Origin of the sequence: Winogradskyella pacifica (assembly GCF_013403915.1) — a bacterium.
GTDB classification, from domain to species: domain Bacteria; phylum Bacteroidota; class Bacteroidia; order Flavobacteriales; family Flavobacteriaceae; genus Winogradskyella; species Winogradskyella pacifica.
The window spans coordinates 1-57671 of the sequence record NZ_JABFDI010000014.1 but is presented as its reverse complement, the minus strand read 5'-3'; the positions used below and the strand labels follow the sequence as shown (position 1 = coordinate 57671).

General features: G+C 32.7%; 48 protein-coding genes and 2 tRNA genes (1 of these 50 running past the window's edge). 20 read left to right on the top strand and 30 right to left on the bottom strand.

Annotated features, from left to right (window positions below; translation table 11 throughout):
• Both HM984_RS12750 and HM984_RS12745 read right to left on the bottom strand, forming a co-directional pair.
• Positions 1–602 carry the 5' end (the start) of a GH3 auxin-responsive promoter family protein gene (locus tag HM984_RS12750; protein WP_179349429.1) on the bottom strand. The gene continues 901 nt to the left of window position 1, outside the view, so the window shows 602 of its 1503 coding nt (coding positions 1–602); the start codon lies at positions 600–602; the stop codon falls past the left edge of the window.
• Positions 602–1471 carry a M23 family metallopeptidase gene (locus tag HM984_RS12745; RefSeq protein ID WP_115811598.1) on the bottom strand — a complete coding sequence of 290 codons (870 nt, stop codon included), beginning with the start codon at positions 1469–1471 and terminating at the stop codon, positions 602–604. Before HM984_RS12745 ends, HM984_RS12750 begins: the two co-directional genes overlap by 1 nt.
• A 115-nt stretch (positions 1472–1586) precedes the next feature.
• Between HM984_RS12745 and HM984_RS12740 the strand changes: the two genes are divergently transcribed.
• Positions 1587–1769, top strand: coding sequence for a twin-arginine translocase TatA/TatE family subunit (locus HM984_RS12740; RefSeq protein ID WP_179333984.1), 183 nt, complete (start codon positions 1587–1589; stop codon positions 1767–1769).
• 114 nt (positions 1770–1883) lie between these two features.
• Here HM984_RS12740 and HM984_RS12735 read toward each other — a convergent pair whose 3' ends face one another.
• From HM984_RS12735 to HM984_RS12725, 3 genes are all read right to left on the bottom strand, one after another.
• A complete protein-coding gene (locus HM984_RS12735; protein WP_179349428.1) occupies positions 1884–2864 on the bottom strand; it encodes a DUF4837 family protein in 981 nt (326 codons plus the stop codon).
• A gap of 23 nt (positions 2865–2887) precedes the next feature.
• Complete coding sequence (locus tag HM984_RS12730) at positions 2888–4453, bottom strand: LysM peptidoglycan-binding domain-containing protein (RefSeq protein ID WP_179349427.1); 1566 nt, start codon at positions 4451–4453, stop codon at positions 2888–2890.
• Positions 4454–4601: 148 nt separating this feature from the next.
• Positions 4602–5792 carry a phosphoglycerate kinase gene (locus HM984_RS12725; protein WP_115811606.1) on the bottom strand — a complete coding sequence of 397 codons (1191 nt, stop codon included), beginning with the start codon at positions 5790–5792 and terminating at the stop codon, positions 4602–4604.
• 64 nt (positions 5793–5856) lie between these two features.
• Between HM984_RS12725 and HM984_RS12720 the strand changes: the two genes are divergently transcribed.
• Positions 5857–7017 carry a DNA polymerase III subunit gene (locus HM984_RS12720; protein WP_179349426.1) on the top strand — a complete coding sequence of 387 codons (1161 nt, stop codon included), beginning with the start codon at positions 5857–5859 and terminating at the stop codon, positions 7015–7017.
• 33 nt (positions 7018–7050) lie between these two features.
• Here the strand turns inward: HM984_RS12720 and HM984_RS12715 are convergent, their stop codons facing one another.
• The 5 genes from HM984_RS12715 to HM984_RS12695 form a co-directional block, all read right to left on the bottom strand.
• The gene (locus HM984_RS12715; RefSeq protein WP_179349425.1) at positions 7051–7611 is read right to left on the bottom strand and encodes an OmpH/Skp family outer membrane protein; all 561 of its coding nucleotides are present in this window, start codon (positions 7609–7611) and stop codon (positions 7051–7053) included.
• Positions 7612–7870: 259 nt separating this feature from the next.
• Positions 7871–8731 (bottom strand): class I SAM-dependent methyltransferase, encoded by an 861-nt coding sequence (locus HM984_RS12710; RefSeq protein ID WP_115811610.1) that lies wholly within the window; start codon positions 8729–8731, stop codon positions 7871–7873.
• Positions 8732–9429: 698 nt separating this feature from the next.
• Positions 9430–11301 (bottom strand): tRNA uridine-5-carboxymethylaminomethyl(34) synthesis enzyme MnmG, encoded by a 1872-nt coding sequence (gene mnmG / locus HM984_RS12705; protein ID WP_179349424.1) that lies wholly within the window; start codon positions 11299–11301, stop codon positions 9430–9432.
• 80 nt (positions 11302–11381) lie between these two features.
• Positions 11382–11792, bottom strand: a complete 411-nt coding sequence (ybeY, locus tag HM984_RS12700; RefSeq protein WP_179349423.1) for an rRNA maturation RNase YbeY — start codon at positions 11790–11792, stop codon at positions 11382–11384.
• Positions 11785–15390 (bottom strand): coiled-coil domain-containing protein, encoded by a 3606-nt coding sequence (locus HM984_RS12695; RefSeq protein ID WP_179349422.1) that lies wholly within the window; start codon positions 15388–15390, stop codon positions 11785–11787. The genes ybeY and HM984_RS12695 overlap by 8 nt, the downstream gene beginning before the upstream one ends.
• Positions 15391–15853: 463 nt before the next feature.
• Here HM984_RS12695 and HM984_RS12690 point away from each other — a divergent pair, with 463 nt between their 5' ends.
• From HM984_RS12690 to HM984_RS12670, 5 genes are all read left to right on the top strand, one after another.
• Positions 15854–16897, top strand: a complete 1044-nt coding sequence (locus HM984_RS12690; protein WP_179349421.1) for an alkane 1-monooxygenase — start codon at positions 15854–15856, stop codon at positions 16895–16897.
• A gap of 581 nt (positions 16898–17478) precedes the next feature.
• Positions 17479–18993, top strand: coding sequence for a glutamate--tRNA ligase (gene gltX / locus HM984_RS12685; protein ID WP_179349420.1), 1515 nt, complete (start codon positions 17479–17481; stop codon positions 18991–18993).
• A gap of 55 nt (positions 18994–19048) precedes the next feature.
• A complete protein-coding gene (locus HM984_RS12680) occupies positions 19049–20032 on the top strand; it encodes an SGNH/GDSL hydrolase family protein (protein ID WP_179349419.1) in 984 nt (327 codons plus the stop codon).
• 107 nt (positions 20033–20139) lie between these two features.
• Positions 20140–21066 (top strand): SPFH domain-containing protein, encoded by a 927-nt coding sequence (locus HM984_RS12675; protein ID WP_020896410.1) that lies wholly within the window; start codon positions 20140–20142, stop codon positions 21064–21066.
• The gene (locus HM984_RS12670) at positions 21059–21580 is read left to right on the top strand and encodes a hypothetical protein (protein WP_179349418.1); all 522 of its coding nucleotides are present in this window, start codon (positions 21059–21061) and stop codon (positions 21578–21580) included. Before HM984_RS12675 ends, HM984_RS12670 begins: the two co-directional genes overlap by 8 nt.
• A 52-nt stretch (positions 21581–21632) precedes the next feature.
• On the opposite strand, the gene HM984_RS12665 is transcribed toward HM984_RS12670, so the two are convergent.
• The 4 genes from HM984_RS12665 to HM984_RS12650 form a co-directional block, all read right to left on the bottom strand.
• On the bottom strand, positions 21633–22121 hold the full coding sequence (locus HM984_RS12665; protein ID WP_020896412.1) for a DUF1761 domain-containing protein: 489 nt from the start codon (positions 22119–22121) through the stop codon (positions 21633–21635).
• A gap of 92 nt (positions 22122–22213) precedes the next feature.
• Complete coding sequence (locus HM984_RS12660; RefSeq protein ID WP_179349417.1) at positions 22214–22426, bottom strand: hypothetical protein; 213 nt, start codon at positions 22424–22426, stop codon at positions 22214–22216.
• A gap of 77 nt (positions 22427–22503) precedes the next feature.
• Entirely contained in the window at positions 22504–23970 is a 1467-nt protein-coding gene (locus tag HM984_RS12655) for a carboxypeptidase-like regulatory domain-containing protein (RefSeq protein WP_179349416.1), read from the bottom strand.
• Positions 23971–24091: 121 nt separating this feature from the next.
• A complete protein-coding gene (locus tag HM984_RS12650) occupies positions 24092–26101 on the bottom strand; it encodes a glutamine--tRNA ligase/YqeY domain fusion protein (RefSeq protein ID WP_179349415.1) in 2010 nt (669 codons plus the stop codon).
• A 155-nt stretch (positions 26102–26256) separates the two neighbouring features.
• On the opposite strand from HM984_RS12650, the gene HM984_RS12645 reads away from it, so the two are divergent.
• From HM984_RS12645 to HM984_RS12635, 3 genes are all read left to right on the top strand, one after another.
• A complete protein-coding gene (locus tag HM984_RS12645) occupies positions 26257–26457 on the top strand; it encodes a zinc ribbon domain-containing protein (protein WP_115811628.1) in 201 nt (66 codons plus the stop codon).
• A 330-nt stretch (positions 26458–26787) separates the two neighbouring features.
• A complete protein-coding gene (gene folB, locus HM984_RS12640) occupies positions 26788–27150 on the top strand; it encodes a dihydroneopterin aldolase (protein ID WP_179349414.1) in 363 nt (120 codons plus the stop codon).
• A 94-nt stretch (positions 27151–27244) separates the two neighbouring features.
• Positions 27245–27315 (top strand) — tRNA-Cys (locus HM984_RS12635).
• A 140-nt stretch (positions 27316–27455) separates the two neighbouring features.
• Here HM984_RS12635 and HM984_RS12630 read toward each other — a convergent pair.
• The 6 genes from HM984_RS12630 to rnr all read right to left on the bottom strand — a co-directional run bounded on the left by HM984_RS12630 (position 27456) and on the right by rnr (position 33574).
• Entirely contained in the window at positions 27456–29237 is a 1782-nt protein-coding gene (locus tag HM984_RS12630; RefSeq protein WP_179349413.1) for a potassium channel family protein, read from the bottom strand.
• A gap of 106 nt (positions 29238–29343) precedes the next feature.
• Entirely contained in the window at positions 29344–30027 is a 684-nt protein-coding gene (locus HM984_RS12625) for a LysE family translocator (protein ID WP_179349412.1), read from the bottom strand.
• 43 nt (positions 30028–30070) lie between these two features.
• Positions 30071–30742, bottom strand: coding sequence for a head GIN domain-containing protein (locus HM984_RS12620; protein WP_179349411.1), 672 nt, complete (start codon positions 30740–30742; stop codon positions 30071–30073).
• A 9-nt stretch (positions 30743–30751) separates the two neighbouring features.
• A complete protein-coding gene (locus tag HM984_RS12615; RefSeq protein WP_179349410.1) occupies positions 30752–30988 on the bottom strand; it encodes a hypothetical protein in 237 nt (78 codons plus the stop codon).
• A complete protein-coding gene (locus tag HM984_RS12610) occupies positions 30988–31287 on the bottom strand; it encodes a YbjQ family protein (protein WP_092466027.1) in 300 nt (99 codons plus the stop codon). The genes HM984_RS12615 and HM984_RS12610 overlap by 1 nt, the downstream gene beginning before the upstream one ends.
• A gap of 43 nt (positions 31288–31330) precedes the next feature.
• On the bottom strand, positions 31331–33574 hold the full coding sequence (rnr, locus tag HM984_RS12605) for a ribonuclease R (RefSeq protein ID WP_179349409.1): 2244 nt from the start codon (positions 33572–33574) through the stop codon (positions 31331–31333).
• 931 nt (positions 33575–34505) lie between these two features.
• Here rnr and rpiB point away from each other — a divergent pair.
• The 3 genes from rpiB to HM984_RS12590 are packed head-to-tail and all read left to right on the top strand — an operon-like array spanning position 34506 to position 36318.
• Positions 34506–34940 carry a ribose 5-phosphate isomerase B gene (gene rpiB, locus HM984_RS12600; protein WP_115811641.1) on the top strand — a complete coding sequence of 145 codons (435 nt, stop codon included), beginning with the start codon at positions 34506–34508 and terminating at the stop codon, positions 34938–34940.
• A 23-nt stretch (positions 34941–34963) separates the two neighbouring features.
• The gene (locus HM984_RS12595) at positions 34964–35875 is read left to right on the top strand and encodes a cation diffusion facilitator family transporter (protein WP_115811643.1); all 912 of its coding nucleotides are present in this window, start codon (positions 34964–34966) and stop codon (positions 35873–35875) included.
• Positions 35875–36318 carry a GNAT family N-acetyltransferase gene (locus tag HM984_RS12590; RefSeq protein ID WP_179349408.1) on the top strand — a complete coding sequence of 148 codons (444 nt, stop codon included), beginning with the start codon at positions 35875–35877 and terminating at the stop codon, positions 36316–36318. The genes HM984_RS12595 and HM984_RS12590 overlap by 1 nt, the downstream gene beginning before the upstream one ends.
• Here HM984_RS12590 and HM984_RS12585 read toward each other — a convergent pair whose 3' ends face one another.
• The 6 genes from HM984_RS12585 to HM984_RS12560 form a co-directional block, all read right to left on the bottom strand.
• Complete coding sequence (locus HM984_RS12585; RefSeq protein ID WP_115811647.1) at positions 36319–37155, bottom strand: OmpA family protein; 837 nt, start codon at positions 37153–37155, stop codon at positions 36319–36321. It lies immediately after the preceding gene.
• 65 nt (positions 37156–37220) lie between these two features.
• The gene (locus HM984_RS12580) at positions 37221–38855 is read right to left on the bottom strand and encodes a S41 family peptidase (protein ID WP_179349407.1); all 1635 of its coding nucleotides are present in this window, start codon (positions 38853–38855) and stop codon (positions 37221–37223) included.
• A 36-nt stretch (positions 38856–38891) separates the two neighbouring features.
• Positions 38892–39302, bottom strand: a complete 411-nt coding sequence (rnpA, locus tag HM984_RS12575; protein ID WP_179349406.1) for a ribonuclease P protein component — start codon at positions 39300–39302, stop codon at positions 38892–38894.
• 79 nt (positions 39303–39381) lie between these two features.
• Positions 39382–41184, bottom strand: coding sequence for a M1 family metallopeptidase (locus tag HM984_RS12570; RefSeq protein WP_179349405.1), 1803 nt, complete (start codon positions 41182–41184; stop codon positions 39382–39384).
• A 102-nt stretch (positions 41185–41286) separates the two neighbouring features.
• Positions 41287–42888 carry a S8 family peptidase gene (locus HM984_RS12565; RefSeq protein ID WP_179349404.1) on the bottom strand — a complete coding sequence of 534 codons (1602 nt, stop codon included), beginning with the start codon at positions 42886–42888 and terminating at the stop codon, positions 41287–41289.
• A 109-nt stretch (positions 42889–42997) separates the two neighbouring features.
• Complete coding sequence (locus HM984_RS12560) at positions 42998–43858, bottom strand: MBL fold metallo-hydrolase (protein WP_115811657.1); 861 nt, start codon at positions 43856–43858, stop codon at positions 42998–43000.
• A gap of 158 nt (positions 43859–44016) precedes the next feature.
• Here HM984_RS12560 and HM984_RS12555 point away from each other — a divergent pair, with 158 nt between their 5' ends.
• On the top strand, positions 44017–44376 hold the full coding sequence (locus tag HM984_RS12555) for a DUF202 domain-containing protein (protein ID WP_218845050.1): 360 nt from the start codon (positions 44017–44019) through the stop codon (positions 44374–44376).
• Positions 44377–44460: 84 nt separating this feature from the next.
• Complete coding sequence (locus tag HM984_RS12550) at positions 44461–46308, top strand: cation:proton antiporter (RefSeq protein WP_115811659.1); 1848 nt, start codon at positions 44461–44463, stop codon at positions 46306–46308.
• Positions 46309–46696: 388 nt separating this feature from the next.
• Here the strand turns inward: HM984_RS12550 and lepA are convergent, their stop codons facing one another.
• Entirely contained in the window at positions 46697–48493 is a 1797-nt protein-coding gene (lepA, locus tag HM984_RS12545; protein WP_115811661.1) for a translation elongation factor 4, read from the bottom strand.
• 150 nt (positions 48494–48643) lie between these two features.
• On the opposite strand from lepA, the gene HM984_RS12540 reads away from it, so the two are divergent.
• Complete coding sequence (locus tag HM984_RS12540; RefSeq protein WP_179349403.1) at positions 48644–51061, top strand: TonB-dependent receptor domain-containing protein; 2418 nt, start codon at positions 48644–48646, stop codon at positions 51059–51061.
• A gap of 57 nt (positions 51062–51118) precedes the next feature.
• Here HM984_RS12540 and HM984_RS12535 read toward each other — a convergent pair whose 3' ends face one another.
• Positions 51119–52222: a TolB family protein gene (locus HM984_RS12535; RefSeq protein ID WP_179349402.1), complete on the bottom strand. Its 1104-nt coding sequence runs from the start codon at positions 52220–52222 to the stop codon at positions 51119–51121.
• A gap of 152 nt (positions 52223–52374) precedes the next feature.
• Between HM984_RS12535 and HM984_RS12530 the strand changes: the two genes are divergently transcribed.
• Complete coding sequence (locus HM984_RS12530) at positions 52375–53619, top strand: M28 family peptidase (protein ID WP_179349401.1); 1245 nt, start codon at positions 52375–52377, stop codon at positions 53617–53619.
• A 109-nt stretch (positions 53620–53728) separates the two neighbouring features.
• Positions 53729–54721, top strand: a complete 993-nt coding sequence (gene dusB / locus HM984_RS12525) for a tRNA dihydrouridine synthase DusB (RefSeq protein WP_179349400.1) — start codon at positions 53729–53731, stop codon at positions 54719–54721.
• A gap of 558 nt (positions 54722–55279) precedes the next feature.
• Here dusB and HM984_RS12520 read toward each other — a convergent pair.
• Together HM984_RS12520 and rbfA are read right to left on the bottom strand one after the other, a co-directional pair.
• Positions 55280–56482 carry an ABC transporter permease gene (locus HM984_RS12520; RefSeq protein ID WP_179349399.1) on the bottom strand — a complete coding sequence of 401 codons (1203 nt, stop codon included), beginning with the start codon at positions 56480–56482 and terminating at the stop codon, positions 55280–55282.
• Entirely contained in the window at positions 56483–56881 is a 399-nt protein-coding gene (gene rbfA, locus HM984_RS12515; protein ID WP_092466046.1) for a 30S ribosome-binding factor RbfA, read from the bottom strand.
• Between the two features lie 138 nt (positions 56882–57019).
• On the opposite strand from rbfA, the gene mce reads away from it, so the two are divergent.
• Together mce and HM984_RS12505 are read left to right on the top strand one after the other, a co-directional pair.
• Positions 57020–57424 (top strand): methylmalonyl-CoA epimerase, encoded by a 405-nt coding sequence (mce, locus tag HM984_RS12510; RefSeq protein ID WP_092466047.1) that lies wholly within the window; start codon positions 57020–57022, stop codon positions 57422–57424.
• A 90-nt stretch (positions 57425–57514) separates the two neighbouring features.
• Positions 57515–57588: transfer RNA gene (locus tag HM984_RS12505), tRNA-Ile, on the top strand.
• The last annotated feature ends 83 nt before the right edge of the window (positions 57589–57671 follow it).

The following is a 57671-nucleotide window of genomic DNA, read 5'->3' as shown; positions in this document are numbered from 1 at the left end:
ACAATGGCTTCAACCTTAGTTTCCCAATCGTCAATACAATTAGTTTCTAAACTTGGTAATCTATTTTTTTGAAGATATTTAGGCACATAATGCGCTACAATCCCTGATAATCTTCCTAGTTTTATTCCATGCTTTTCTTCCAAAATAGGACTCCCTTGAAGAAAGATCATTTTACCATCTACAAACTTAGAATTCCCTGTTTCATTAATATACATTAAAATCGCATTTCTAGCCGCTTCTACATGCGTTGGCATACTTTCCTTTGTAATTGGAATGTATTTTGCACCTGAGGTTGTCCCAGAAGTCTTCGCAAAATAGATAGGTTTACCTTTCCAAAGGATATCTTCTTCACCTGCGACAACACGTTCTACGTAAGGTTTTAAATCTTCATAATCTCTTATGGGAACATTAGACTGGAAATCCGCATAAGAGGATATGGTACTAAAATTATGGTCCTTACCAAAAGCGGTTTGTTTTGCATTAGAAATTAAATGCTCAAAAACCTTTTGTTGAGTTTCAACAGGTTTAGATGACCATTTCTGAATACGTTTTGCAACATATTTAGCAAACGGTTTAGAAAGTGCAGCTTTAAATGAAGGCATTATTCAAAATTGATAAAATTAGTTGGATCTACAGAGTAACCTTTACTCCACAATTCAAAATGAAGATGTGGCCCTGTGGTTAACTCACCAGCATTACCAGACATAGCAATAACTTCGCCAGATTTTACGACATCACCTTGCTCTTTTGTGAGTGCAGAATTATGTTTATAAACCGAAATCAATTCTCTATTGTGTTCTATAATAACCACATAACCTGTTTCTACTGTCCATTCTGCAAAAATCACAGTCCCATCTGAAGTTGCTTTTACAGGTGTATTTAATGGCACAACGACGTCTACAGCAAAGTGTTTTTCCTTTAAATTATAACCTTCGGAAATGGTGCCATTTACCGGTGGAAATAAAATGTAACTAGATTGATCACCAGATACTTCAAACAAATTATACTTATCTTCTTTGGCCACTTTTTCTCTTAAAAGTGAATCTTCTCTATTCGTTGGTACTTGTAAAATATCTAAATCATTTTTAGCTGCTTCAATAATAGAATCTCTATTAAAATCTAACGATGCTACATCTCCTGTTAATACTTTTCTAATCGATGCATAGTAACGCTTGTTCAATTCTAATTCTTGCACCAATGAATCCGTTTTATAGTTCAGCATGGTCGCTTTCTTTTTCAATTTTGCTGAAGAATACCCAGGAATATATTCTCTTAGAGGTGTAAAAGCAATTAATAAAACCGTTAAAAACACAAGTGTAATGGCAGAAAGTGATGATAGTATAAAAACATTAAGTCGAGTTAACTTAATTGCAAAACGCTCTTCAAAAGTATCTTCGTTAAGAATTACTAAACGGTACTTATGCAGTAACTTTTTTGTGAATTTCTTTTCTTTTTTTTTCTTAGTTGCCATCGAAACAAAATTAGTTAAAATACTCAAATACTCTTATGATAAAGTCTTAAAGTTGCCATAAGAACGTTATTATTAAACTATAATTACTTAACTTTGCTGCCTAAATTAAAAAATTATGAGTTTAAGCATTATACCTTTATTTGTTGGTCCATGGCAGTGGGTTATCATAGGTCTTGCAATTCTTTTATTGTTTGGTGGCAAAAAGATTCCGGAATTAATGAAGGGATTAGGTAGCGGAATTAAAGAATTTAAAGACGCTAGCAAAGACGAATCTACCGAGAATAAAGAGAAGAAATAAAACAGAGTCAGTAGATTTTAATCTGTTGAAAATAAAAAGAGGTCATCTAAAATTATGTTTTAGATGACCTCTTTTAGTTTATTATAAACGTAGTTTATTCTACATTTCTATAAATTAATTTATAGTTATCGATTTAATAATCGACTCTAATTCAAAAATATAGTCTCGTTTCTCTAAAGATGGGGCGTAAACATAACCATCTGCAATCAAATAACGATTGTTAATCTTATCTTCAATCGCATACGTTATAAATGGGCCTGCCATAGTAAAACCTTTCATTATCCACATCCCTCTAACTTCGTAAGCTGGTTTATTATCTATTATGGTTTTAAACATTGATGGAGCATAAGCGTCTTCAACAGCCATATAAATACCATCTTCACCTGGAATTTTAGATTTCGTAATCTCATCTCGCATCTTCACAATATCTACAATCGTACTGTCTCCGATAGAAATAGTTTCAAATGGTACTTCGTAAAACATAAGCTCCATTGTTTTTGTATTTGACAGATTTTTACGAACCCAGAAAAAATTATCATCCGCTTTACTTATTCTGTAGGCCGAAGGCATATTAATTGTAATACCCAATTTGTTCTCCATAACCGTATCATCTAACAACGATAACTTAATACGTCGTTGCTTCTCCTTTACTTCTTCTTTAGTAAATGCATCAATGATTTTGGCTTTATTCTCTTCTAATTGTGCAATGATATCTTTATCCGATTTACCACCTACTACAGCAACCGTTTGCGGTTTAGCAAAAGCTTCATGTACAATTTTAGTGGTGGCCTCAATATTCCCTTTTTCAATTTTAAGTACAATTCTACTTCGCGCAGCAAAACCATCAAAAACCTGAGTTGGAATTTGTCTCATGTTAAAAATTGGTTCTTCTGTTGGCAAACCATTTAAAGGAGCAGCAAATATATTTCGGATCTTTTCTCCCACTTCTCCTTCCCAAACCATGTTATCTGCTACAATAGAGATTGTATTTAAATTTCCATTAGAAGCTGGCAAATAAGTAGTATTATCTTCTACCTTTTTATCTCCGCATGCCAATAACAACATACAAAATAATACAGTGTAAAGCGCTTTCATAAGTTTTGTTTTTTGTTGGTTTACTATTTAGACACAATTAGTGTCATTCCTATTTTGAGTTTATTACTACTAATATCGTTCCAATCTTTAATATTCTGAACAGAAACTCCAGAAAACTTTTGAGCAATAGTCCAAAGTGAATCTCCTGACTTTACTTTATAGGTTTGCTTTCCTGCAGAATTTATTACTTTTTTAGTGGATGTAGAACTACTAGAAACCCCATGGTTCTTAGAGAAAATGGTTAAGCGTTGTCCTATTTTTAGATCGTTACCCCTTAAATTATTCCATTGCTTTAATTGGCTTACTCGTACTCCATACTTTCTAGCAATTTTACCAAGGTAATCTCCGTTTTGAACACGATAGCGTATTTCAGAGTTTGCGCTAGCGTTAGCTAATTCTGGTAATTGTTTTTCTCGTTTTTCAAATTCAGCATTTGCAAAAGCATAGATTTTATCTTCATTAGTTACAAATGTACCAATTGCTTTGCGAGGCAATCGTAAACTATATATTTTACCTTCAACCTTTGGAATGATATCTAATTTATAAGATGGATTTAAAAACTGTAATTCTTCAATTTTTATACCAGTTGCTTCAGATACATGATGTAACGAAATCATTTGTTTTACATGAACGGTATCGGTTTGTATAAGTTGAAAATCTGGACGCTCAGGTTGAAAGCCATGTTCCTTTGCGTATTCAAAAATATACATGGTAGCTAAAAACGCCGGTACATAACCAGCGGTTTCTCTAGGTAAATTTGTTCTAATATTCCAATAATTTTTAGAACCTCCAGAACGTCTAATTGCTTTATTTACATTACCAGGGCCAGAATTATATGCTGCTAATGACAAATCCCAATCTCCAAAAATACGATACATTCTATTCAAATATTCTCCTGCCGCTTTTGTAGCTTTTATAGGATCACTTCTGTCATCTACATAACTGCTGACATCTAAATCGTGCTCTTTTCCGGTGCCGTACATAAATTGCCAAAGACCAGTGGCACCAACTCGCGAACGCGCTCTCGGTTTTAAAGCCGATTCTACAATCGCCAAATATTTCATTTCTAACGGAATATTCTGATTGTCAAACTCTTGCTCAAACATCGGAAAATAAAAATGACTTAATCCCATTAAACGCTCTATCGAATTACGTCTATGTTTAAGGTAACTTTTAATTACACTTTCTAAAGATGTGTTGTATTCTACATTAAAGGGTGTTCTGGCATTAAGCCTTTCCAACCTTGCTTTTAATGTATCTGTAGACAACTCAGGATAATCTACAGGCTCATAATCTAGTTCTCTAACCGATTTGTATATCGTATCAAAAAGTGAGTTACTGTACAGTTCTTCTAGCCACTTCTTATCGAGCTCTGCAACCTCATGTAAATCTTTAAGGTTTTTAACACCTAAAGTATCTACAACGGGCTTTATTTTTTCACCAGGCTTAAAGAGTTTACCATCAATAACTGAACCTTTGGTCGGAATTACTTTTGACGATTTATTTACAATACTATCCGTTTTGGCTTGGGCATACCCACTACATACAGACAGACATAAACAAGCTAATAAAAACGTTTTTAATGTCATGGTTTACAAGAATTGATTAAATACCAATTACCAGTTGAAATTAATTATAGTTAAAGCATCACCTTTTACTACCTTAATTTCAATTGGTAACCGATAGAGCGTTCAACATCATACAACGCTGAAATCGCTAAAAATAGTATATTTTAAATTATGAGTTTAAAATAGCCGCAATACCAGGTAAGGTCTTACCTTCTAAGCTTTCTAACATTGCTCCACCACCTGTACTTACGTAGCTTACTTTGTTTTCAAAACCAAATTGTTTTACTGCAGCAACCGAGTCACCCCCACCGACTAAAGAAAACGCACCATTTTTAGTCGCATTTGCAATAGAGTCACCAAGTGCGATAGTACCTTTAGAAAAAGTTTCTAATTCGAAAACACCTAATGGGCCATTCCAAAGTATTGTTTTACATTGGTTAACAACAGCATCAAAATTTTCTCTTGATTTAGGACCAGCATCTAAACCTTGCCATCCATCAGGAATTGCAGTAACATCACAAATTTGAGTATTTGCCGTGTTACTAAAATCATCTGCTGCAACAACATCTACTGGTAAGTGAATTTTAACACCTTTAGCCTCGGCTTGCTTTAAAATTTCTAAAGCCAATTCCATTTTATCATCTTCACAAATAGAATCACCAATTTTTCCACCTTGCGCTTTTACAAACGTAAAGGTCATTCCACCACCAATAATTAAGTGATCAACTTTATCTAATATATTTTCTATTACTGTAATTTTTGATGATACTTTTGCACCACCAAGTACCGCTAAAACAGGTTTCTCACCGTTTTCCATTACTTTTTTGATACTCTCAATTTCTTGAGCTAATAAACTTCCGAAACATTTATTTTCAGGAAAAAAATCGGCTACAATCGTTGTAGATGCATGTGCTCTATGCGCTGTACCAAAGGCATCATTTACATAAATATCACCTAATTTTGATAATTGCTCTGCAAAATTTCTATCTCCTTTTGTTTCTTCTTCATGAAAACGTAAATTTTCAAGTAATAAAATTTCACCTGGTTGCAATGCATTAGCCTTTTCTTCAGCTTCTGCTCCTACACAGTTACTAGCAAATTTTACTTCAACGCCTAAAATGTCTTCAATTTTTGGAATAATATGCTTTAACGAATATTCATCTTGTACACCTTTTGGACGTCCTAAGTGCGACATTAAGACACAACTCCCTCCGTCTTCTAAAATTTTAATGATAGTTGGTTTTGCAGATACAATTCTTGTAGCATCGGTAACCTGAAAATCATCATTTAATGGCACATTAAAATCTACTCTGATTAAGGCTTTTTTATTTTGAAAATTAAAATCGTTTAGTGTCTTCATTTTTTTGGTTTTGAAACACAAATATAAAGATTAGAAACAGAAATTTTTTATATAGTTTTGCTTTATGCAATTTTCGAAGGTTTTAGGTCAAAAACATATTAAAAATCATCTTACCACAAGTGCAGACGCAGGTAGAATTGCGCATGCGCAACTATTTGTTGGTCCGGAGGGTTCTGGCACGCTTCCAATGGCTTTAGCCTATGCACAATACATACTCTGTGGCAATACAAATGGTGAAAACTCAGGAGGAAAAGACTCTTGTAATATAAAGTTTAAGAATTTCTCTCATCCAGATTTACACTTTGCATTTCCGGTTACAACAAGTGATAAAGTAAAAAGTAAGCCTGTTTCTAAATATTATCTCGAAGAATGGAGACAACTCATAGATCAGCAACCTTATGGCAACTTATTTGATTGGTACAAACTTCTGGGTGTAGATAACAAACAAGGTCAAATTGGTGTAGATGAAGCGCTAGAAATTGTAAAAGCCTTAACATTAAAATCTTATGAAGGCGGACATAAAGTGATGCTGATTTGGATGGCTGAAAAATTGAATACAGCTAGTGCGAATAAACTTTTAAAGTTAATTGAAGAGCCACCAAAGGATACCATATTTATTCTTATCGCAGAAGATGAGGAACAAATTATTAGCACTATTAGATCGCGTTGCCAGATATTACATTTTCCGCCCTTAGCAGAAGAAGCTATTTCTGAAGCTTTAGTTAGAAATTATCATATTGAGCAATCCATTGCCATAAAAATAGCACACCAATCTAATGGTAATTACAACAAAGCTTGTGATCTTATCTATCACGATAGTGAAGATATTCAGTTTGAGAAATGGTTTGTCTTCTGGATCCGCTCTGCGTTTAAAGCGAGAGGAAATAAAGCAGCCATTCACGATTTAATATCTTGGTCGGAAGATATTGCTAAAACCGGACGTGAAACTCAAAAAAAGTTTCTAAATTTCTGTTTAAACTATTTCAGACAAGCCTTATTACTTAATTATAAAGCCGATGAGTTAGTTTATCTTGAACCTAAATCTGATGATTTTAAACTTGCAAAATTTGCTCCCTTTGTTCATGATTCTAATATTATAGAAATTTCAGATGAATTACAGGATGCAATTTATCATATAGAGCGCAATGGAAATTCTAAAATTGTGCTTACCGATCTATCCATTAAACTAACGCGTTTATTACATAAAAAAAGCCAAGCGTCTTAGGCTTGGCTTTTTAAAACAAATTACTATTTGTTATTATTTCTCTGTAGTTGCTTCCGTTGAATCATCTTCTGTTTTAGAATCCTTACCACTATACTCAGCATTAATTTCTTTTATTACTACGTCTGTAATATCATTAGCTTCATCTCCATAAACTACGCTTCCTGCTTGGTTTTTTCCTAAAATAAACGTGTAACCGTTCTTTTTACCATAACCTTCTACAAATTTGTTCATTTTTGAAATCACAGAATCCATTTCAGTATTGAACATTTGCTCCATCTGTTGTTGTTGCATTTGCATTTGTTGTTGGATTGGTTGCCATTTTTGAGAAAAAACTTGAGATTCTTCTTGTTGTTTTTGTGGAGACAACCTACTTAAACGTTGTTGTACAGATTGCATTTCCATTTGATAAACTCTTGCGATACTATCGCGTTGCTTTGTAAAATCGTCATTCTGAAGTTTAAATTTTTCTTCAATATCAATTTTCATTTGGTAATCATTGATAATTTCTCCGTTATCAATGAAAGCAATTTTTTGTTGTTCTTGGCAAGATGCTGCACCAATTAAAACCATTAAGCTTAAAACTATTTTTTTCATATTATTTCTGTTATTTAAATTTTGAGAAAATTCTATAAAATTTTCCTGTTTATGTTTCAAATTAATTTTTGCAAATGTATAAAAGTTACGCTGTGATTTCTTCAATTTTTTCACTATTGATATTTTCTATTAAAGATTACTCCTGTAATTTTAAAAACCTATTAAAAACAAAGCTAAATAAGACGTTTTAAGCGCAGTTTAAATTTACTACTTATAATCTATTGTTTTAACCGGAAATCTTAAAGCAGCAGCTTTTATATTAAGAATCAGCATTCTTTAAGACGTAAATATGCGAAGAATACTCCATAGAGCGTTTTGCTTTGCGATTAGACTGCCATCCTACCCAAAATGCCTTAAGCGGATTCATAAATCCAGATTTATATTTTTCTGAAAGTAAACAGACATAATACGCGTCAAATTTCATTGGTAAGGTTTTGACTAATGTCATATTTTCTTTTTTAAATAATCGTTCAATCGACGTTTTTGAAAAATGCCATAAATGTCTCGGCACATCAAAAGCTGCCCAAAAGTTTTTATAATGATTCGCATCATAACTTTTAAAATTAGGAACAGCAATAACTAAAGTTCCATTTGGTTTTAAAAGTGATTTTAGCAACGCCGTTTGCTTTTCTAATTCCGGCAAATGTTCTAAGACATGCCAAAGTGTAATGACATCAAAACTGTGTGGTTTTAATTTTGTTAATTCACTGCTTTCAAAAATCGAATTATTGGTTTTAGAATTCGCAATTTGCCTTGCACTATCGTTTGGTTCTATGCCCGTAATTTGCCAATTCGCTTTTAAAGCCGTTTCTAAAAAATCACCTGTGCCGCATCCAATATCTAAAAGTGTTTTAGATTCTGATTGAAACGAATTAATAAGTTTGAGTTTTCGCTTTAAAGAAATCTCTCGCACTTTATGATAAGCTAACTCTAATAAATTTCGCTTTGTATCGGTGTGCGAAATGTAATCTTCACTTTGGTAATATTCAGATAATTTTTCTCCTTCTGGTTGTGGATATGTTTCTAGCATATCGAGTTCCTTATTATGCACTAATTGGAATTCTTCTTTAGAAACAGAATGATCTTTTAAGCTTAAATATGTTGGGTTATTTTTTGGCACAATTACACTTCTACTTTTAAAATGAATTACAATATTAATTATATAAGTTCACTTCTATTTGTTTAATAAATGAAATTTTAATCTTTTTTAAACTTAAAAAAACCGAGAGTCTTTAGCTGATTATTGATTCCAAATTATACTATCAGAATTAAGAAACTAAACCCTAATCTACCTGATTTCGATTCAGACATTTTATATGGATTAAACGACATAATTATAAATTCTGAAATCTGATTTTGAATTATCCGTTTTATAATTCGATTTTATATCAAAATTAAAACGTCATCTTTATGACTACTTAATTATAGACTTTAAAGAAGTATATTTCGTCTATTTGTTTTTACTGAATAATAAAATCCTTTACCGATTGCACAAAATAGTATCCCTCTTAAAATTCAAAAACTATGTTTTTCATCCTTACAAAACCATGATTTAGATTTACAAGAAGCAAACACTTTATTATCCTTTTCACTTCTACCCTACGATACAAAAAATCAAAAATTATAATTTATAAAGAACGTTTGTAACATAAACAGAAATCAAATTAGACTTCGTTTTATGAAATTTACTGCAATAATTCTAACTAGATTTTAGAGCTTTTAAGATCTAATATTCACATCAAAATAGATTTACTTTCTTGGATTGTTTCACGTGGAACATTGTAATAATCAATAATGAGATTCCTGCTTCTACAGGAATTAGCGTCCTAAATAAACCAACAATACAGAAATATCATTCGGGTTGACTCCACTAATTCGGGATGCCTGAGAGATGGTTACAGGCTGAATCTTGGTTAGTTTTTGTCTTGCTTCAATACTCATAGATTTCAATTTTGAATAATCAAAACCTGCAGGAATTTTTAAATTCTCTAGTCTATTTAGTTTATCAGCATTGTTCTTTTCCTTCTCAATATAACCCGCATATTTTACTTGAATTTCAGTTTGCTCTATAACTTCAGTATCTAAATTATTTGCTTGTATATACTGTTCAACTGATTCAAACTGCCTAACATCATCGATAGTAATATTCGGTCTTGCATATAACTTAAACATCTTGTCTTGCTGCTTAACAGGTGCCGAATTTTTTGATTCTAAAATCGGATTTGCTTCATCAGGAGTTATACTTGTCTCTCTAAAAAATTGTACAAAAGCATCCGATTTAGACTGCTTTTCCTCCATACGTTTTAAACGTTTTTCAGAAGCTAAACCTAAATCATACCCTTTTGGTGTTAATCTAAAATCAGCATTATCTTGTCGTAATAAGGTTCTATATTCGGCTCGTGACGTAAACATTCTATACGGCTCTTCAGTTCCTTTTGTAATTAAATCATCAATTAAAACTCCGATATAAGCCTCATCACGCTGCAGTGTAAAAGCATCTTTTTCTTGCACTTTTAAACTCGCATTTATACCAGCCATTAAACCTTGAGAAGCCGCTTCTTCATATCCTGTTGTTCCATTTATTTGTCCAGCAAAATATAACCCTTCAACTAACTTTGTTTCTAAAGTATGCTTTAATTGTGTTGGTGGAAAATAATCATATTCGATTGCATATCCAGGTCTAAAGAACTTTACGTTTTCAAACCCTACGACAGAACGCAAGGCTTTAAATTGAACATCTTCTGGTAAGGATGTAGAGAACCCGTTAATATAATATTCGCAAGTTTTCCAACCTTCTGGCTCAACGAATAATTGATGACTATTCTTATCAGCGAAACGATTAATCTTATCTTCTATCGACGGACAATAACGTGGTCCCACACTTTGAATTCTACCATTAAACATCGGAGAACGATCAAAGCCTTCGCGAAGCAAATCGTGAACCAATTCACTCGTATGTGTCATATGACAAGAACGCTGTTCCTTTAACGGTTGCGTAGTATCTAAATAAGAAAACTTTTCAGGATGTTCATCACCCGGTTGCTCTACCATTTTAGAGAAATCCAAAGAACGACCATCAACTCTTGGAGGTGTCCCGGTTTTCATTCTACCCGATTCAAATCCTAAATTAACGAGCTGTTCTGTAATTCCTGTTGCAGCTCTTTCACCAGCTCTACCTCCACCAAAATTCTTATCACCAATATGAATTAATCCATTCAAAAAAGTACCATTAGTTAAGACAACTGACTTTGCTCTTACTTCAATTCCCAAGGATGTTTTTACTCCAACCACTTTATGATTCTCGACGATTAAGCCAGAAACCATTTCTTGATAAAAGTCTAAATTAGGAGTGCCTTCTAACATCAATCTCCAATCTTCAGCAAAGCGCATTCTATCGGATTGCACTCTTGGACTCCACATGGCAGGTCCTTTAGATTTGTTCAACATCTTAAATTGAATAGCTGATGTATCTGAGACAATTCCGCTATAGCCTCCTAAAGCATCAATCTCTCTTACAATTTGTCCTTTTGCTATTCCTCCCATTGCAGGATTACAAGACATCTGTGCAATGTTTTGAAGGTTCATGGTAATCAGTAAGGTCTTACTTCCCATATTTGCCGCAGCAGCTGCCGCTTCACTTCCAGCATGGCCACCACCAACAACTATAACATCATAAACTTCGTTAAACATATCGTGTTCCTTTTTGTTCCACGTGGAACAATTAAATTTTAAAATTTTGAGTCTGCAAATATACACTGAATTGATGTGTATTACTTTCGCTTCGCTAAGTAGTAATCTTCTTTAGAACGCATCTCCTTTTCATCTGCTTCGGTCTTATCTTTATAACCACAATAATGCAATACACCATGAATGATGACACGAGCAATCTCATCTTGAAATGCGACATTGAAATCGGACGCATTTTCTTCTACACGTTCTACAGAGATATAAATATCACCATGTAGTTCCTTTCCTACTGAGTAATCAAAACTAATCACATCAGTTAATGTATCATGATCTAGAAAATCTACATTCAATTTATGTAAATAATCATCGTTACAAAAGATATAATTAATCTCTCCTTCTTTACAGTCTTCTTCTGATATGGTGTTTGAAATCCATTCAGAAAGTTGTTCTGTATTTTGTAATTTAAATTGGGTTTCGTAATTAAAACTAATCATTGGTGCTTTTAAAATACTCTTGAATTTTCTTCTTAAAATGATTCTGCAAAGGTAGTGCTTGGCGATTTAAAATTTCGGTAGTATTAAAATATTGTTTCGCTGTTGGAATTTGACTCGGGTTTGTTGAATTAAAATCTTCGGTATTTGTTTCAGATTTACGTTTAGAATCTTGGCCTTGCATAAAGGTTGCATTTTCTAATTTTAACAAATTATGCTGAAGATCGATCATCTTTTGGAGCGTCTGATTAGTAAAACCAGAGTTTAATAAATCGAGTTCAATATCCTCCATTTGCTTTATTAATTGTCCGGCGGATTCAATTTTTCCTTCCTTAGCAAAACGGTCTTCTAAGGCTTGTCTTAATTGTTGTTGTTGCTGGTAAATTTTAAATAGCTCACCGTTTTGTTCTTCACTTCCACCTTCTCCATAGCCATCATTCTTTTCACCTTCACCGTCACCATTTCCATCACCTCCATTTTTTCCTTCTTTGCTTCCTTTCCCATCTTTGCCATTCTTTCCTTGCTTTCCTCCTTGTTGTCCTTCACCACTTTGTGATCCGTTCTCACCAGATTGACCACCTTCACCTTGTTTACCTTCTTTTTTACCGCCTTTTCCGCTCTCACCACTTTCACCGCTCTCTCCTTCTTTACCAGATTTTCCTTTCTCTCCTGGCTTATCGCCTCCACCTTCTTTGCCATCCTTACCTTCTTCACCCGGTTTTTCCCCTTCTCCTTTCTTTCCGTCTTCACCTTCTTTGCCCTGTTCACTTTTCTTAACTCCTTCCTCCATCTTCTTATTAAGCTCTTCTTGGCTCATAATAATGTCTGGTAACTGTTCTCCACCTCCTTCTCCCGGTGATGGATTCATTTGCATTTCCATATTATCTAAAACATCACTTAAAAAGTTAGCCAACTCATTGGTCGCCGTAACCGCATATTGTTGCGCACCCACACCATGATACAGTCTATTTTCTGTCAATTGATCTAAAGCTTTGTCTATATTAAAATACACATCCGTAATTTGTGAATTTACTTGCTCAGAAATCTTAGGTTGACGCAAAGACAATGCAAATAAACTATCATCAATATGCTCAAAATGTGTTCTGAGGTTACTTTGCTCTATAATGTACTTACCGTATTTATTATTATCAATGCTAATACTTTCAAAAGTAGTCATAAGTGCTTCTTGATCAAATGAATACAATAATAAATTCTCTAATATTTGACGTAAAGCTTCACTATCTTCAGACATTTGCTCACCTCCTCCGCCACCAGCTGCTGCTTTTTTCATCATTTCGCTCAACTGCTTCATCTTCTTAGCCGCTTTCTTTTGCTTTTCTTTTGCCTTTTTCTGCTGCTCTTGGGCATCTTGTGGTTTGGCTTCAGAATCGTTTTCTTCCTTTTTTTCTAAGGCTTCTTTGGCTTCTTTTTGATCGAATTTTATTTCATCTTCTAGAAATTCATCTCTTGGAATATCCATTGGTTTTTGAAGCTTCCTATCATCACTATTTAATTCTTCTAAATCCTTCTGCAGTTTATCAAATTCTTCATTTAATTTTTCTTGAGCTTCCTTTGTGTTCTGTTCATTTTTTTCAGATAACTTCTCCTGCTCTTCAGATAATTTTTCTAACTCATTAGCCACCTTTTCAGCTTTCTTCATCAGATAAAAACGCTTGGTCAATTCCAACAGCTGTTTCATGCTACGTTTTTTATTCTTGTTTTGCTTGGCTAATTCTTCAAGTTTTTGAGTGAATTCTTCCTTGTTGATTTTCTCATTTAATTGTTCAAGCTCCTCTAAAAGTTTTTCATCTTTTTTAAGTTGCTCTTCATTTTCCTTTAAACGTTCTTTTAAATCTTCTTTAAATTGATCGTCTTTCTTTTCGTCCTTTTGAAATTCTTCTAAATTCTCTTGTAGCTTTTTGTTGAAATTTTTCATCAACTGTTCTTGATTTTTCTGACGCTTTAAAAAATCTTCAAACTTCTTTTTGTCATTAAAATTTAGACTCTCTTTTTCCTTTTGAGTTTTTGATAACTCTTCTAGCTTTTTATCTTGTTCTTGAAGTTTATCAAACGTCTTACTAATATCTTTTATCGTTTCGTTTTGCTCATTCAGTTGCTTTTGCTCTTCTTCGTCTTTAGTTAATTTACGGTAACTGAATACAGAACTTTTTGTCCGTTTATAATTATGAAGCGCATCGTTATCAAAAACTTCAAAATACAATTGGTAACTGACACCATCTTCAAGATTAAACTGATTTGGAAACGCACTTACAAACTCACTAAAATTAGATTTTGAAATATGAATCGGTTCAACTTCTTTTTTAGATTCATCGTCTGCCGGATAATACACCAATTGCAACTTTGATAAACCATAATCATCGCTGGCTTGTCCATAGAAATACAAACTTTGTTGGTCTACAGAATCTTTCTGAACCTTAATATTAAGTTCTGGATAAATATCTCTAACCACATTAATATTATAGGCTAAATTCTCATAATCTTTTAAGTCTTCATTACTTGTTGTAATACTGTAATTATAATTTTTATACAATCGTTTTGAAGCTTCAAAATTATCGTTCGTATTTAAAGTGAAGCTTAACGTGTCTTCTGCATAAATTTGAACTCCCGTCGTCGCTTTGGTCATAGCTCTCCAGGTGACATTAGTCCCTTCTGGAACCACAGCCGAACCAGTACTTTTTAAGACCTCATCTTGCTTTTTAGTATGTGCAGGGTAATCTAAAACCATTTCAAAATTTACTAAACTAGGCGTATTAACCACGTTTAATTTATAAGGTTTTGAAGTGACATCATTCGCTGTTAAGGTAAATTCTATGGCTTCTTTTGGCAAGTTAAATGTGTATTGAAATTCCCCAGGCGCTATTTGCTGTAAGAAGTATGATTGCCCATTAAACTTAATTTGTGCATTCTCAGGAATGACATGTCCTGCTGTAGATACATTCAATTTAAAATCCTTATTTTCAATAGCTTGTAAGGATTCATTCAATACAAAAAATTGAAAAGGTGCTGGTGGTTCGTAAGCCGTTTTATAGTTTACAACACGCTCATAACTATCGCTAAACCAATTAATCTTTCCTGTTACAAATGATAACAGTATAATCGCCAGTGGAATGGCAGCATATTTTAAATATTTGGTGTTCGACTTAAAATTAACAGCTGCTTTAAAAGGAACGGGTTGTAATTCTTGAGATTTTTGCTCTATACTCGCTAATAATAAATCTGACTGATGTGGGTTTTGATTTAATTGAAGTACGTTTAGTAGTTTGTCGTTAACTTCTGGAAAATGATTTCCAATTAATTTAGAAGCTGTTTCAAAATTAATGCCTTTTCTAAGTTTGAATAAATGGGCTAATGGAATGGCAATAAATTTAATAAAGAGGGCTAATTCTACAATAATGAAGGTCCAAAATAATAAGGTTCTTGCCGTAGGATTTAACCATAATACATATTCTACAAACAAGGTTACAATAAGGTATAACAAGCCAATGGCAAAAAATAATATCACACCTTTTAGCAATTCATTGGTGTAATACCTTTTAATGAATTGTTCTAGTTTTTGTTTTATGGTTTCGAAATTGCTCATTTAATTTTAAATCTATTTTCAATGTTCATTTTGTCTTGATACAAAACGAACCAAAAAATCAAAACGATTTATTAGGAAATTGCAAGCACCAATCGCTGATACATTGATAATTATATTCCACTTTAAACCTTATATTTTCAATCCTTGATTTTCTAATCTAACAATAATTATAGCTCATTATTTCTGAAAATCGTTGCGTCCGACGCTGTCGGAACTACAGGCACTAACAATCTTTTAGTTACCAATAATCGTTAATAGTATTTCAGGAATAATGCTCTAAAAAAGCTAAACTACACTCTATATTACCTTTAACTGACTAAACTACGATTTTATTTTAATTGCAATTTCGGGAAAATTGGTAAGATTCTGTTAATTTAGAGGTTTTTGGTGTTAAATTAGGTTCAAATTGAGGCATTCTTAACTTAAACGTGCATTTCTATTCTAAAAGAATGATAAACGATATATGAAAGATCTTAAATATCTAGCCGCATTTTCAATTCCTTTAGTCTGTTTCTTTAGTTTATATATTAAAGGCTATTGGGTTTGGGCGACTCCTATTTTTGGATTTGTTTGTATTCCGATTTTAGAGCTTATTTTTCCTGTTGATAGTCAAAATTTAAAGCCTACCGAAGTTGATACTAAATTAAAACAAAAGCTATTTGATTGGTTATTGTATTTAAATCTCCCTATTGTATATGGTTTAGTTATTTATGGATTATTTACCATATCAAACACCGCATTAGAAACTTACGAATTTGTCGGTATTATAATTTCTGTTGGAATTGTTTTGGGTGTGAACGGCATAAATGTGGCACATGAGCTTGGTCATAGACAAACCACAAACGAACGTTTTTTGGGTAAAGCACTGCTGCTTCCTTCATTTTATATGCACTTTTATATTGAACACAATTTTGGTCATCATTTACATGCGGCTACTCCCGAAGATCCCGCAACAGCACGTTATAACCAAAGTGTATATGCGTTTTGGTTCACCTCAACATTACGGCAGTATTTTAATGCATGGAAGATTCAACTGAAATTGCTCAAAAACAACAAAAAGCACTTCTTTTCGACTAAAAATGACATGTTTTGGTACGTTTTCTTTCAAATTAGTTATTTATTTGCTGTTTTCTATTTATTTGAAACTACAGCATTACTCTTTGCTCTTTTTGCAGGAATTATTGGTTTTGTGCTTCTCGAAACCGTGAATTATATTGAGCATTATGGTTTAATGCGATTAAAAACGAAATCTGGTCGTTACGAACGTGTTAAAGAAATTCATTCCTGGAATTCTAATCACGTTATTGGAAGAATTGTACTGTATGAATTAACCAGACATAGCGATCATCATTATAAAACAACCAAAAAATATCAAATCTTAGATTGCCACGACGACAGTCCACAAATGCCATATGGCTATCCAACCTCAATGGTATTAGCTATGATTCCGCCACTTTGGTTTGCCATTATGAATAAACGTGTTCCTAAGACTATGATAACCGATTAGTTTTTAGCTATTATCGTAGTTTTTAGTGAATTTAACCATAAATGTGAAACACAAATTAACAAACAAATTACTTACTATTCTTCCGATCATTTTGCCTTGATGCAAAACGAACCAAAAATTACTCAATTTTCCATTTAATTAGAAAAGGATTTCGTGAATCTTCGATTTCAAAACGATTTATTAGGAAATTGCAAGCACCACTCACTGATACATTAATAATTTTATTTCTTTATGAAACTATGAATTCCATTCCTTGATTTATTAATTCAACAAAAATTATGGCTCATTATTTCTGAAAATCGTTGAGTCCGATATTGTCGAAACTTAGGCACTAATAATCATTTGATTTACATTTCAGAAGATTATGTTTGAATTTGTGATCTAACTCAAAATTTTAGCTTTTGAATGAGTGTTTATCCTGAAGCTTTGTCTTTTAATCAAAGTATGATGAACGCATTAGTTTTCAATTAATGGGATTAGAAACTTTGAAGTTTAAATTTTGAACATTGAACTTCAAAAATCTATCTTTGCGCTAGATTCTGAAACAAGTTCAGAATGACAAACTATTTCGATTTTCCGTTATGTCTAAAAACGTACGTGTGCGCTTTGCACCGAGTCCAACAGGACCTTTACATATTGGTGGTGTAAGAACCGCTTTATTCAATTATTTATTCGCTAAAAAACATGGAGGTGATTTTGTTCTTAGGATAGAAGATACAGATCAAAACCGTTATGTTGAAGGTGCTGAAGAGTATATTGTAAAATCATTAGATTGGTGCGGTATGTCTTTTGATGAAGGCCCAGGAAAGAATGAAAAATTTGGTCCGTACAGACAAAGCGAACGCAAGCATTTGTACAAACAATATGCAGATGATTTAATTGCCAATGGGAAAGCGTATTATGCTTTTGATACCTCTGAGCAATTAGATGCAGAACGTAAAGGCCATGAAGCCGAAGGAAAAACGTTTATCTACAATTGGCACAACCGTTCAAAAGGACGTTTAGTAAACTCTTTGGTATTAACTGAAGCGGAAACTAAAGCTAAAATTGAAGCTGGTGATGATTATGTCATTCGTTTTAAATCTCCGCAAGATGAAACCTTACATCTTACTGATATTATTCGTGGTAACATGAAGATTGATACCAATGTTTTAGATGATAAAATTTTGTTTAAAAGCGATGGTATGCCAACCTATCACTTAGCAAATATTGTAGATGATCATTTAATGGAAATTACACATGTGATTCGTGGTGAAGAATGGTTACCATCTTTAGCATTACACCAATTATTGTATGATGCTTTTGGTTGGGATGCACCAGAATTTGCACATTTACCATTGATTTTAAAACCAACAGGAAAAGGTAAATTAAGTAAACGTGATGGTGATAAAATGGGCTTCCCAGTATTTCCATTAGAATACACAGCACCAGACGGAACAGTGTCTAGAGGTTATAAAGAAGATGGGTATTTCCCTGAAGCTGTTGTTAATTTCTTAGCCTTTTTAGGTTGGAATCCAGGAACAGAACAAGAAATATTTAGTCTAGAGCAATTGGTTGCCGATTTTGATTTAGCTCGTGTAAATAAAGCAGGTGCACGTTTTGATCCGGATAAAACAAAATGGTTTAATCACCAGTACATGCAACAGCAATTAGATTTGGATTTAGCTGAACAGTTTAAGGCTTCACAACCTGAGTTAGCTGAAATGGATGTAAATTACATAGCATTGGCTGTGGGATTAATAAAAGAACGCGCCACTTTTGTTAGCGATTTTTGGGACTTAAGTCACTTCTTTTTTACGGCTCCGACATCTTATGATGAAAAAGCTTCTAAAAAAGCCTTAAAAGAAGATACGGCTGATATTATGAACTCTGTTATTGAACGTGTTAATGCTACTGATGATTTTGCGGTTGAAAACCTTCAAACGAACATTAAAGGTTGGATTACGGATAATGAAATTAGTTTTGGAAAAGTAATGATGCCATTACGACTTGCTTTAGTTGGGGCATTACAAGGACCAGATGTTTTTGATATTATGTATATGATTGGTAAAACAGAAACGGTAAAACGTATTGAGAATTTGATTAAACATAGTTAATATAAACAAGGCCTGTAAGGTTTTGAAAACCTGACAGGTCTGAAACATCAAAATTATGAAGTCTTATTTTTTCCTTTTAGTATTTAGTCTCGGTTTAGCCACGTCTTGTAAAAGTGAAAAAAAAGCAGAATTACCAATAGCTACTGTAGCATTACCATTACATAATAAACGGGTGTTAATTTTAGGTAATAGCATTACACAACATGGTTATTATATAGACTTTATAGACTATTATTTACGTAAGCACTATACTGATAATTCATTAGATATTATCAGTATTGGCTTATCTAGTGAAACTATTTCGGGTAGTTCTGAACCTGGTCGCGACTTTCCAAGACCTAATGTTAGAGAACGTTTAGACAGGGCTTTAAAAGACATAAAACCAGATGTTGTTTTGGCTTGTTATGGGATGAACGATGGAAATTATCATCCATTAGATAGTCTTCGATTTGAAGACTACAAAAATGGGATTTCCGAATTAAAAACTAAGGTTGAAGGTATTGGCGCTCAATTAATCTTATTGACTCCTACCCTTTTTGATCCTAATCCGATTGCAGATCGTGTTTCAAAAGAAGGAGAACCTCATGCATATTGGCATCCTTATTATAAATACAATGACGTCTTAACTGTTTATTCCGATTGGCTATTAAGTCTCGAAACTGAAGAACTTCAAGTTATAGATTTACACCATCACCTTAATCCTATTTTGGAGAATATGAAACGTATAACATCGGATTCTACCTTTGTTCCAGATGGAGTACATCCTAATAAAATTGGTCATTTTTATATGGCTCAGAAAATTTTAAAAGATTTATATCCTGAGGTTTCTATCGAAAATCCTGTTTCAGAAATTGAACGTTTAGAGACCGATTCGCTATATAGTTTAGTCTCTAAAAGACGTGTATTACGCGCTGAAGGTTGGCGTAATTATATTGGCTATACTAAAGATGGCAATACCGTTAAATCCGATTCTATTTCTGCAACTATAACTAATGTAGAACTATTGGATGACGCTATTTTAAAATTATTGAAACCTTAAAATAAGTTTTCCTAATTTTAAAATGTTGCACATCGTAATATCTGCTGCATTTCAATTTAAATAACTTACTTTTAATGACACTTATTTTTTAACTAAATAAACTTATTATGGGTCAATTTATCCTAGTTCCAATTTTATTAATTGCATTATTTATATTGTTTTCATCCTTCTTTATGGTGAAGCAACAAACCGCTGCCATTATTGAACGTTTTGGAAAATTTCACAGTATTCGTCAATCGGGTTTACATATGAAAATTCCATTAGTCGACAAGGTTTCTGGACGTTTGAGTTTAAAGATTCAACAATTAGATGTTATCATTGAAACCAAAACATTAGATGATGTATTTGTAAAACTAAAAGTTTCTGTACAGTACAAAGTGGTCACAGAACGTGTTTACGATGCGTTTTATAAGTTAGATTATCCACATGATCAGATTACGAGTTATGTCTTTGATGTGGTACGTGCTGAAGTCCCAAAAATGAAATTAGATGATGTTTTTGTGAAGAAAGATGATATTGCATTGGCTGTAAAAGCGGAATTAAATGATGCTATGATGGATTACGGATTTGATATTATCAGAACTTTAGTGACTGATATTGATCCAGATCCACAAGTAAAAATAGCTATGAACCGTATTAACGCTGCAGATAGAGAAAAAACAGCGGCTCAGTATGAAGGTGATGCACAACGAATTTTAATTGTTGAAAAAGCCAAAGCAGAAGCTGAAAGTAAGCGTCTACAAGGACAAGGTATTGCTGATCAACGTCGTGAAATTGCACGTGGTTTAGAAGAATCAGTTGATGTTTTAAATCGTGTTGGTATTAACAGTCAAGAAGCTTCAGCATTAATAGTTGTAACACAGCATTACGATACTTTACAAGCTATTGGAAGTGAAACGAACAGTAACTTAATTCTTTTACCTAATTCTCCACAAGCAGGAAGCCAAATGTTAAATGATATGGTCGCTAGTTTTACAGCGAGCAATCAAATTGGTGAGGCCATGAAAAATCAGAAAAAGAAAGATGATGAATAATATCAAAAGGATACTACTATTTGTTTTAATAGCGACAAGCGTAAATGTATTTTCTCAAACTAAAACAGACGCTTTAAAGGATGCTAAAACAACCTCTAAAGCAACTTTAGAAATGGACTTTGAAACGGTTCTTAAACATACACTTCCATCGGTATTAGACATGATGGGTGGTAAAGACGCTGCTTTAAAGGTTATAGAATCTACTTTTGAAAATATGAAAGCACAAGGCTTTGTGTTTGAAAAAGCTGATATTAACGGTGTTTCCGAAATTGTTAAAGAACAAGGTCAGTTTCGATGTGTTATTGAAGGTTACAATCAAATGGTGCTGTCCGGACAACGTATTTCTTCTAAAAGTTACCTCTTAGGAATTTATAATGAAGCAGATAAGTATTGGTGGTTTATTGAAGCTAAGCAATTAAAAAATGAAGCTTTAACAAAACAAGTTTTACCAAATTTTGAAACGGCTCTAGAGATTCCTGACGATGAAGTAAAGGTCGAACTCATAGAAGATTAAATTATAAAAGAACCTCGAAAGTTAATTTTCGAGGTTTTTTTATTTCAATTCGTTATAAACCGCAAAGAATACTTCCCATTACGGTCAATGTAACAATCCAATACCCAGCATTTATAGCGATATATTTAGTGCTTTTTCTCTCGAATAATGCAATGGTTCCAATAATTGGAAGTGCTCCAAGTATCCCAAACATAGCTCCGTGTAAGGCACCATGCTTAAACGTTCTAAATGTATTTCCATAATCGGCCATAAACGCTTCAAAAGATGGTTTTGCTAATTCTGGCTCTGCTCCTACCATGCTTAAAGCTCCCCATTGATGGTTTGTAAATTGCATTAACAAAAAACTCAACATAGCAGCAAACACTAATGCTAAGCCAAAAATAATTGCAATATTTCCACTTTTCATGCGCTCTTCTGTCATTCCAGATTCTCGCATCCAAGCCATTCCGAAACCAAATTTAGGATTGTACCACAACGCTCCAATAAATAAAGCAGCCACAGCTGCAATGGGAATGGCAATAAAGTTAATTGGTAATTCCATAGTATAGTGTGATTAGTTAGTTGTTTTAAATGTACAAAAAAACCTCATAATTAATTTTATGAGGTTTTTTTATAGTTAAAAATGTATTATGATCAGTGGCCTTCTTCTTTATATCTATCTCTAATTTCCTTTAACTCATTGAGATAATTTTCTAAATCTGAAGTATCTACACTCGCGCTTTTGTTAGAGCCATGAGGTAATGTACTTCTGGTTTCGCTTAAATATTTTTGAAGTTCTGGGTAATTTTCTTCAATATCTCTAGTTACTATAGAGATTTTTGTAAGTATTTTTTGTGATTTATCCATAATTAACATTATTTATCTCAAGTTAGGTCTTTATAAATTCAGTCTATCTCAAATAATTGTTAAAACCTCAAGCTTTATTAGTTCGTTTGATAATTTATAATTTCTTGTACAGGGCTAAGAACACTATAATCTTTCCAAATAGAAGAATCATATTTTGATATATAACTTATTGGATATTCATTAGTAATTTTAAAAGCTGAATCACCTTGCAATGATCCTTTATTTATAAAGAATAATTCACTTTTAGCTATATAATCTTGTTCAATCATAAACTTTAATTTTAACTGTTGTTTATCGGTATGTTCAGCGGTATTGTTTCTAATAAATTTAAGCGAACGGTTGATATAAACATAGTTTCCATTTTCTTGACTGATAAAATATAAGTCATAAACAGCATTTTCATTCTTTTTAAAAATCACTGTAGAACGATACGCATTTTCTTCGAACTTAAAGCCTGCTAAAAATTTAAGATTCATTTTAGAACCCGTTCTATTTTCAGCAAATTCATATTCTAGCTTTACAACAGCAAAATCGGACGTGTTTACATACATTTTACCTGTGTATTTAGCTGAACGTTTTGTGGGATTAAAGCTAATGCTGTAAGTTGCTTCATCGTTGAGATAACTGATTCCGTCAATTGAATACTCGTAGCCTTTATCTTCGAATATAAAATCTAAATTTGAGTTTTCTACCAGTGAATTGTTTCTAATAATCCTAGATACCTTATTATTAATTACAGTGGTCTTTCCTTTTTTAGAATCAGAATCTTCCTTTATAATTTTCCCCACTTTAAGTGAATCTTCAATAGTAAATATGCTTGTTTTTAATTTGTAGGTTGCCGAAGAATCTAACACATTAAGTACACTTTTAATTAATTTACCATTCACCGCATCGGTGGATAAATCTTTTTCAATATTCACTAATTTAGTTGCTTTTATAATCTGACTCTGTGTACTATCTGCAATATGCAATAGGTCTAATAGTGTATCTTCATAAAACTTAGAATTATTATTGACCATCAGTTGACTCATGGTCTCAAAGTTTTTATTAATGTCTTTAATTGTTGCTCTGTTGAAATTGGAAGATTTTGAAACTTCAAAGTCGAAATCTTTAATATTAAAATTGCTGCTTTCTCTCATAAAAATCCTTTGATTATCATTTACAGGATAGTTTTTTGAGATATTTGCTCTCACATTTTCCAAAATTTCTTCAATAGACAAAAGTTTGTTTGTAATAAAAACTTCTGAAAGCTCACTTATAGAATCTTCTAAAACATATGTTGGTTTTGTAAATGTTGAAAGTTGAAATTCTAATGATTTATACCCCAAACATGAAATTGAAACGTTATCCGAGTCTGAAAAATTATCCGTTTCTAGTGTAAAAACACCCTCCTCATTAGTTATAACTCCATAATTTGGACCAATCTGAAGTGTAACATAAGGAATAGGATTATTATCAATATCTACAATTTTGCCAGTAATAGTCTGACAAAAAACGGTATTTCCAATAAGAAGAAACGTTAGAATGAGCGTAATTTTTTTCATGTATTTGAATTTGAAATTTAGACACCCTAAACTACTTTAAATTATTTAATTTTTTTAAAAAAATACCTACAAGGATTTGAAAACCTTGTAGGTACATTAAAATAATAAGAAAATATAAATATTAAATATCTGAAGCCTCAGCAACTAAAACCTCATTCTTATCGGCTTTAGCCTTCTCAATAAACTCGTTAATAGCATCATTTCTTTCTAAGCCATTTTTAAGCATCACTTTCAACGCAATTAAAGTTGCGATACGTGTACCTGCTTTTTTTACAGCTGTGCCAAATAAAGGCTCTAATTCATCATAACTAACATCTTTAGCAAGCACTTCTATTTCAGCTTTAGCTTTTAGTTGTTTTTCTTCAGCTAAATTGGTGTATTTCTTCCCTAATTGTTGAATAACACTTATAGCAGAACGTTTTTGCAGATTCGGCTTTGGTTTGTTTTGATTTTCATTAGCCTGAGGTTTTGGTTTTTGCTTTGCCCAACTATCTCTTAATCCAACTGTTTTATTAAATACTAATTTTTCAGCTGTAGAATCATCATCGACATTAAAATAACCTAAACGTTGAAATTGAAACTGCTCCCCTACTTCAACATCTGCCAAACTAGGTTCTAAATAACCTGTTTTTAATGTTAAAGATTTCGGGTTTACATATTCCATAAAATCTTTGTCCTTATCGCTATCTGGAGATTCGTGCATAAACAAACGATCGTACTCTCTAATTTCTGCAGTTATTGCATGTTTTATAGACACCCAATGCAAAGTTCCCTTTACTTTTTTAGAGGTGTCTTCATCATAAGTACAATGGATTTCTGTTATCTCTCCATTGTCGTCTTTTACAATACTATTGGCTTTAATGATATAGGCATTTTTTAAGCGGACTTCGCCTCCAAGTTGTAATCTAAAAAACTTAGCTCCTGCTTCCTCTTTAAAATCCTCTTTTTCGATATAAATTTCTCTAGAAAAAGGTACTTTTCTAAAGCCTGCAGAATCATCTTCCTGATTGTTTTCAGCTTCTAACCATTCTTCTTTATCTTCAGGATAATTAGTAATCACCACTTTTACTGGATCTAAAACGGCCATCACACGATTCGCAGATTTGTTTAAATCTTCACGAATACAGAATTCTAAAAGTGATACATCAATGACGTTTTCGCGTTTAGCAACTCCTACTTTATCAATAAACTTTCTAATGGAATTTGGTGTATAACCACGACGACGTAAGCCAGAAATCGTAGGCATACGTGGATCATCCCAACCAGAAACAATTCCTTCTTCAACCAAACGTAATAACTTACGCTTGCTCATTATGGTATAACTTAGGTTTAATCGTGCAAATTCGCGTTGTTTTGGAGGCATTGGCAACGCTTCCTTAGCATAGTCGTATATATGATCTCTAAACCAATTATAAAGCTCTCTATGTGGTTTAAACTCTAAAGAACATAAACTGTGTGACACTTGTTCGATGTAATCACTTTCGCCATGTGTCCAATCGTACATCGGGTAAATACACCAATCGTTACCTGTTCTGTGGTGTTCGGTATGCATAATACGATACATCATAGGATCTCGCATGAGCATATTTGGACTTTCCATATCAATTTTAGCACGCAGAATATGTGTACCAGCTGGGAATTCTCCAGCTTTCATACGTTTGAATAAATCTAAATTCTCTTCAACACTACGACTTCTATACGGACTATTTGTTCCTACTTGCGTAGGAGTTCCTTTTTGTTGTGCTATTTCTTCAGACGTTTGGCTATCGACATAGGCTTTACCATCTTTTATCATTTGAACTGCCCAATCATACAACTTCTGAAAATAATCAGACGAATACAATTCATTCGCCCATTGGTAACCTAACCAAGCAATATCTTTTTTTATAGCATCTACATACTCCTGCTCTTCTTTTGCAGGATTTGTATCGTCGAATCTTAAGTTGACAGGCGCATTATACGTTTCACCCAATCCGAAACTAATACCAATAGCTTTGGTATGACCAATGTGTAAATACCCATTTGGCTCTGGTGGAAAACGAAAGCGAAGCTTATCTTTTGATAAACCATTAGCCAAATCTTCTTCTATAATATGCTCAATAAAATTGAGTGCTTTTTTTTCTTCTGACATGTTTTAGGTGTTAGCTGTTAGGTATTAGCTGTTAGGTGAAATCCTTATACAGCTACAATTCTCAACATCATTATTCCGGGTGGTAAAATTAAACAAATTGTAACATTTATTTACTTTTTTAGTCTGATAGTATGAATCAATAACCGAAGACTAAAATGAACTATAAATGTCCGAAATGCAATAATAACACCTATACTGTTGACCAAATGCGAGCCACTGGTGGTACGTTTTCTAAAATCTTTGATATTCAAAATAAAAAATTTACATCAGTTACTTGTAAAAAGTGTACGTATACTGAGTTTTATAAAGCTAAAACTAGTGCTATTAGTAACATTTTTGATTTGTTTACGAGTTAGAAAAGCGTAAAGATCGCTTCGCTGTAAGAATCGAGAACCAAGAGACAAGACTTATTAGTGGTAACTGATGCTAATTCGGTTTTTATTTGAGTTTTATCTTTTTACATAATTATTGTAAATGTCACTTCGACTTCGCTCAGTGACCAATATTTAACAATCAAATTAATATAAAGTAATTCAGGTTTATCGAGAAACTAATTGGTCAGGTTTTAAAGACGCTTAATACAATTTTTAAATAATACATATCTAATTATCAATTAGCTACAATTTAATCTTTGTTCTTGGTTCTAAAAGCAAGCGCTCTAATATCTTTTATATTATTTTTGCTATATGGGAATAATAAAAGTTGAAAATATAAGAGTCTTTGCTAATCACGGCTGTTTAAAAGAAGAAACAGCTATTGGTAGTGATTACAAAGTAGATATTGAAGTTAAGGCTAATTTACAAACCTCAGCAGCATCTGATGAATTGAGTGATACTGTAGATTATGTGTTGCTAAATAAAATAGTTAGAGAAGAAATGGCAAAACCTTCTAAGCTTTTAGAAACGGTTGCCAAGCGTATTTTGAATCGTGTTTTTATTGAAGAAGCCTTAATTACTAAAGCTACAGTTGCAGTTAGTAAAATTAATCCGCCAATTGGTGGTGATGTTGAGATGGTTACGATAAAAATGACTCAAAAGCGAAAAAAGTAAAGCTATTTAGGGTATAACGTATATAATTTTTATATTTGCGCTCTCGTTAAATTAAGTTTAAATTGATGAGATTCCTTTTTTTAAAGGAATAAAGGGTGTCGTGGCCGAGTGGCTAGGCAGTGGTCTGCAACACCATCTACAGCGGTTCGAATCCGCTCGACACCTCAAAAAGCTTCTAAGTTCTCTTAGAGGCTTTTTTTATTTTTTAAATTTTAAGAAATTTTAGATTAATGGTTACAAGATTTGAAACTTATCGCTTTAGTAACTTCAAAAAATCTTCAACTTCTATAAGGTGTTTTACTAATCTAACTTAATATTTGAGAGATTAAAGTCACACTGAATAAGGTTAGAAATATCCAACCAATAAAGCCTTCTACTATCGCTAAATACCGACCGATTCCTTTAATAGGAATTTCCCCAAAACCTAGGGTTGTAAACGAATTAATACTAAGTGTTAGCGCATTAAATAAGATAGATAGTACCTTTATGAGTAAATACCCAAGCATTAGGACTCCTATTAAAAAACTATAAACCACTCTTTTGAATGATGATAACTCATGCCAGCTAATTTTTACAACGTTAAGATAGTTCCAAAACGATAATTTAATTTCAATTAGTTTCGTTTGAGTATTTATAAATAACAACGAAAAAAATGAAAATACTTTTGGTACGTGATTTCTATTAGTTACTAATGCTGATTTTGTATTAGAATTTTGAAGGATTTTATTCTCATCTATCTCATACGCTTTAATAATAGTAGCATCTGTTGTAAAATAATTGATGGATTGTGTGATGCCTTTATTATATCTATTGAGGTTAATTTTATTCCAAGAATTAGTTGAAAACAGAAATAAAAAAGCAAAAATTAAAATAATTTTAAAGGAAGATATGACTATTTTGGAAGGACTTGTTCCATAATCTGAAAAGCGTTCCAAAAACCGATTGACAATCATTTCAAAGTAGGTTGTAAATGATTTATCATCTTCATAAAGATGTTCTAATCGCTCCGTTTCTAACTGCTTTATTTTGATGTATACATCGTTTGCCGACTGTCTGTCGTGAAAATCTTTAAAATAAGAATGAAATTTACTAAGTAGAGTCAATTCATTTTTATAATACGATTCATCTGTAACTCTAGTGTTAGTATAAAGTGAATCATATTTTTTATTGTTCATACTACTTAAGCTTTCACTATTGGCAAATATATAATGAGCAGGTATTATTTTATTCTTTGTTATAGGCCATTGCATTTCATATTCAGCTTGTATTTTGTCAATACCGAAAAGTAAATCTGTATTAATAGTATTATTAATAAATGATAAAAATTCAGAATTAGTAAGAAATAAGTAATTCCAAAATTTAGAATGGATTTCATTCCTTGAAAAATACACTTCTTTAGTATTAAAGCTTTGTATACTAAATGTTGCATTACTATAATTGATAATATTTTTATTGAAACCAAATGCGGAACCCTTCGAAATACTTATTCGAAGTAAAGGTGTTCTAAAAGTAGAGCTATAATCATCAGTGCCAGAATAATTAAAGGTACAATAGGTTATATCAATATTAAATTCACCTTTTTCTCCCAAATCCAAGATATCTACCTCTGCGTTAAACACACAATTATGTAACCAAAATAAATTATAAATATTGGAATCCGTAGCAACAGAACTATTTCGAGTAAATGTATCGTTAAACTTACAATGGAAAAATATGACATTTGAAGTGTTAGTAAATTGAATAGGTTTATGAAAGCTAAAATTAACAAATCCATAATTATTTAAAGGACTTGTATTATTTTCAAAACGTACATTATCAAAATTTACAGTTTTATAGATATGAATGGTATCAGTAGGATACTTTTTCCCTTTAAATCTGTATTCATATAAGCTATACCTTTCACTCTTTGTTTTATCAAATTTAACGATAGCATTTTTAAGAGAAAATATAGAATCTTTACCGTTGGTTAATTCATTTATTAGTTCTGAAAAAGCTATTTCTTTTAGTTCAGCAGTAGTGTTAGTAGTTTGAGCGTTAATGCTAAAAAAGGAAATAAAAAAAAATACTAGTAGTAGTCTATATGTCATTCTATAACTTATTTTAAACATAAATACAATGGCGTTGAATTTACTAATAATATTATAAAATAACTTCAGTACGTACTTTATACGTCAATAAAAATTATAGAAATGCTTAATCTATAGGATTAACAAGCTCTATCTGTTCTATCCCCTTTTCATAAAGATCCGGGAATAAACCTTGACTTAATAGAATAATCCCAAAAACTAAAATAACCAAGGCTACAATTTTTTTGGTCTTAAAAATTCGTCGTGGAGTCAGTTTACTTTTAAGTCGTTTTGCAGCTGCTATTTTAACCAGATCTGTTAAAAAATAAGCTATTAACATGGTTATAATAAAGATAGCTACGCCGTTTTCAGAGGTTGTAATAGAAGTTCCAATCACTATAAACCCTAACCAGCCTAATAGTACACCAATATTGATAAAATTAAGTAGAAATCCTTTTACAAAAAGCTTACCATAATCCTTTTTAGGAAGCTCTATTCTATGATGTTCTCTTACAATAGATCGGAACGATTTAGAGGTTTTTATAAAACTGATTAATCCGTAAATAATCAATAAAGTACCACCAAAGACCAATAATTTTGGATCGTCTTTTATTTTTTCTAAAAGTGTATCTGTGCTTTTAAAAATAACTAAGATAAAAACAATATCAGCGAAAATTACACCTAAATCAAATATAATGGCACTAGTAATGCCTTTGGTTACACTAGTTTCTAATAGTACAAAAAAAACTGGTCCAATAGTAAAGGCTAAAATTATTCCAAAGGGAATGGCTGTTAAGATATCGTCTAACATGTAAAACTTGCGGTTTACACAAATGTAAGAAACTCAACGGAACTTACATACGTTTTATTTTACCACCAAGAATTGTACGTTCTTCAACTTGTTTTGGTTTGCCATAAATATAGACATTTCCACCTGCTTTAATTCTAGCATTGGCAGATTCTGTAGCATGGACATAAGCTTCTCCAGCTGCGTTAATACTAACGTCTGTCTTTTCGGTAATAAAATCTTCACCATTAAAAACGCCACCAGTATAAATTGAAATATCTTGATTTTTAGAACTTCCGATTGTATTAATAATACCTCCTGTAACGGCTCTAAAATTAGCATAAGTTGTTTCTAAATCGGCCGTAATCTCTGCTCCTTCTTGTACTCTTAAATCTATTTCGTATTGCTTTATAGTTTCCTTTACTGTCACTTTTGCACCCTCGTTAGCATCTATTTCATCAACCTTGGTGAAATAAAGTAATACAACCGTATCGTCACCATCGTAGCTTTCTCTAAGATTCATGCGTATTTTAAGTTTTCCGTTGTTATTAACAACTTCAACATCATTTCTGTTTTTACCTGAAATGACGACTTTATTTTCATCAGAAGCCATCATTTTAAGATGAATTAAATCAAACACCTTTACGGTTGAAAATTCACCAACTTGTTTTTCAATGCCATCTTGAGCATTAATAAATAACGTACAAATTAACGTTAATACTAAACCTATCTTTTTCATAAAACATCCTTATTTTAAGGTAAATACTCTTTTCATAAATAACCATTTTAACTGAATTTCGTCTCCAGATTGCTTTTTTACAACCCGTCTTTGGGGAGTTAAAATAATGGTGAATACAGCAGATAATACTGCTAATACCATTTGATTAATATCTACAAAAATAGCTTGAATACTAAATCTGATCATCACATAAATAACGGCAAATATTAAAAAAACGTATATGCCAGCTTTTGTACTTGTCTTCATTAAACGGCAACTTTTACTGCAGTTCCTGTTACAGAAACCATTGCATAATTAGAGGTTGTTAACTCAATTTCTACTTTAATACCCACAACGGCATTTGCATTAAGCTTAGCTGCGTTATCTTGTAACGTTTGAAACGCTTCTTCTTTTACAGTCTCAATACTAACTTGTAGTTTATTGTAATATTTAGACATACTAAAACCCATGGCAATAGCTTGCTTGTTTATGGCAACACCTGTTACAATACCTAAATAATCTATGATATTATGGTTTTCTATAGAATTAGTGGTCGTAAGAATCATCTATTAAAAATTTATTTATAAGTCCCTTTTTAAGTTGAACTATTTATGCTTCTGGTTTACCTATCATGTAAAAATCTAAATGCTTTTTAACTAAATCTGCATTTTTAACTTTTACAATAACCTCATCACCTAGCTGATACATGGTTCCGGTTTTTTGCCCAATCATAGCATATTGGTCTTGGTCAAACTGATAGTGATCATCTTTCATATCTCTAACACTTACCATACCTTCACATTTATTAGAAATAATTTCTATGTAAATTCCCCAATCTGTAACACCAGAAATAACTCCTAAGAATTCTTCGTCTTGATGATCTTGCATAAAACGAATCTGCATGTATTTAATAGAATCGCGCTCAGCTTTAGTAGCTAAGTATTCCATATTACTAGAATGCTTACATTTCTCTTCGTAAATCTCTTGATTAGCCGATTTTTCACCATCTAAATACTGTTGTAATAAACGGTGTGCCATAACATCTGGATAACGACGAATTGGCGATGTAAAATGACTATAGTAATCAAATGCTAATCCGTAGTGACCGATATTGTGTGTGGTATATTCGGCTTTAGACATGGTACGAATCGTTAACGTATCAACTAAATTTTGTTCCTTTTTACCAACTACATCTTTTAATAAATTATTTAAAGACGATGCAATACTGCCCTTATCTTTAAAATTTAACTTATGTCCAAAACGCCCCACAACCGTTTGTAATTGTGCTAGTTTAGATTCGTCTGGTTCATCGTGTACACGGTATACAAAAGTTTTCTCAGGTTTTTGTTTTCCAACATATTCTGATACTTTTCTGTTGGCTAATAACATGAATTCTTCAATCATTTTATTAGCATCCTTACTGGTCTTAAAGTGAATACCTATTGGATTTGCTTCTTCATCTAAGTTAAATTTAACTTCAACTTTATCAAAAGAAATGGCACCATCTCGCATACGTGCTGTACGCATTTTTCGAGCTAATTGGTTCATTTTAATAGTAGCCTGAGCGACCTCTACAGACGTTTGATATGCTGCACCGGTTAATGAAACTTCAACCGGAATTGTAGTATCTATTTTATCAGGGTTCTTTAAAACGTCAACTTCGTTAATAGTTGCATTATTTTCAATGATTGCTTGTGCTTCCTCGTAGGCAAAACGGGCATCAGAATAGGTTACCGTTCTACCGAACCATTCGTTTTTAATTTCACATTTATCATTCATATGAAACACTGCAGAAAAGGTATATTTCTCTTCGTGTGGACGCAATGAACAGGCTCCGTTAGATAATATTTCTGGCAACATTGGCACTACACGATCTACTAAATAAATAGACGTAGCACGCTCGTAAGCTTCATCATCTAAAATTGTTCCTGGTTGTAAGTAATGCGAAACATCTGCAATATGAATTCCGATCTCATATAAGCCATTATCTAATACTTTAAAGGATAAGGCATCATCAAAATCTTTAGCGTCCTTAGGATCTATGGTAAAGGTTAAATCTTTACGCATATCTCTACGTTTCGCTATTTCTTCGGCTGTAATTGAGGTATCAATTTTATTAGCGAAGGCTTCAACGTCTTCTGGAAATTCTAACGGTAGGCCGTATTCTGCTAAAATAGCATGGATTTCTGTACTGTGTTCTCCAGGTTTCCCTAAAACTTCAATCACTTTTCCGTTAGGTGAATCTGATTTTTCTGGCCAATCTTCTAAAGAGACCAGTACTTTATCACCATCTTCTGCCTTATTAATTTTGTTAATAGGCACAAAAATATCGGTGTACATTTTGTTGCTATCTGCTACAACAAAGGCAAATCCTTTTTTATCATGAATTTGAATGGTACCAACATATTCCGTTTTTGCACGTTTTATAATAGTGGTGATTTCTCCTTCTTGTTTGCCTCTATGTTTTCGTTTGTAAGCGTAGAATTCTACTTCATCACCATTTAAGGCTTTGTTAATATTGTTTGAAGCAACAAAGATATCGTCTTCAAAATCATCTGAAATGATATAACCATTTCCTTTAGCTGCTAAATCTAAAATACCAGTATGATATTCGTTGTTAACAACTGCTTTAAATTTACCACGATCTACTTCTTCAATCTCTTCTTTTGCTTTGAGTTGTTGAAGTTTTTTTATAATCTGATTGCGACTACTGGCATCATTAACGCCTAATTTTGCTGCAATTTGTTTATAGTTGAATGTTGCGTTTCTGTCTTTTTTTAAAATACTAAGAATTGTATTTGTAAGGTTGGAAATCTTATTATTTGAAGGTTTCCTGTGTTTCTTTTTTGTCATTTATAATTGTAATCTATTTATTGTATTTGTTATTCTATGTAAGCTTACAAATCCTTTAGATTTTGCAATAAGTCTAAGAATAACAACTTATTTAAAACTTAACTTTAGCGAAGAGAGGTTATTAAGTTTGGTACAAAGTTACGTTTTAATTTTTTAATGGTGTTTCTTTAAGGTTAAATTAATAGTAATAACGTATTAATACCTGTGATACTTCAACTAAAAGTATAAGGTTTGAGTAGTACTATTTAACAATGCGACTCAACATACCTATTCCCTATTCTATTTAAGAGAAACATATTCTATCTTATTATTTCAACTTAACTATACTTTAAAAGAGAAATTCATAAATCTTATTTTTTTTAAAATTTACAGTTATGAACATATATATACATATAATCAGTTTTCTTTTAAAATTTAAAAAAATAAATGGTGGTTATTATAGTATGTTAATAGTGGCTATAACTTTTTGAAGATTTATTTTGAATAGTCGTAGTTTACATTTTACAACATTTTAGTTAACATTAAGTTTACGTCTAAAGGCTTCATTTTTAAGCTAAATTAAAAAGCTATTAACAACTGTTAATAACGAATGTTAATAGAATTAACTAACATGTATTTCTAAAAATACTGTTCATTTCACATCTTTTTAGTTTGATAACTTATTTTAAAAAAAGTGCTAACTAATTAGGTTATGAAGTTCTAATTTTGGTTTGGAAAAATAACTGAATAATCCTAATTTTTGTTTTCAATAGTTGTGAACAGATATTAACAATTAGACTTCATTTTATTTAGAGTTATCAACAGTGTTAATAAGCTATATCTAAAATCTCATTTTCAAACTTAAAACTAATGAATAAGTAAGCCCTTATAAGTTATGCTTAATTGTAAGCAATTATTAACTTTGATGTCTAATAAGTAAAGACAATTTATTATGACTATCTCAATAGGAAACGATCACGCAGGCCCAGATTACAAATTTGCCATTATAAAACATTTGGAGAGTAAAGGCTATACTATTACTAATTATGGAACAGACAGTTTAGATAGTGTTGATTATCCAGATTTTGTACATCCAGTTGCTAAAGATGTAGAGACTAAAAAAGTAGATTTTGGTATTCTTATTTGTGGAAGCGCAAACGGAGTGGCTATGACGGCTAATAAGTATCAGCATGTAAGAGCTGGTGTGTGTTGGACGAATGAAATCACAGAATTAACACGTTTACATAATAATGCTAACATTATATGTATCCCAGCACGTTTTACGTCTATACCACAAGCTATAAAAATGGTAGATACGTTTTTAGAGACTAAATTTGAAGGTGGTCGTCATCAAAACCGTGTGGATAAGATTCCGGCGTCATGTTAATATCAATTCTAAATTGATATCAAATGAATCTCCATCAAAACCATTCTCACAGTCCTAAAGATTTAAGAGGTCAAAAGCTATTAATATCAATAGTATTAAATATTGTTATTACAGTAGCTCAGGTTATTGGTGGACTCGTTTCAGGTAGTTTATCATTACTAAGTGATGCTTTACATAATTTTAGCGATGTTATATCTTTAATTGTGAGTTATGTGGCTTCGCGTTTATCAAAGCAGAAAGCCTCTATTAATAGAACTTTTGGTTATAAACGTGCCGAAATTTTAGCAGCTTTTGTTAATGCTAGTACGTTAATAATAGTCGCTATTATCTTAATTTTTGAAGCTGTAAAACGTTTTAATAATCCTCAAGAAATAGAATCTAACTTAGTTATTTGGTTAGCTATTGTAGCCATTATAGGAAATGGTTTGAGTGTTTTATTATTAAGAAAAGATTCTAAAAATAATATCAATATGCGTTCGGCGTATTTGCATTTATTTACAGATATGTTGGCTAGTGTGGCGGTACTAATTGGTGGATTATTGATGAAATACTATCAATTGTTTTGGGTAGATAGTTTATTAACTTTATTAATTGCTTTGTATTTAATTTGGGTGGGTTACGCTCTATTAAAAACATCTACAGGTATGTTAATGCTGTTTACACCAGATACTATTAATATTAAAGATGTTGTAAGAACTGTTAATAAGCTACCTAAAGTTAGTAAACTACATCATGTTCATATATGGAATTTAAGTGACGATGAATTGCATTTAGAAGCGCATTTAGACTTAACAGAAGATATTTCTACAACAGATTTTAATGCATTGCTTTTAGATATTGAAACGGTCTTACATGACGAATTTAATATCAACCATGTCACTATTCAACCAGAGTTTAATAAAGAAGATCCTAAAGAGGTCATAGTACAAGATTAATGCTAGATATCATAACAAAAAAATTCGAAGACTTAACGACGCAAGAACTTTATAATGCACTTCAATTACGAAGTGAAGTGTTTGTCGTTGAACAAGATTGCGTGTACCAAGATATCGATGGAAAGGACCAAAAAGCACTTCATATTTTAGGTTATGACAATAATGTCTTAGTGGCTTACACACGTGTTTTTAAACCAGGCTATTATTTTGAAGAAGCTAGTATTGGTAGAGTTGTTGTGCAACAAAAAGCACGAAAATTTAAATATGGTTACGCTATTATGAAGGCTTCTATAGAGGCTATTAAAACGCATTATAACGAAACTACTATTAGGATTTCCGCACAGATGTATTTAAAAAACTTCTATAATAATTTAGAATTCAAAGAAGTAGGAGAAGAGTACCTAGAAGATGGTATTCCGCATATAAATATGATTAAATCTTAATTACTTCTTTTCGTAAATACGCGTCACTAAAATTTCGACACGTCTATCTAATTGAGGTTCGCCTCCAAGAGGTTGTTTTCTTCGCATACCGGCAAATTTCATACGGTAATGCTTAACACCTTTATCTACTAAGTAATCATAGATATATTTTGCTCTAGCCACAGATAGATTTCGTTTTTTAGTCTTACGATCAATGGCATCTCTTTCACCTTGTGTACAGCATACATGGCCTTCTATAGTGAAATAAACATTGGTACGATCTACTAAAATTTCTGCAATTCTATCGAGTACAACTTTAGATTCTTTGGTTAAATAGCTATAACCGGTTCTAAATAATAAATTGTCGAGTAAAATTTTATCGCCTTCTTTTAAATCACCTTTTAATAAATCTTCAGTTTTATCTACTACGGGCTTTTCTTCTTTAGGTTTTGGTGGAAAAACAGGAGTTACAACGATTTCAACTTTACGGTTTAAACCACGTATTTTGTTAAGGTCATTTTCTTTAATAATATTGACTAATATTTTACCTTTTCCATCAACATTAGTCATTTTTGACTCGTCAAATTCATTATTAGAAAACACTTCTTTTATAGCATCTGCACGATTTTGAGATAATACAAGATTGTAATTATCACTACCTCTATCATCGGTAAAACCATATATAGTTACTTTTTCTATATCGACATCTTCAATTTTAGATAAAAATAATAATAATCTGCTGTGTTCTGTTTCAGGAATATCGTGTTGATCAGTTTCAAAATAGACTTCGTGCTTCAATTCTTTTTGAGAAAAGGAGAGCTGAAAACATAGGCATAAAAAGATAATTAGGGGTTTCATGTTTTTATAATAGTTTTCTCAATTATAGAAAAAATTTAAGAGGTTAAATATAAATAATTTATGTGCTATCTCAAAATACTTGCGTACTGAGACGGATTATTAAGAATACTTAAACCTTTTTTTATTTCTGAATTATTAGCAGTGTAATACGTATATAAACCTTCACTGTAAAAGTAACGTTTAATTATTTCGTCTGTAAGTAGCGCTTTTAATTGCGTTTTATTGGCGTCAATAGCATTGGATTTATACGCTTGTAAAGCCTGGGTTAAATCGTTGTATTCTGCATTAATAACCGCTTTTAGTTCTTCTTCCTCAGCGATTCTTATGGCATCATGTAAGGCAACTTCAGTCTTAGTTTCAAAATTAAAACCGCTTGCTTTTATGTAGTTTTTAAATTTTTTAAAGTCCGAATCAGACAGTGAAAAGCTTTTTAAATCTTCTATTTTATTATCGTAATAAAACTCAGTGGCGAAGTTGAAAACCAAATTTTCATTAGATATAGCTTTGGTAATTGTTGTATGCTTAGAAAACTCAACCTCCATATCTGGTTCTACACCACCTCCATCAAATACATCGCGTCCATTTCTAGTTTTAAATGCATTATAATTTTCTTGTTGTGTTCTCGTGGCTTTACCATTTTCATCACGATTCCAATAATCTAAGGCCTGAATACAACGTCCAGATGGTGTATAATACCTGGATATTGTAATCTTCATTTGTGTACCATAAGTCAATGGTTTTGGTCTTTGTACTAAACCTTTTCCAAAGCTACGTGTACCAACAACTACAGCTCTATCCATATCTTGTAAAGCACCAGAAACTATTTCGCTTGCCGAAGCACTTTTACCATCAATTAATACAACTAATGGAATTTCAGTATCAACAGCGTCGCGTTGTGTATAATAGGTTTTATTGTATTTTTTGACTTTAGATTTAGTGGTTACCACTAACTGATCTTTAGGTACAAAAATATTAGTGACGTTAACCGCTTCATGTAATAAACCACCAGGATTTCCTCTTAAATCTAATATTAATTGCGTAGCTCCTTGATTTTTTAAGGCTTTAATTGCGCTAATAGTTTCAGAAGAGGCTTTATCATTAAACTTTCTTAGCACCACATAACCTGTTTTTTCATCGACCATAGAGTAGTGCGGAACTGCTTTAATTTCTAGCGATTCTCTAATAATTTTTACGGTATTGGTTTTACCTTGACGTTTATAAGTAACAGAAACTTCTGTACCTGCTGCTCCTTGTAATAAGTTGGCAGCGTCATCTTTAAAATCGGCAACGGTAACTTTATCTACTTTAATAATTTCATCACCTGCTTTTAAACCAGCTTTATCTGCTGCATAATTTTGGTAAGGTTCAACAATAACCAATTTATCTTTTAATGTTAATACCTTAGCTCCAATACCTGTGTAATCGCCTGCATTGTTAATTCTAGAGGCTTCTACGTCCTGTTCGTTATAAAATTGGGTGTAAGGATCTAAATCGTCTAACATGCTTTTAATAGCCGTATCCATTAAGTCTCCAGGATTGGTATCATCCACATAATTCATGTTGATTTCTTTAAATAGCGTGGTGAATATTTCTATTTGCTTCGCGATTTCAAAAAAATCATTTTTAAAAGCTGTAGTACCAAAAAATATAAGCACAGCCAATACGGGAAATAATACGTTTTTATGTAGAAGATTTTTCATGTGTCAATTAAAGGATAAATTTTAAACAAACGCATTTCATTTGTCAGAAGTATTAGCATCTGTTGGTTCTATGAATGGCTCAGTTTTTACTAAAAATTTTTTAAACAATGATTTTATACTTTGATCTAGTTTATCAAAAGTTGTTCCATCTTTACTAAGGTATAAAATCATAAACGCATAAGATACAGAACTATTGTTAAAGTATAGGGGTTTATTAAGTCTGTAAGCTTCACGAAGCAACCGTTTAATTTGATTTCTAGAAACAGCTGTTTTATGCAATCGTTTACTGACAGAAACACCTGTTTTTAGTTGTGAGCCATCTTCAAACTCAGTTTTAAGATACACTAATCTTAGAGGGTAAGCGGTTACGGCTTTGCCTTCAGTAAAAAGTTGCTCTATGAGTTTTTTACTTTTGAGTTTATCTTTTTTTGAATAGTTGAAGTTCACTTTCTAATTAATCTAGTTTAACAAAAATAGAAAACCGCATCAACATGATGCGGTTTTAAAACATTTATATTACAAGTGTTTATTTAATTGTAAACACATTGTTAGTTCTATCAACATCTGCCATCATCTGAGAATTATCAATCTCTACTGATTTTACAGCTTTTTTAGCATCGAATGAATAGGTTGGTATTGCCCAAGCCCAATCATTAATAGTAGTTGCTGAGGTTGGTTTTTCTCCACGCATCATTTGTAGCGGAATATAAAAATTCTCTGTACTACCATCCGTATAAGTTACTGAAATATCTAAAGGCATTGGCATTAAACCAATACGTTCTAAGGTGATGGATTTGCCTTCAACTGAAGCAATACCATAATCAATAGTATTAGTAGTTTGTGCAAAATCTATAAAATACCAATCGAGTTCAAAATCGGTGATACGTTCTGCAGTTCTAATAATATCGAATGGTTTTGGGTGTTTAAATTTAAAATCTTGGTAATATTTTTTGATGGTTTTATCTAAATTATCATCTCCAATGACATACCCTAATTGCGCTAAAAACACAGCACCTTTACTGTAAGCAGCAGCACCATAAACTCCATTTGAAGCATAACGGTCAGAGTGCGTAGTCAACGGTTGCTCTACACCAGAATTTGCTAAAGCTAAATAGCCTCTATAAGATCCAGAAAGCGGATTCGATTTTTTATTTTCACTCAGAGAATTCATCGCTAAGTTAGAAATATAACTTGTAAAGCCTTCATCCATCCATTCGTGTTTAGATTCATTAGAAGCTAGTATAAATTGAAACCATTTATGTGCTAACTCGTGTGCTGTAACACCTAGTAAGCTGCCATAGCTTCGCTCACCAGTAATTAATGTAGACATAGCATATTCCATACCACCATCTCCACCTTGAATTACTGAATATTGATCATATGGATAGTCTCCAATATGTTCACTAAAGAACTCCATAAGTTTAGCAGTTTCCGCTGGTAATTTCTTCCAATTGTCTAAATACTTTTGATCTAATGTTTTCTTGTAATAGAAGTGAAGTAATGGGCCATTTGGCATTTGCAACGTATCGTGAATATAATCCGGATCCGCAGCCCAAGTAAAGTCATGTACTTTAGGGGCTTTAAAGTGATGGGTTTTCTTTCCAGATTTTAAAGTTGGTTCTCCTTGAAGATAGCCTGTTCCGCCAACAATATAGTCTTTATCGATAGATAATTTTACATCAAAATCTCCCCAAACACCATGAAATTCTCTTCCTATGTAAGGATCTGCGTGCCAACCTTCATCATCATATTCGGCTAATTTTGGATACCATTGAGACATCGATAAAGCTACACCTTCAGAGCTATTTCTACCAGAACGACGAACTTGAATAGGCACTTGAGCATCAAAATCCATATTAAAAGTGACTTTTTCTCCTGGTTGAATCGGTTTATTCAGCGTTACTTCTAAGACCGTACCAACAGTTTCATAAGAAATTGAAGTTCCATTTTGTTGTAATGAATTAACTTTAATGTAACCAATTTCATTCGGCTGAAGTTTACTAATACGATCACCGACACGTCGATCTGGATCATTAATAGTACGAGAGCGCACATCCATTTCACTACCTGGTTGAAAGGCATTAAAATAGAGGTGATAATACACCCGATTAAGTACATCTGGTGAATTGTTGGTATAAACCAATTTTTGTGTTCCTTTATACTGATAGTTATTGACATCCATATCAATTTCCATCGTATAATCTACGTGTTGTTGCCAATAGCCAAATGTGGATGCGTTAACTGAATTAGTGCTTTGAAGCGCTTTTTCGGTAGAACCGCAAGAGACTAAAATTAGAAGTGAAAAAAGACTGAGAAAGGAATGTTTCATAACATATGTTTTTAATGAATATAAAGACTTTATAAGAAATTGGGTTATTTAGATGTACTGACTAAATAACCCAATTATTTTAATGCAATCCAAAAAGGATTATTATAATTTTGAAGCCATAATTAACGCGTTGTAAGCATTAACAATTCTACCAGATGTAGATAAATCTGAAAATGACTTAACGTTAGAAGCATCACCACCAACAACAACTTTTGTTGTTAAAGGTAATCCTGATTCTACAATAACTTGCTTCACTTGTGCAGCACTTAATTTAGGGTAGTAAGAACGTACTAAAGCAACTACACCAGCAACAGCAGGTGATGCCATAGATGTACCACTTATGCTTTTATAATCATTATCTGGAAATGTTGAATAGATAGCAGATCCTGGAGCAAATACATCCACATTCTTTTTTCCGTAATTAGAAAAACCAGAGACAATTTTAGAACCATATTTTGAGGTTAATGAACCCACTCTAATGTATGTGTTTGAGATTTCAACAAAATCAACATTATCATCTGGGAAATTAGCACCTTCATCCACATTTTTACTGTCGTTACCAGCAGCATGTACAAATACAACATCATTATCAGACGCATATTTAATAGCATCTCTTACCCATACTGGATGTGGAGAAAACGATTTCCCAAAACTTCCGTTTATTACTTTTGCACCATTATCTACTGCATAACGAATAGCTAATGCGACATCTTTATCATATTCATCTCCATTAGGAACAGTTCTAATTGACATAATTTCTACGTTATTAGCAACACCATTTGCTCCTTTTCCATTGTTACGCTCTGCAGCAATAATACCAGCAACATGCGTTCCGTGAGATTCTGATTTTTTAACAGGCTTAACGTTTCCATTTCCATAACCTATATCAGATAAATCATTGATATCATCGCCAGTAGTACGACCCGAAAAGTCAACATTAAAATGATAATTTAAACGTTCATTAAAACTTTCTAATTGCTCAGTAATTTCTGCATTAGCGTCTTTAAAAGTACCACCGTTTGCATTTATATTTTGTGCAATTTGAATAGCTTGGCCTAAAGCTTCATCTTCTGTTTTAATAGCATTAACCTCTTCTATGGTATAGTCGCTTTTACCTAAGTGTGCTGTTAATTTTTCATCAGCATTTTTTAAGACACTTAAAATTTGCTCATATCTGGTTTTAGCACCAAGATACGTTTCATATTCCTCTTTTTGTAAAGCTACAGCTTCATCATAACGGGGATTAGAAGTATCTCCGCTTGCTATTAAACGAACATATTCTAACTGCTCATCATAACCATCTCCTAAGAAATTCCATCCATGTACATCATCAATGTAGCCATTCTTATCATCATCTATTCCATTGTTTGGTATTTCATCTTCGTTAGTCCAAAGTACATTTCTTAAATCTTCGTGATCAATGTCAATACCAGAATCGATGACGGCAACGATAACCTTAGTTCCTTTTTTATTTTTAATAATTTCAGTGTAAGCTTTATCAACACTCATTCCAGGAATGGTATCATTGACAAGGTCTAGGTGTCCCCAATTTTTAGCTTCAACATCTGTTAATTCTGTAACTTTTAAAGGTGAAGAATCTATGTTTTCGATTGGTGTAGAAAGAATTTCTCCAGTGCTACCACATCCTAAAAATAGTGTTCCTGCAAATCCTAAATAGGCTATTATTCTGTAATTAAATTTCATGTGTCTATGTTTATTGTTTTTTAAAGGTCACATGGTACATTCATATAATCATTCTCTTGGCGATCAAAAGTGAAATATGAATGTTTCATGTGTATTATTTATTGTTGTTTTATTTAAATAGTTCGTTTGTTGTGAATGTTTCGTTAAGTCGGACTCCCTTCTCAGTGTGTTTAACCGTAATAATTTCGTTATGTGCATCGTGTTCTAAAAATAAATAGAAGTTGTTGTCTGCAGCCATATTCAAAAACAACTCTTTTTCATCGAGAGTTAATAAAGGTCTGGTATCATAACCCATTACAAAAGGCAACGGTAAATGACCAACAGTTGGTAATAAATCTGCCATAAAGCAAATGGTTTTTCCTTTATACTGTATCATAGGAATCATTTGCTTATCGGTATGTCCGTTAGCAAAGAATATGTCGAACCCTAACTCAGAATTCTTTAAAATAGGATTGTTAGGAACTGAAGTGAATTTTAATTGTCCACTGTCTTGCATTGGCAAAATGTTTTCTTTTAAAAACGAAGCGACTTCACGTCTGTTAGGTTCTGTTGCCCATTTCCAATGATCGGCATTACTCCAAAAGTGTGCATTTTTAAAGGCAGGTTCATAACCTGTTCGGTCTTTATTCCATTGAATACTTCCTCCACAATGATCAAAATGAAGATGCGTCATAAACACATCCGTAATATCATCGCGATGAAATCCGTGAGCGGCTAATGATTTATCTATGCTATCATCTCCATAAAGAAAATAGTACCCGTAGAATTTATCGCTTTGTTTATTACCCATTCCTGTATCAATTAAGGTAAGGCGATTACCATCTTCAATTAATAGACAACGCGCTGCAATATCTATCATATTGCTGTTATCCGCAGGATTGGTACGCTGCCATAAGGATTTTGGCACAACACCAAACATGGCTCCTCCATCGAGCTTAAAATTTCCGGACTGAATAGGATATAATTGCATTTGCAAATTTTTTTATAAAGTCATGCAAATTACTAAAAGCTTTAAAACTAATTGTTGTTAGTCTATATAAATTAGAGGATATTTAACAATTAAGAGCTGTATAATCTTATATCTATTCTAAAAAATAATTACTTTTAGATGTATAAAATGAATTAACAATGAAACGCATATCAAAATCACCACTAAAAATTAAGAAAATTAAACTCTTACGATTTGGTCGCGATTTTAAACCAGACCAACAAGTTATTCTTAGAGATTACTTAGCAATAGAGCGTACCCGATTAGCTAACGAGCGCACGCTTTTATCTTACATTCGTTCGTCGTTATATTTGCTGTTAGGAGCTATTGCTTTATTCCAACTTAAAGACTTTGCTAATTTTCAATACTTAGCATTTACGGCAATTGTCTTTAGTGTGATCTTTTTTATCATTGGGGTTTATAGATTTACCTTATTAAAGAAGAGTTTAAAACGGGTATATTATAAATCTGAAGAAAAAGAAGAGGATAACAAGGGATAACTTTAACTAAGAATCCCTTTTATAACTTCAAAGGAAGCTTTCTATAAAAATAGAATTTAGTATTTTCACGCAAAAAGAACATAGATGTTAGAACTAGCCGGAATTATTATTCTTGGAATATTAGCACAATGGGTCGCTTGGAAATTTAAAATACCAGCAATCTTACCCTTAATTTTAATCGGACTTTTAGTAGGGCCAATTGCAGCAGAATTTTTAAGTGAAGATGGTACCAAATGGATAGAGCCGATTTGGAATGGCACAAAAGGCTTATTTCCTGGAGATAGCTTATATTACTTTGTATCACTAGCCATAAGTATTATTTTATTTGAAGGAGGTCTAACCTTAAAACGATCCGAAATTAAAAATGTAGGCCCAGTAATTACGAAACTAATTACCGTTGGTTCTGCCATTACGTTCTTTGGTGCTGGTATTGTAGCACGCTATACGTTTAACTTAAGTTGGGATTTATCGTTTCTATTTGCAGGACTTATCATTGTTACAGGACCAACTGTAATAACGCCTATTTTAAGAAACATTCCACTTAAAAAAGATGTCTCAACCGTTTTAAAATGGGAAGGTATTCTTATTGATCCTATAGGCGCTTTAGTTGCCGTTTTGGTATTTGAATTTATAAGTGTTGGAGGTGACAGTGGTTTTACTAAAACAGCTTTAATGGAATTTGGTAAAATTGTATTATTTGGTACCACATTTGGTTTCACGTTTGCCCACGCTTTAGCTTTTGCGATTAATAAAAAGTTGATTCCTCATTACTTATTAAATGTCGTATCGCTCTCAACCGTATTATTAGTGTTTGTTGAATCTGAATTATTTGCACACGAATCTGGTTTATTAGCAGTTGTGGTTATGGGCATGGTATTAGGAAACAGTAAACTAGACAACATCAAAGAACTACTATACTTTAAAGAATCGTTGAGTGTCTTATTAATTTCAATTTTATTCATTCTTTTAGCGGCAAATATTGATATTGAAGATTTACTTCTACTTTACACATGGGATACTGCTATACTTTTTGCTATTGTTGTATTTGTCATAAGACCATTAGCTGTATTTGTAAGTACTCAAGGCTCCAAACTAAATCTTAACGAAAAGCTATTTATAAGCTGGGTTGGACCGCGTGGTATTGTTGCAGCTGGTATTGCGTCTCTTTTTGGAAGTAAATTAATGCGACAAGGAGTAGAAGGAGCAGAATACATTACACCTTTGGTGTTTATGATTGTATTAGGAACCGTTTTATTAAACGCCACCACGGCGCGTTTATTTGCAAGACTAGTTGGTGTGTTTTTAACAAAATCTAATGGAATTTTAATTATTGGAGCTTCAAAATTACCACGATTATTAGGGCATTACTTAGTAAATAACGGAAGACATGTCGTTTTAATAGACAGCAATCAAAATAATATAGATAAGGCACACGAATTAGGTTTAGAAGCTTTAAATTCTAATATATATGCTGATACACTTTCAGATAATATTGAATTAAACGATGTGGGTTATATTATGGCAATGACAGGAAACTCAGATATCAATGCTTATGTAATTGAAAAATTCAGCAAAGAATTTGGAGAAAATGGTTCGTATCGATTAGTGACTTCAGATGAAATGAACTTCCCAGAAAAAAGCCCAGTAGAAGGTTTATTCTCTCCGACAGATGACTATATTAATTTAATGGAGGTAACGCGAAAATATCCTGCAATACAAGAAATAGACATAGATGATGCAGCGCATTACGAAAGTCTAATAGAAATGGCGAGTAAGGATAAGTATACTATTCCTCTTTTTATAAAAGATGAAGAAGGTGAACTCCATATTATTTCAGTACATCAGACGAAAATAGAAGCCATAGGAAAAGGTTTTAAATTGGTATATTTAGGTAAACCTTTTGATGTGGAAAAAGTGGCTAATGAAGAGTAACTATTTTTAAAATAGACGCTACTTTACTATTGTAAATAAAGCAGTAATTATAAAACTAAAAAGATTCCTACGTAAATAGGAATCTTTTTAGTTTTATAATATAAGTTTAAAATGAAGCTTAATCATTTAACTTTAAAACAGCCATAAATGTTTCTTGAGGTATTTCTACATTACCGACTTGTCTCATAAATTCCTGCGAAGGCAGGAATCTCCATCAGGCGAACCTTAGATTATGGTATAAAATTCTTAAAAGCTATTGTTTTAAATGAACTATGGAATTAAATCTTATACAATATAGAGGCCTAAATACGATAAAATAAAAATGTTTTTTTGCCTTAACTCAGCACCGTTTTCAAAAGTTTAAGATTCCTTTTTTCAAAGGAATTGGTTAGTCATTTAACTTCAAAACAGCCATAAACGCTTCCTGAGGGATCTCTACGTTACCGACTTGTCTCATACGTTTTTTACCTTTTTTCTGCTTTTCTAATAACTTACGTTTACGAGAAATATCTCCACCATAACATTTTGCTGTTACATCCTTACGAAGTGCTTTCACTGTTTCTCTAGAAATAATTTTAGCACCAATAGCAGCTTGAATAGGAATATCAAATTGTTGTCTCGGAATTAATTCACGCAACTTCTCACACATCTTTTTACCAATGTTTTGTGCATTATCTGCATGGATTAAAGCTGAAAGTGCATCTACAGGCTGTGCATTTAATAACACATCTAATCGTACTAATTTAGAGACTCTCATTCCTATTGGATGATAATCGAAAGAGGCATAACCTTTAGAAACTGTTTTTAAACGATCGTAAAAATCGAAAACAATTTCGGCTAATGGCATTTCAAAAATTAACTCTACACGTTCTGTTGTTAGATACGTTTGGTTGATAATCATCCCACGTTTTTCAATACACAGGCTCATTACGTTACCTACAAAATCAGATTTTGTAATAATAGTGGCTTTAATAAAAGGCTCTTCAACACGATTTACAGTGGTAGGCTCTGGTAAGTCACTTGGATTATTAACAATAAAAGCCTCATCAGGATTTTTGTTTGTGTACGCATGATAAGACACGTTAGGTACGGTAGTAATCACGGTCATATCAAACTCACGCTCTAAACGTTCTTGTATGATTTCCATATGTAACATACCTAAAAATCCACAACGGAATCCAAAACCTAAAGCAGCAGAACTTTCTGGCATAAACACTAAAGACGCGTCGTTTAGTTGCAACTTTTCCATAGAATTACGTAGTTCTTCGTAATCTTCTGTATCCACAGGATAAATACCAGCAAATACCATTGGTTTTACATCTTCAAAACCGGCAACAATATTGGTTGTAGGCTTAGCAAAATCTGTAATGGTATCACCAACTTTTACTTCTTTGGCAGTTTTAATTCCTGTAATTAAATACCCAACATCACCAGCTTTTACACTTTGTTTGGCAACTTGAGTTAATTTTAACGTTCCAACTTCATCAGCGAAATACTCTTTTCCTGTTGCGACGAATTTTATTTTTTGTCCTTTTTTAATTTCACCATCGAAAACTCTAAAATAGGTTTCAATACCTCTAAATGTATTATAAACAGAATCGAAAATCAAAGCTTGTAAAGGCGCATTTACATCACCTTTTGGAGCCGGAATACGCTCAATAATGGCTTTTAAAATATTCTCAACACCAAATCCTGTTTTTCCACTAGCATGAATGACATCTTCAGGATCACAACCTAAAAGATCAACAATATCGTCCGTAACTTCTTCTGGATTTGCACTTGGCAAATCTACTTTGTTTAACACAGGAATAATCTCTAAATCATTCTCTAATGCTAAGTATAAATTAGAAATCGTTTGTGCCTGAATACTCTGTGCGGCATCAACAATTAATAAGGCTCCTTCACAAGCAGCAATAGATCGTGATACTTCATAAGAAAAATCTACGTGACCAGGGGTATCGATAAGATTAAGTACATATTTTTCGCCTTCATACATATAATCCATTTGAATAGCGTGGGACTTAATAGTAATACCACGCTCACGTTCCAAGTCCATACTATCTAAAAGTTGGGCTTGCTGTTCGCGAGCAGTTACAGAACCTGTAGCGTCTAATAAACGGTCTGCTAAAGTGCTTTTTCCGTGGTCAATATGTGCAATAATGCAAAAATTACGAATATTTTTCATGTCTCTTTTCTAAGGCAATAAGTAATTGGCAAATATAATCGATTTCTTGTGCATTAACGTATCAAATTCAACAATAAAAAGAGTGCTAATTACGGTAAAACCACAGTAGTAAGTAAAAAACAATTTATATCTTGCAGTCAAACCTATTTTATGATTATCCGTTTACGCCTTTTTTTTTGTGTAGGCATTTGTATGCTTTCTACTGTGGTATTTGCTCAAGATTATTCTATTACCGGTCGTATTGTCGACGCTAATAGTAGTCCAATTGAATTTGCAAATGTTGTTATTTTAACAGAAGTTGATGGTGATTATCTAAAAGGTACTTCAACTGACGATAATGGATTTTTTAGTTTAATTAATTTATCAGAAACAACATTTTACCTCAAAATAAGCTATTTGGGTTTTGAAGAGTTTCAACAAAAAATCGTCCTAACAGGAGATTTAGATTTAAAAACCATTCAACTAAACGATATTCCCGAAAATTTAAATGAAGTCACTGTTATAGCCAAAAAACCAACTATAACACGTAAGCCAGATCGCTTAATTTTTAATGTAGAGAATACAGCATTAATAGAAGGTTCTACACTTAGTGTCTTAAAAAATACACCGGGCATTATAGTTTCAGAAGGCACTATTAATATTAAAAGTACACCAGCAATCGTTTATATTAATAATAGACGCGTACAATTAACTTCCGATGAACTCATTGCGCTATTGGAAAGTGCACCAGCAAATAGTATTAAATCCGTTGAGGTCATTACAAATCCGCCTGCAAGCTATGATGCAGATTCTGGTGCTGTGATTAATATTATAATGAGTAGAAATATAGTAACAGGTTATAGAGGTAGTGTGTTTACAAATTATACACAAGGTGTTTTTCCGAGGTATAACGGAGGAACGAGTCATTATTTTAAGAACAATAAAATCAACCTAAATCTTAATTACAGTTACACTAAGAATAAAATTAATAGAGACCAAGATGATACAGTCAATTTTTTAGACTCCGCAAATGACATAGAGGAAATCTGGAAATCTAATATCAATAGAAATACCTGGTCCGAAACACATAATCTTAATCTTAATTTTGATTATTATATTGATGATAAAAATACGTTGAGTTTAACAAGCACAGGTTTATACACTCCTTATTATAAGTATCAAATAAAAAATAACACGACTATTACGGATGAAAATTTAGTTTTTCAAGAGCGGTTTACAGCAGATAATTTATCTAGAGATAACAAGTACAATATTGGTACCGATTTAATTTTTAGACGCGATTTTGAAAATAGCGCCAACTTAACATTTAATGCACATTATACCATTTACGATTATAGTCGCGACCAAAATGTATTCACTAATAATTATGACGAGAATAATCTATTTAGTGGAGACTCTGAGTTTAATTCAATTTCTAATCAGAAAACAAATATTATAACAGGTAAAATTGATTACAGTTTACCAATTAATGAGACTTCTAGTTTTGGTACCGGAGTAAAATATTCTAATGTCAATACTGATAGTGACATTACAAAATTAGATGTTGTTGGCAACTCAGAAGTCTTAGACGTTAATAATACAGATGCGTTTAAATATGATGAAAAGGTCTTTGCTGCGTATTCTAACTATGCTAAATCTTGGGACAAATGGGAATTAAATCTTGGTCTTAGAGTTGAACAAAGTAATATTGAAGGAGAATCGTTATCCTTAATAGAAACAAATACTCAAAATTATTTTGGCTGGTTTCCTAATGCCAGTTTATCGCATCAGCTTTTAAAAGAGGCGAACTTATATGCAACATATAAACGCAGTATAACAAGGCCGAGTTATACGGACTTAAATCCATTTACATTTTTCTTAAACGAGAACACCGTTGTGTTGGGTAATCCTAATTTAGTGCCGACGTATAGAGATCATTATAAAATAGGAAGTAATTTTTTAGAGCACTTTACTGTGGAAGCGTATTATATGAATTATGATGGTGATATTGTAGAATTACCTCGCCAAAATAATCAAACCAATGAAGTCGCTTTTACACCAATAAATTTGGATAAAAAAGTAGAATATGGATTCGATTTTGTTTTTGATTATTATCCAACCAGTACCTGGAATCTCTATGTTGTATCCTCCTTTTATAATATTTCCGAAGAATCTAATTTTGGGGAAGGCTTTGTAACACAAGATCAATGGTCTAATTATAGTATTTTACACAATAGTTTTTCCTTTTTAAAAGATCAAAGTTTAAGTGCGAGTCTGACATTCACATGGATTGGTAAAAATTTACAACAATTTCAAACCGTTGAAGACCGATTGGTCTCAGAGTTGAGTCTATCAAAAACTGTTTTTAAGAAAAAAGGAGTTATTTCTCTAGCTGTTGAAGATTTCTTTAATCTACAAAACTATGAAACGTCAACACGTTATTTAAACCAGTCTAGCTCTGGTTTTGTAAATTTAGATAGTAGATATATAAAATTAGGCTTCCGTTATAAATTTGGTAATACAAAGCTTAATACTAATGAACGTACTACAAGTGCTGAAGAACGCGAAAGGCTTAAAGATTTAAACTAATCTTGCCATTCTGCAATAAACAAGTTCGTATCTCAATTTGTATATTTCAGAATATCGCTAATCGCGCCATTCTGCAATAAACAAGTTCGTATCACGTCCACCTCCGTTATTTCGATTAGAAGAAAAGACTAAATACTTACCGTCATTAGAAAACACAGGAAACGCATCAAAGGTTTCACTATGTGTAACACGTTTTAAATTCTTTCCATCAATATCAATTAAGTATAAGTTGAAAGGAAATCCACGTTCAGATTCAAAATTAGAAGAGAACAGCACTTTCTCACCAGAAGGATGAAAAAACGGACTCCAATTCGCATTACCTAAATCAGTTAACTGACGTAAATCAGAACCATCAGCATTACAGATATACAATTCCATATCTGTTGGTTCAACTAAACCTTCAGCTAATAAATCTTTATAATTTTTAATTTCTTCTTCAGTTTTAGGACGCGAAGAACGGAAGATTAGTTTCGTACCATCTGGTGAAAAGAACGCTCCACCATCATAACCTAATTCATTTGTTATTTGCTTTACATCGCTACCATCAATATTCATGGTATATAATTCTAAATCACCACTTCGTGTAGAGGTAAACACAATCTTATCTCCCATTGGAGAAACTGTTGGTTCTGCATCGTAACCCACTTCGTTAGTTAATTGGCTTACAATATTACCTTCTAAATCGGCTACAAAAATATCGTAGGTATCATAGATTGGCCAAATGTATTTTCCGTTTTTTCTAAGTGGAGTTTCAGGGCAGGCTTCATCACCAAGATGTGTAGAAGCATAAATAATATGCTTATTATCTGGCATAAAATACGAACAAGTTGTTCTACCTTTTCCTGTGCTTACCATAGGAGGCGCAATACTATCTGTAAACGTTTGGTTAGCATCCATTATGAACATTTGGTCACACTCAACTCCCCATTTTGTGTTATTAGATTGAAACACTAATTGCTTATCATCAAAACTCCAATACGCTTCCGCATTATCGCCACCATAAGTGACTTGTCTTAAAGACTTAAAATGTACTTCTTCAGGATAGATTAAAGAATCGTATTTTTTAGTCGCACCAGAAGTCGCTTCAGTGGTGGTGTTAGTATCGTTTTTACAAGACGAAAATGTAACGAGTAGAATTAAAATTGAGACGATTCTGTTCATAATTAAAGAATTATAATAAGTGGCTTTTATTACCTAATTTTGTGCAAAAGTAAGATTTATAGATGAAATAAGCCACGATATATCGCTGATATATGATTCAGTGGTAGTTGGCAAAACAAGTTTCTCAAATAAATCAAAAAATAGAATTCGAAATGAAAAGAGCACTAATTTTATTAGCATTAGCGGGATTTGTATCTTGTAAGAACGAACCTAAAGTTGCTGAAAATAATATTAAAGACGATGTTGCATATTTAGCTGATGATAAACTAGAAGGTCGCCAAACCGGAACACAAGGAGAAGTGTTAGCTTCAGAATATCTTATAGAGCGTTTTAAAGCTATTGGAGTACAACCAAAAGGAACGGAAGGGTATTTACAATCCTTTTCTTTTAAGCCTAAAACAGACCCGCATAGCGAAGTAGAATTTACGACGAATGCAGACAGCACCATTACAGGACACAATGTTATTGGCTTTATAGATAACAATGCTAAAACTACCATTGTTATTGGTGCACATTACGACCATTTAGGGTATGGTGGAGAAGGGTCTTTATTTCGTGGTGAAGAAAAAGCCATACATAATGGAGCAGATGATAATGCAAGTGGGGTTGCGGTAATGTTGAATTTGGCTAGTCGATTAAAAGTAAAAAATGACCAGGCTGAAATTAAAGACACAAATAATTATTTATTCATGGCGTTTTCAGGGGAAGAAATGGGCTTATTAGGCTCTAATTATTTTTCTAAAAACCCAACTATTGATGCCGAATCTATTAACTATATGATTAATATGGATATGGTTGGTAGAATGAAAGCCGATAGCACTTTGGCTGTTTACGGCACAGGAACGTCTCCGATGTTTAAGCAAACTTTGAAGTCTAACAATGATAAATTCAAAATTGTAGAAAATGAAAGTGGAGTAGGACCTAGCGATCACACGTCTTTTTATTTAATAGACATTCCGGTGTTACATTTCTTTACAGGTCAGCATGAAGATTATCACAAACCAGGTGATGATTCTGATAAATTGAATTATGACGGTATGAATTTAATTTCAGATTACATCTTCGATATTATTACTGATTTAGATGATAATGGAGAATTAGCGTTTCGTAAAACAAAGAATGAAAGCGAAGAAACACCACGTTTTAAAGTCGGACTAGGAGTTGTACCAGATTATTTATACGATGGAAAAGGCATGCGAATTGATGGTACGCGAGAAGACACTCCTGCATACGCTGCAGGTTTACAAAAAGGCGATGTGGTTCTTAAATTAGGAGACAGCACCATAACAGATATGATGAGTTATATGCGTGCTTTATCTGTTTTTGATAATGGAGATGAAGCTGGTATTACAGTAAAGCGTGGAGAGGAAACAATAGATACTAAGGTTCAGTTTTAAAAATAAAGCTAAGAACATCATAATTAATATATAGAATAGACCTTGCAAGTTTTAAAACTTGTGAGGTCTTTTGATAAAAAGCATTAATTTTGCATCAAAATATATACTCTTGGTTAAAATAGGCGACATAGAATTACCAGACTTTCCATTGCTTTTAGCACCTATGGAAGATGTAAGCGATCCTCCATTCCGTGCATTGTGCAAGGAGCAAGGAGCAGATGTGGTTTATACAGAGTTTGTGTCTAGTGAAGGTTTAATTCGTAATGCAGCAAAAAGCGTTATGAAACTAGATATCTACGAAAAAGAACGGCCAGTTGGTATCCAGATTTTTGGTGCCAATATGGAAAGCATGTTGCAAACTATTGATATCGTCGAAAAATCGAATCCAGATATTATTGATATTAATTTTGGTTGTCCGGTTAAAAAAGTAGTCTCAAAAGGTGCAGGAGCAGGTATTTTAAAGGATATCTGTTTAATGGAGCAATTGACTGCCGAAATGGTAAAGCGTACTAATTTACCAGTCACTGTGAAAACCAGACTTGGTTGGGATCACGATTCTATTAAAATTGTTGAGGTTGCAGAACGTTTACAAGATGTAGGTTGTAGGGCGATATCTATTCATGGAAGAACCAGAGCACAAATGTATAAAGGCGATGCTGATTGGAAACCGATAGCAGAGGTTAAGAATAATCCACGTATGCATATTCCTGTGTTTGGAAATGGAGACATCGATACACCTGAAAAAGCGATGTTAATGCGCGATTCTTACGGATTAGATGGAGCTATGATTGGTAGAGCATCTATAGGAAATCCATGGTTTTTTAAACAAGTAAAGCACTTTTTTGAAACAGGTGAACATTTAGGACCTATTTCATTAGCAGAACGTGTGGATGCTGCCAGACGTCATCTTCAAATGGCCATAGACTGGAAAGGGGAAACCTTAGGTGTTTTTGAAACCCGAAGACATTATACGAACTATTTTAGAGGCATTCCACATTTTAAAGAATACCGTATGAAAATGGTGACTAGCGATGATTCTAAAGATGTATTTGAAGCTTTTGATGAGGTATTGGATGTGTTTTCTGATTATCAGTTTGTGTAAGAGTTAGAAGCTGGAAGCGTTATGGTTATAGATTCTCGCTCAGTCGCAAAGACGCAAAGCAGGATGAATTTGTTAGTCTAAATTAGTGATAGGATAGTATTTCTTTTTCTCTGTGCAATCTCCGCGTAACTCTGCGTAATAATTTTCTCGCGAAGTCGCAAAGGCGCAAATCATGATGAATCTATCAATGTTAATTATTGAAAGTGTCATACTTATCTTTCTCTGTGAACCTCTGTGCAATCTCCGTGTAACTCTGTGTAAAAATTTTCTCGCGAAGTCGCAAAGGCGCAAATCCTGATGAGTTTTTCAGTGTTAATTATTGAAAGTGTCATACTTATTTTTCTCTGTGAATCTCTGTGCAATCTCCGTATAACTCTGCGTAATGATTTTTAACGTTAAGTCGCAAAGGCGCAAAGCATGATGAATTTTTCAGTTTTAATTATTGAAAGTGTCTTACTTATTTTTCTCTGTGCAATCTCCGCGTAACTCTGTTTAATAATTGTTAAGTCGCAACGGCGCAAATTTGGATGAATAGGTAAGTGTAAACCCTAAACTAATTTAGCTATTAATCAAGCTAGGAGTAATTCGCTGAGAGGCAATTTTAGAAGCCACAATTCCTAGTCCAAAAATGGTTATTAAAACAATAAGGACGTTAAAAAAGTTAATACGAACAGGATATGCTAAATCTGGAGTTAGCATTACAAACTCAAAAGATTGTTGTGTAAATACAATGAGTAATCCAAGAGTAACTCCAATAAGTCCACTCACTACCGTCATTAAACTACCCTGTAAAAAGAAAATAGATTTGATAGTTTTGGTTTCCGTTCCTAAGTAATATAAGGTATTGAGTGATTTCTTCTTGTCTAGAATCATCATTATAATGGCACCAATAACATTAAATAATGCAATGATAATGACTAAAGTAAAGATGAGGTAGATGGCAAGGTTTTCGGTATTCAACATTTTGAATAACGCATCATTTAATTCGGCCCTGTTTTTTATATTGAATTTATCTCCGAAGGCAGTTTTAATTTGAGACCTAATAAGATCTTCATTAGCATCAGGATTCAATTTAATCTCAATAGCACTGCGCTGGTTCTCTTTATAACTAAGTAATTGCTTAGCTAGTTCAATATCCGAAAAAACATAATTATTATTGTACTGCTCGTTGATATCAAATAGACCAACATTATTCACATATACTGAATTATAATACCCTTGAATAGAAGTGGCTTGACCTTTTCCAACCTTGGGAACATAAAAGGATAGTGGCTTTAAATAATCGAGAACACCGAAAGACAGATTATTAGAAATTCCCCAACCAGAAGCAACTTCATTACTATTAGGAGTAATCCAATTTCCTTTGGTGATCATTGAGTCAATACTCGTAACATCTTGGTAGTTTTTATCTACGCCTTTTAAGGTGGCGATAAGATTTTTATTATCAGATTTAATAAAAATGCGTTCTTCAATAATTTCGGAAGAGGCTGCAATACCTTCAATTTTTAAAAGGGATGTATGATCATTTTCTGACCATTGAAACGATTTACCTTCAGAAGGTAATAATTTCAAATCAGGATCTACAAAAGTGGAAAAATTAAGGCTATAATCCTTTAACCCCGCAAACACAGACAACACAATAAAAAGTGCTGCTGAAGCAATAATAACTCCACCAGAAGCTATTAAGGTCATAATATTTATAGCATTATTACTGCTTTTAGAAAACAGATAACGTTTTGCTATATATAAAGGGAAATTCACTTAAGATTTTTTACGCTTGCCTAATAAGTCTGGATTCTCTAATGGATTGTCTTCTCCTTTTAAAGAACGCTCAATACCATCAATATATTCTAAGGAGTCATCGATAAAAAATTCTAATTGTGGCATACGTCTAAGTTGATGACGTGTACGTTGTGCTAACTCGTGTCTAATCAAAGGTTTGTTAGATTTAATACCTTCGAGTAAAGGTTTTGCTTCTTTATTAGGGAAAATACTTAAGTAAACCTTTGCCACAGAGAGATCTGTAGTTACATTTACTTTGCTTACTGAGATAATAACACCTCGCAAACCACCATCGGTAGCTGCTTTTTGTAATACCTCTGCTAAATCTTGTTGGAGAATACCTCCTATTTTTTTTTGTCTTTGTGTAAATTCTTCCATGATGATTATTATAACTAATCATCTGCAAAAGTAGAGGTTATTTAAGGATTATCTTATTTTTGAGTGTAGAAAATGATTATTACTAATGATAATTTTAAGAATTAAATAAAGAGGTACCTGCTTTTGCAGGCATAAAGGATGAAAAAAATAGAACATATAGGAATTGCTGTTAAGGACATTGAAAAATCGAATTCACTTTTTAAAGCCTTATTTGGCGAAGATCATTATAAGATTGAAGATGTTGAAAGTGAAGGAGTAAAAACCTCATTTTTTAAATGTGGTCCTAATAAAATTGAATTGCTTCAGGCTACTAATGAAGACAGTCCAATCGCAAAATTCATTGAGAAAAAAGGAGAAGGCATGCACCATATTGCTTTTGCGGTTGATGACATTGAACAAGAAATAGAGCGTTTAACAAAAGAAGGCTTTACGATGATTCATAAAAAACCAAAGCAGGGCGCCGATAACAAATTGATTGCTTTTTTGCACCCAAAATCAACAAATGGAGTTTTAATTGAGCTTTGTCAAGACATAAAGGACTAAAACGATTTATTTTTCTTGTAGAGTTTTAAAATATGTAGTAATATTGCACACTCTTTTAAATAAGAGTAAAAATTAGCAGCAATGTTAATGGGTCCCATAGCTCAGTTGGTTAGAGCACCTGACTCATAATCAGGTGGTCCTTGGTTCGAGCCCAAGTGGGACCACAACAAAAAAGAGGTCGTCTAAAAACAATTTAGGCGACCTTTTAATTTTTAATCATGTTGGTTTTATTGTTAAGATACTTGAT

What these genes read in the sequence shown, in the direction of transcription:
- HM984_RS12745 (WP_115811598.1), bottom strand. Translation starts at nt 1,471, where the DNA reads ATGGCAACTAAGAAAAAAAAAGAAAAGAAATTCACAAAAAAGTTACTG.
- HM984_RS12740 (WP_179333984.1), top strand. Translation starts at nt 1,587, where the DNA reads ATGAGTTTAAGCATTATACCTTTATTTGTTGGTCCATGGCAGTGGGTT.
- HM984_RS12735 (WP_179349428.1), bottom strand. Translation starts at nt 2,864, where the DNA reads ATGAAAGCGCTTTACACTGTATTATTTTGTATGTTGTTATTGGCATGC.
- HM984_RS12730 (WP_179349427.1), bottom strand. Translation starts at nt 4,453, where the DNA reads ATGACATTAAAAACGTTTTTATTAGCTTGTTTATGTCTGTCTGTATGT.
- HM984_RS12725 (WP_115811606.1), bottom strand. Translation starts at nt 5,792, where the DNA reads ATGAAGACACTAAACGATTTTAATTTTCAAAATAAAAAAGCCTTAATC.
- HM984_RS12720 (WP_179349426.1), top strand. Translation starts at nt 5,857, where the DNA reads ATGCAATTTTCGAAGGTTTTAGGTCAAAAACATATTAAAAATCATCTT.
- HM984_RS12715 (WP_179349425.1), bottom strand. Translation starts at nt 7,611, where the DNA reads ATGAAAAAAATAGTTTTAAGCTTAATGGTTTTAATTGGTGCAGCATCT.
- mnmG (WP_179349424.1), bottom strand. Translation starts at nt 11,301, where the DNA reads ATGTTTAACGAAGTTTATGATGTTATAGTTGTTGGTGGTGGCCATGCT.
- ybeY (WP_179349423.1), bottom strand. Translation starts at nt 11,792, where the DNA reads ATGATTAGTTTTAATTACGAAACCCAATTTAAATTACAAAATACAGAA.
- HM984_RS12695 (WP_179349422.1), bottom strand. Translation starts at nt 15,390, where the DNA reads ATGAGCAATTTCGAAACCATAAAACAAAAACTAGAACAATTCATTAAA.
- HM984_RS12690 (WP_179349421.1), top strand. Translation starts at nt 15,854, where the DNA reads ATGAAAGATCTTAAATATCTAGCCGCATTTTCAATTCCTTTAGTCTGT.
- gltX (WP_179349420.1), top strand. Translation starts at nt 17,479, where the DNA reads ATGTCTAAAAACGTACGTGTGCGCTTTGCACCGAGTCCAACAGGACCT.
- HM984_RS12680 (WP_179349419.1), top strand. Translation starts at nt 19,049, where the DNA reads ATGAAGTCTTATTTTTTCCTTTTAGTATTTAGTCTCGGTTTAGCCACG.
- HM984_RS12675 (WP_020896410.1), top strand. Translation starts at nt 20,140, where the DNA reads ATGGGTCAATTTATCCTAGTTCCAATTTTATTAATTGCATTATTTATA.
- HM984_RS12670 (WP_179349418.1), top strand. Translation starts at nt 21,059, where the DNA reads ATGAATAATATCAAAAGGATACTACTATTTGTTTTAATAGCGACAAGC.
- HM984_RS12665 (WP_020896412.1), bottom strand. Translation starts at nt 22,121, where the DNA reads ATGGAATTACCAATTAACTTTATTGCCATTCCCATTGCAGCTGTGGCT.
- HM984_RS12660 (WP_179349417.1), bottom strand. Translation starts at nt 22,426, where the DNA reads ATGGATAAATCACAAAAAATACTTACAAAAATCTCTATAGTAACTAGA.
- HM984_RS12655 (WP_179349416.1), bottom strand. Translation starts at nt 23,970, where the DNA reads ATGAAAAAAATTACGCTCATTCTAACGTTTCTTCTTATTGGAAATACC.
- HM984_RS12650 (WP_179349415.1), bottom strand. Translation starts at nt 26,101, where the DNA reads ATGTCAGAAGAAAAAAAAGCACTCAATTTTATTGAGCATATTATAGAA.
- HM984_RS12645 (WP_115811628.1), top strand. Translation starts at nt 26,257, where the DNA reads ATGAACTATAAATGTCCGAAATGCAATAATAACACCTATACTGTTGAC.
- folB (WP_179349414.1), top strand. Translation starts at nt 26,788, where the DNA reads ATGGGAATAATAAAAGTTGAAAATATAAGAGTCTTTGCTAATCACGGC.
- HM984_RS12630 (WP_179349413.1), bottom strand. Translation starts at nt 29,237, where the DNA reads ATGACATATAGACTACTACTAGTATTTTTTTTTATTTCCTTTTTTAGC.
- HM984_RS12625 (WP_179349412.1), bottom strand. Translation starts at nt 30,027, where the DNA reads ATGTTAGACGATATCTTAACAGCCATTCCCTTTGGAATAATTTTAGCC.
- HM984_RS12620 (WP_179349411.1), bottom strand. Translation starts at nt 30,742, where the DNA reads ATGAAAAAGATAGGTTTAGTATTAACGTTAATTTGTACGTTATTTATT.
- HM984_RS12615 (WP_179349410.1), bottom strand. Translation starts at nt 30,988, where the DNA reads ATGAAGACAAGTACAAAAGCTGGCATATACGTTTTTTTAATATTTGCC.
- HM984_RS12610 (WP_092466027.1), bottom strand. Translation starts at nt 31,287, where the DNA reads ATGATTCTTACGACCACTAATTCTATAGAAAACCATAATATCATAGAT.
- rnr (WP_179349409.1), bottom strand. Translation starts at nt 33,574, where the DNA reads ATGACAAAAAAGAAACACAGGAAACCTTCAAATAATAAGATTTCCAAC.
- rpiB (WP_115811641.1), top strand. Translation starts at nt 34,506, where the DNA reads ATGACTATCTCAATAGGAAACGATCACGCAGGCCCAGATTACAAATTT.
- HM984_RS12595 (WP_115811643.1), top strand. Translation starts at nt 34,964, where the DNA reads ATGAATCTCCATCAAAACCATTCTCACAGTCCTAAAGATTTAAGAGGT.
- HM984_RS12590 (WP_179349408.1), top strand. Translation starts at nt 35,875, where the DNA reads ATGCTAGATATCATAACAAAAAAATTCGAAGACTTAACGACGCAAGAA.
- HM984_RS12585 (WP_115811647.1), bottom strand. Translation starts at nt 37,155, where the DNA reads ATGAAACCCCTAATTATCTTTTTATGCCTATGTTTTCAGCTCTCCTTT.
- HM984_RS12580 (WP_179349407.1), bottom strand. Translation starts at nt 38,855, where the DNA reads ATGAAAAATCTTCTACATAAAAACGTATTATTTCCCGTATTGGCTGTG.
- HM984_RS12570 (WP_179349405.1), bottom strand. Translation starts at nt 41,184, where the DNA reads ATGAAACATTCCTTTCTCAGTCTTTTTTCACTTCTAATTTTAGTCTCT.
- HM984_RS12565 (WP_179349404.1), bottom strand. Translation starts at nt 42,888, where the DNA reads ATGAAATTTAATTACAGAATAATAGCCTATTTAGGATTTGCAGGAACA.
- HM984_RS12560 (WP_115811657.1), bottom strand. Translation starts at nt 43,858, where the DNA reads ATGCAATTATATCCTATTCAGTCCGGAAATTTTAAGCTCGATGGAGGA.
- HM984_RS12555 (WP_218845050.1), top strand. Translation starts at nt 44,017, where the DNA reads ATGAAACGCATATCAAAATCACCACTAAAAATTAAGAAAATTAAACTC.
- HM984_RS12550 (WP_115811659.1), top strand. Translation starts at nt 44,461, where the DNA reads ATGTTAGAACTAGCCGGAATTATTATTCTTGGAATATTAGCACAATGG.
- lepA (WP_115811661.1), bottom strand. Translation starts at nt 48,493, where the DNA reads ATGAAAAATATTCGTAATTTTTGCATTATTGCACATATTGACCACGGA.
- HM984_RS12540 (WP_179349403.1), top strand. Translation starts at nt 48,644, where the DNA reads ATGATTATCCGTTTACGCCTTTTTTTTTGTGTAGGCATTTGTATGCTT.
- HM984_RS12535 (WP_179349402.1), bottom strand. Translation starts at nt 52,222, where the DNA reads ATGAACAGAATCGTCTCAATTTTAATTCTACTCGTTACATTTTCGTCT.
- HM984_RS12530 (WP_179349401.1), top strand. Translation starts at nt 52,375, where the DNA reads ATGAAAAGAGCACTAATTTTATTAGCATTAGCGGGATTTGTATCTTGT.
- rbfA (WP_092466046.1), bottom strand. Translation starts at nt 56,881, where the DNA reads ATGGAAGAATTTACACAAAGACAAAAAAAAATAGGAGGTATTCTCCAA.
- mce (WP_092466047.1), top strand. Translation starts at nt 57,020, where the DNA reads ATGAAAAAAATAGAACATATAGGAATTGCTGTTAAGGACATTGAAAAA.